We start from the raw sequence: 56,807 nt of genomic DNA on the forward strand, positions 1-56,807 counted from the left end.
GTTCCAGGACCGTCGTCCCGTCGCAGGAAACCGGCTTCTTCGCGGCCGCGCCAGCCGGTGCGAACTCGATGGCGGCGGTTCCGGCCCCACGGCTCAACAACCCGCGGTGGGTGTGGGATTTGAACCCACGGTGACTCGCGCCACGACGGTTTTCAAGACCGTTCCCTTAGGCCGCTCGGGCAACCCACCCCGCTACCGCCCACCTGGGGCGGAGCGGGTACAGCGTACCGGCACCACGTGTTTCGTGCGGGCCGTGGTCAGAACTGCAGGATCAGCTGTCGCCCTGGCGGGAGCCCAGGGTGAGCTGGACCGTGTGGGACTTGCCGTCGCGTTCGTAGGTGATCGTGACCTTGTCGCCGGGCTTGTGCGTCCAGATCTCGCCGATCAGGGTGGGGCCGGAGTCGATGACGTGGTCGTCGAGCTTGGTGATCACGTCGCCGGGCTTGAGGCCTGCCTTGTCGGCGGGGCCGCCGGACTCGACCGCGGCGGAGCCGCTGGCGCCCTGCTCGGTGATCTTCGCGCCGCCCGTGGAGTCCTCCAGGGAGACGGAGGCGCCGATCTTCGCGTAGACCGGCTTGCCGGTCTTGATCAGCTGCTGGGCGACGTACTTGGCCTGGTTGATCGGGATGGCGAAGCCCAGGCCGATCGAGCCGGACTGGCTGCTGCCGCCGAGGCCGCCACTGCCGGTGGACTGGATCGCGGAGTTGATGCCTATGACGTTGCCCGACGCGTCGAGCAGCGGGCCGCCGGAGTTGCCCGGGTTTATCGAGGCGTCGGTCTGCAGGGCACTCATGTACGACGCGTTGCTGCCGGTGCCGTCGCTGGAGGCCACCGGGCGGTCCTTCGCGCTGATGATGCCCGTGGTGACCGTGTTGGACAGGCCGAAGGGGGCGCCGATGGCGATCGTCGAGTCGCCGACGGCCACCTTGTCGGAGTCGCCCAGGGTCAGGGGGTTGAGGTTCGACGGGGCGTTCTTGAGCTTGATGACCGCCACGTCGTAGCCCTGCGCGTGGCCGACGACCTCGGCGTTGTACTTCTTGCCGTTCGGGAAGGTCGCCGTGAGCTTGCCACCGTCGACCGCGTCCGCGACGACGTGGTTGTTGGTGACGATGTGGCCCTGGGTGTCGAAGACGAAGCCCGTGCCGGTGCCGCCCTCGCCGCTGGTGGACTCCGCCTCGATGGTGACGGTGCTGGGCAGCGCCCTGGCGGCCACGCCCGCGACGGTGCCCGCGGCGCGCTTGACGTCACCGCCGTTGGTGGAGGCGGAGACCGTCGTGGAGCCGGTGTTGTCGTCGTTGTTCTTGGCCAGGGTGTAGCCGAGGCCGCCGCCCAGGCCGCCGGCGACCAGCGCGGCCACCAGGATCGCGGCCACGAGACCGCCGCGGCCGGACTTCGGTGCGGGCTGCTCCTGGTACGAGGAGCCCCAGCCGGTGCCCGCGCCGCCGGCGCCGCCGGCGGCGTAGGAGGGGATGGCCGGGGGCGGCCAGGAGGCGTCCGGCGCCGACCCGGCGTGCGCCGGCTGCTGCTCCTGCGGGTGCTCCTGCGCGCCGGGGGCGCTCGGAGGTACGGGCGGGAGCGAGGCCGTCGGGGCGCTCCCCTCAGGGGCGGCGGGTGCCGAGGGAGTGGGAGTGTCCACCGGCACGGGGGGTGCGGACGGGGCCGGGGGTACCGCGGTGCCCTCGTTCTCGGTGCTCACAGCTTCTCTCCTCGGTCCACGGCTGTTGTTCTCGGTCGCACTCGGTCACGCTCGTTCACGTTGGTCGACGGTCCGGCGCGATGCAGCTGTGCATGTTCTTTTGTATGCCGTCAGCTTTTCCCATGAGCCGTCAGGGCACCATAAGCGGTGCCTGTGGGTCCGGGGCCATTCTTTATATAGGGCCATGACAGGCAAAAGGGCCGCAATCTATGCTCCTCCGATCGCACGACTACCCCGCCGCGGTGGCACCATGACGCGGTGACCCATGCACGCCGGCACCGGATTCAAGTCGTCGCCCACCGCGGAGCCTCCGAAGAGGCCCCCGAGCACACCCTGGCCGCCTACAAGAAGGCGATCGAGGACGGTGCGGACGCCCTCGAGTGCGATGTACGCCTGACGGCGGACGGCCATCTCGTCTGCGTCCACGACCGTCGCGTCAACCGTACGTCCAACGGCCGGGGTGCGGTCTCGGCGCTGGAGCTCGCCGAGCTCGCCGCCCTGGACTTCGGCTCGCGCAAGACGCGCGAGTTCTGGCGTACGCGCGACGAGGAGCCCGACTGGGAGTTCCGGCCCGAGGACCGGGAGGACACCTCCGTACTGACCCTGGAACGGCTGCTGGAGCTGGTCGCGGACGCGGGGCGGCGGGTGGAGCTGGCGATCGAGACCAAGCACCCGACGCGGTGGGCGGGGCAGGTGGAGGAGCGGCTGCTGGTGCTGCTGAAGCGGTTCGGGCTGGATGCCCCGGCCTCAGCCGCCGAGTCGCCTGTTCGCGTGATGAGCTTCTCGGCGCGGTCGCTGCATCGCGTGCGTGCCGCCTCGCCGACCCTGCCGACGGTCTATCTGCTGCAGTTCGTCTCACCCCGGCTGCGTGACGGACGGCTGCCGGCGGGTGTCCGGATCGCGGGCCCTTCGATCCGGATCGTGCGCAACCACCCCGGCTACATCGAGCGCCTGAAGGCGGCCGGCCACCAGGTGCATGTGTGGACGGTGAACGAGCCCCAGGACGTGGATCTCTGCGTCGACCTGGGCATCGACGCCATCATCACCAATCGCCCGCGCGCGGTGCTGCGCCAGCTCGGCCGCTGAGCGGCACCTTTCCCCGTTCGTCACTGTTCGTCACCGCTTCTTCACTGGTAAAGACCTGTGAAGAACCCTTGACCCATCCACCACTCCGGCACCATCCTCCAGACTCGGCCACAGTCGAAATCCAGCCACTCGGCTACAGGGAGTGCCCCGGCGCATTCGCTCCGTATTCGATCGTTGCGAATGCGTCACCGAACGTGGATTGGCCGGTTTCCGGTACAGGCCAATGGGGCATCCACTTCGTGGCGTGGGGCAAAGGAGGTCTCGGGGGTGGCGTTGGTGGTGGCACAGGAGGTGCCCACGTCGTCGAGCATGGCCGTTCCCCATGGCCCTGCGGGCGTGGGGGAGGCGAGACACCGTATGCGCGAGCAACTGCGCTCGGGCGGTGTGTCGGATGCGGTGATCGACGATGCCGTACTGATTCTTTCCGAACTGTTGAGCAATGCGTGCAAGCACGGCCGGCCACTGGGCGACGCCCTGGCCGGGGACGGCGACGTCCGGGCCGCATGGCGCGTGGACCTGAGCGGTCGGCTCACGGTGGAGGTGACGGACGGCGGCGGGCCCACCCGCCCGGCTCCGGCCACGCCCTCGGTCACCGCGCACGGCGGCCGCGGGCTGAACATCATCACCGCGCTGGCCGACGACTGGGGCGTACGGGACGACGCCCGCGGCGAGGTCACGGTGTGGGTCGTCGTGCACGAGGACGTCCATGACCCGGATGCCGGGCTCCGTCGCGACGACTTCGCTACGCGCGTCACTACGCCGACGGTGTCGAGGATTCCGGCGATGCCGGGCCTGGGCTTCACGGACCCGTTCGACGATCTCGGCTGAGGCGACTCGACCGGCACGGTCCGGGCCGGGACGGCCTCGGCTGACACGACCTCTGCTGACACGGCCTCGACTGAACGGTCCACAGACTTCCGTGGGTCGTGGCGTGAACGGCTAGGCTCCCGCCGTACCAGACGAGCCGTAACCGGGAGACACCCACGATGGCCAAGAAGCGACCCCAGACGAAGGCCAAGCGCCCGCAGATCACGGATGGGGAGGTCCCGGTCGTCGGCGCCCGCGAGCCCTGTCCCTGTGGCAGCGGCCGCCGCTACAAGGCCTGTCACGGACGGGCCGCCGCACACGCCGTGACCGAGCTGGTGCACCGTCCCTTCGAGGGACTTCCGGGCGAGTGCGACTGGGTGGCGCTGCGCGAGCTGGTGCCGGCGGCCACGGTCGAACTGCCCCTGAAGGGCGGCCTGCCCGACGGCGTCCCGTCCCTCACGCTGGCGACGGTGCTGCCGATGGCCTGGCCGGCCCTGCGCCGCGACGACGGCTCGGTGCTGCTGGGTCTGCAGAACGACACGGCGTCCGGCGACATCAGCCGCGACCTCGCCGACACCCTCCAGCGCGCGCTGACCGCCGAGCCGGGCACGCCGGTCGAGGGGCGTCGCGCCCCGGCCGACGGCCCGCGGCTGCAGGATCTGCTCGATCCCGAAGGCGTGTTCGAGCCAGTTGTGCACAGCGGCTTCGAGTTCTGGGTTCCGGACTCCGAGAACGCCACGCCGGACGTGGCCGCCTCCCTGGAGCGGGCCAACGCCGCGGCCATCCCGACGGCGAAGCTCACCGGCGTGGACGCCGCGTACTGGTGCGAGACGCCGGACAAGAACCACCTGCGCTGGGTCATGCCGCACCCGGAGGAGCAGCTTCTGGACGCCCTGGCGCGGCTGCACGCGGCGGGCCGGTCGAACCTCGGTGAAGGCACCCGTCTCGTGGGTTCCTTCCGCGCTCACGGGCTCACCGTCCCGGTCTGGGACCTGCCCAGCGGGGTAGGCGCCGACGACATCGAGAAGCCGGCGGCCGAGTTCGCCGAACGTCTCGCCGCGGCCCTCGCTTCGGACGCACCGCTGACCGCCGACGAGCGCCGCGCGCGCGGCGGCCTCACCAACCGCCAGGTCACGCTCAGTTGACAAAGAGTGACGAGATCGGGTTCGGCTGACCGACCGGTCAGCGGAACCCGATCCTTCGGAATCGGTGACTCCGCTCACAAGTCCCGCTAGGAACAAGCAAATACGTGACTGGAAAGCCCGGATCGAATTTGCGAACCGCGGATCTCTTGTTACCGTTCGAGTAGCCCGGTTGCTGGTGCATCCCCCGTCGCCAGCAACCGGGTCTTTTCATGCCTGCGTTTCCTTTACGGAATGCCGCCGCGTGTCAACTGCCGGTGGAGGTCCCGGAGTTGCTTCCGGAGCGCAGCAGCAGCGGACCGCGCCCGGCCTGTCCCGCGAACTCCGCGACCGCCGTGTAGCCGTCCAGTGCGCCCCGGGTGTGCTGCCGGGGCGTCTCGCACATCCCCGGCTCGTCGTCGGCGCCCACGACGCAGCTCAGCTGCACGGTGCGGCCGCCGGGCCCCATGAGGCTCAGTGCGGAGTCCAGGGCCTTGCCGGTCACATTGCGGTAGTAGGTGCGCGCCCAGGTGTCCTCGCCCTGCGTGAGCACACAGGTCTGTGCCTCGACGCCGTCGGGGGAGGTGAGTTCGGGGCCGCAGCGGGCGGCGGTGGCAAGGCCGAGGCCGAGCAGCAGGGGGGTGGCGGAGGGTGCCTTGGCGTCCTCGGCACGGGGGGAGGCGCGTACGGCGTGGCGGGCAGGGGCGCGCACGACGGTGCGGCCGTCGTCGCCCACCGGTCCCGCAGATGCCACGGCCAGCGGCAACGCGATCGCGCACACCACTACGCCCGCCAAGGCGAGCAGACGGATTCGGGGGTCTGGGGGATGCTCCCCAGAATGATGCAGCATGTGCGGAAGATAACGAGCACGCGCGCGCGTGCCGTCCCGCGCGCGCCGGACACCCCTACAACTCGGGGGCGCTCACACCCGTACGAGTGAGGGCCTCGACCGCGGCGTCCACCACGGCCTCGACGTCGGGGACCCAGGGGGAGGCGGAGCCGGGCAGCGGTGCGCGCTCCCAGCGGATCTCGCCCTCGCCGGTCTCGGACGGGGGCAGGGCCACATAGCCGCCCTCGCCGTGGAAGCGGAGGGAGCCAGGGACGAAGTCCTTGGCGTAGAGCAGCTCGCCCAACTGCTCCATGGTGTACGGCTTCACGAGGATCGCCCAGCGGCTCGGCGAGGCGACGACCGGACCCAGGCGCATGCCCATGCGGTCGAGTGCGGTCAGGGCGTGCGAGGCGGCGAGGGCCGGCAGGCTCACCGCGCAGGGGGCCTGGCCACCGGTGGCCAGGATGATCGGCGCGGTGGGCCGGTTGCCCCACCACCAGCGCACCATGCGGGCGTCGGTGGTGGCCGCGAGGAGGCCGGGGTCGAAGGGATGCGCACCGGGCACTGTGCAGTCCGCGTCGGGGCAGCCGCAGCGGGAACGCGCCTGCGGGTCCGCCGCCACACCCGGGAGTACGGGCCACTGCCATTCCGTCGCGAAGGTCAGGGCCGCGCTGATCAACTCAGGCCTTCCGTCGCTGCGCTTGGACAGGAGCCTGCGTCGCCTTCCGAGGATCTCGCGCATGAGCGCTCGTTCCTTTCCGTTGCACCGCTGGCAACACCGTGGGGGCCACATCACACCATGTGTCGATCACTTCACTGTGCGTACCTGTTGGCGCATCACACCCCTGCCCTGGGCAAGGGGAACCCCTATGGGCCGAACGTTGACTGCATCCGCGGCAGCCTCGTCCATGCTGCATCCATCAAAAGCATGGGCGTGGCGTGGGGGTGGCGAAGTCTGGCGTTTTGCTGTCCCGCGTATTTCTCTTCGCCTCCGCCACGGGAGGATGGGGCTCGGTCGTCGGTGGCTAAGACGCCCGGAGTCGGTCACCAGGTTCCGGGTGGCGGTCGACCACCCCTGGCCTTCTCCGAGTACGTACCCATCACGACCGCTGTGACGCTCCGTCGAGCAAGCCCAGTCGACCGCAATACCCCGTTACCCGAGTCAGTTTTAAGCCAAATTTGCTTTTAGACAAGGGGATCACTGGCTGCCCATGGACACCAGGAATCCCAGCAGGACAATGCTGGACATCCCCTCACGAGTGCGTGTACATGTGGAGGCACCGCTAGCGGCGCAGAATGACATGGGGGTTTGCGATGCTTTTGAGCAATACGCACCGGTCGGGAAGCCGGACGCCATGAACGCCCCTCACCCTCCGAAAGTGGCCGGAATCGATTCAACGGTTCCGTCGCCCGCACACACTGTCGCGCCCGCGCCCGCCGCCTCGGGCACCTCTGCGGTCCCTGTGCCGAACCCGCCCGGCGCTGTCCTCACGGACCGGCTGGCCGGCTGGGTCTCGGACCTCACGACCCTCCATGAACTCACCGAACGCCTGACCCGCACGGACTCACTTGCGGACGCCCTGACGGAACTGCTGCGCGCCGGAGCCGCCCTCGTGGGCGCCCGGCGCGGTCTCGTCGTACTGGAACCGGGCGACGGGCTCGGACCGGACACGACGATCGGCCTCGGCCTCGCCCACGCCGACCTCGGGCACATCGAGACCGTGCCGCGCAGCGCCATGTCGTACGGCCGCATCCTCGACGGACTGCCGGGCGCGGACGGCGAGATCGCCGAGCCGGACCTCTTCGCCGAGGACGGGCTCGACCCCCGGCACCGCGAAGTGGCCGCCCGGCTCGGCTATGCCGCCTGCTACGCCCTCCCCCTGGCCGGCGAGCGGGCGGGCCGGCTCGGCGCCGCCGTCTGGCTGTACGACGAGCCCGCCGAACCGGTCGAGCGGCAGCGCCACCTCGTCGGGCTCTACGCCCGCTACGCCGGCGAGCACCTGGCCCGGCTGGTGGAGGTGGAACGCACGCGCGCGTGCATGACGACGATGGCCGAGGAGCTGCTGCCGTCCCGGCTCCCCCGGGTGGCCGGCGTGCAGCTCGCCGCCCGCCACCGCACCGGCCCGCGCGGCGGCGGCGACTGGTTCGACGCACTGCCGCTGCCCGACGCAGCGCTGGGGCTCGCGGTCGGCTCGGTGACGGGCTCCGGGCCGAGCGCGGTCGCCGCGATGGGGCGCCTGCGGGCCTCTCTGCGCGCGTACGCCGTGATGGAGGGCGAGGACCCGGTGGCGGTCCTGTCCGATCTGGAGCTGCTGCTGCGGCTGACCGAGCCCGCCCGCTCCGCCACCGCTCTGTTCGCCTACTGCGAGCCCTCCCTGCGCAAGATCACGCTGGCCGGTGCCGGGCACTGCCCGCCGCTGCTGGTCGGGGAGCGGCGCACGGAGTTCGTGGAGACGTCCGTGTCCGCGCCGCTCGGGATGCTCGCCTGCTGGGAGGCGCCGAGCGTCGAGCTGCAGGCGGAGCGCGGCGAGACGGTGCTGCTCTACACCGACGGTCTGCTGCACCGCACCGGCGACCCCACCGACCGCGCCTTCGCCCGGCTGCACGCGGCTGCGGCCGGTGTGCCCAGGGCGCTGCGGCACGACCCCGACGCCATCGCCGACCATGTGCTGCGGGCGGTGCTTCCGGACGGGCTGGACGCGGCGGACAGCGAAGAGGACGTGGTGCTGCTGGCGGCCCGCTTCGAGTAGCCGCCCGTCACGGCCGTAACAGGTCTTCCGCCCCTGGGCCCCCTTCCGTACGACCGTACGATGGAGGGGGTCCAGTGCCGTATCGAGGAGGATGACCGTGGCAGACGAGCTCACCCCGGAGACCCCGGAAGAGAGCGAAGAGCCGATCAAGCAGCGGAAGAACGGCCTGTACCCGGGCGTGTCCGACGAGCTGGCCGAGAACATGAAGTCCGGCTGGGCGGACACGGAGCTGCGCGACCTGGAGCCGATCGCCCAGGCCGCCGAGACCGCGGCGCGGCGCTCCGCGCTGTCGGCGCGTTTCCCGGGCGAGCGTCTGGTGATCCCGGCGGGCAACCTGAAGACCCGCTCGAACGACACGGAGTACGCGTTCCGCGCATCCGTCGAGTACGCGTACCTCACCGGCAACCAGACAGAGGACGGCGTCCTGGTCCTGGAGCCGACCGCGGACGGTCACAAGGAGACGATCTACCTCCTGCCGCGCTCCGACCGGGAGAACGGCGAGTTCTGGCTCTCCGGCCAGGGCGAGTTGTGGGTCGGCCGCCGGCACTCGCTCACCGAGGCCGAGAAGCTGCACGGCATCCCCGCCTCCGACGTCCGCGAGCTCGCGGATGCGCTGCGCGAGGCCACCGGTCCGGTGCGGGTCGTGCGCGGGTACGACGCCGGGATCGAGGCCGCGCTGACCGACAAGGTCACCGCCGAGCGCGACGAGGAGCTGCGGGTCTTCCTCTCCGAGGCGCGCCTGGTCAAGGACGAGTTCGAGATCGGCGAGCTGCAGAAGGCCGTCGACTCGACGGTGCGTGGCTTCGAGGACGTCGTACGCGTCCTGGACAAGGCCGAGGCGACCTCCGAGCGGTACATCGAGGGCACGTTCTTCCTCCGCGCGCGCGTGGAGGGCAATGACGTCGGCTACGGCACGATCGCCGCGGCCGGGCCGCACGCCTGCACGCTGCACTGGGTGCGCAATGACGGGCCGGTGCGCTCCGGTGACCTGCTGCTGCTTGACGCGGGCGTCGAGACGCACACGTACTACACCGCCGACGTCACGCGCACGCTGCCCATCAGCGGCCGCTTCAGCGAGATCCAGAAGAAGATCTACGACGCCGTGTACGACGCCCAGGAGGCCGGTATCGCGGCGGTGAAGCCGGGCGGCAAGTACCGGGACTTCCATGACGCCGCGCAGCGCGTGCTGACCGAGCGGCTCGTCGAGTGGGGGCTCGTCGAGGGGCCGGTGGAGCGGGTGCTGGAGCTGGGGCTGCAGCGGCGCTGGACGCTGCACGGGACCGGGCACATGCTCGGCCTGGACGTGCACGACTGCGCTGCCGCGCGCGTGGAGTCGTATGTCGACGGCACGCTGGAGCCGGGGATGTGCCTCACCGTCGAGCCGGGGCTGTACTTCCAGGCCGATGACCTGACGGTGCCGGAGGAGTACCGGGGGATCGGGGTCCGGATCGAGGACGACATCCTGGTGACGGAGGATGGCCACCGGAACCTCAGTGACGGGTTGCCCAGGCGGTCCGACGAGGTCGAGAGCTGGATGGCTTCGCTGAAGGGCTGACGATTAGCTTGATGGCCGGGTACGCGGGTGGTGCCCGGCCATTTGTCTGCGGTCTGCGGGTACGTGGGGGCTGGTCGCGCAGTTCCCCGCGCCCCTGAAAAGGGGCGCTTCAGCACACGGGGGTTGATACGTGAACGAGTTCTTGGCCGGTGTCGGCGTCGATCTGCATCTGGAGACCGATGACGGCGAAGGACGGCGGGTCGGGCTTGAGCGGGCGCTGCGGGATGCCGTGCGGGACGGGCGGCTGGCACCCGGGACTCGGTTGCCTGCGACCCGGCGGCTCGCCACCGAACTCGGTGTCTCGCGGGGGACCGCGAAGGCTGCTTACGACCAGTTGGTCGCCGAGGGGTATCTGACCGCTCGGCAGGGGTCGGGCACCCAGGTCGCCTCGCTGCCCTCCCTCGACGCCGATGCGCCGGAGGCGGCCGCACGCGCGCGTACGCCGCGTTTCGATCTGCGGCCCGGCAGTCCCGATGTCGGGGCGTTTCCGGCGGCGGCCTGGCTGCGGGCGCTGCGGCGGGCCATCGCGACGGCGCCGCTGCTGGCGTACGACTACGGGGATCCGCGCGGCCGTATCGAGCTGCGGACCGCGCTGTCGGGGTACTTGGGGCGGGCCCGCGGGGTCATCGCGCCGCCCGAGCGGATCGTGATCACCTCGGGGTATGTGCAGGGGCTGGCGCTGCTCACGCGCGTGCTGGACGGTGCCGCGATCGCCATGGAGGACCCGGGGCTGCCGTTCCACCGGGAAGTGGTGCGGCGCAACGGGGGAAGTGTGGTGCCGGTGCGGGTGGACGAACGGGGGGTGTGCGCACAGGAGTTGGGGGACCTCAAGGCTGTTGTCGTCACTCCGGCCCATCAGTACCCGACCGGTGTGACGCTGCACCCGGAGCGGCGGCGGGCGCTCACGGACTGGGCACGCGCGCGTGGCGGGCTGATCGTCGAGGACGACTACGACGGGGAGTTCCGTTACGACCGGCAGCCCGTCGGCGCGCTCCAGGGGATGGCGCCCGGGCAGGTCGTCTACCTGGGCACCGCCTCGAAGACGCTCGGACCCGCGCTGCGGCTCGGCTGGATGGTGCTGCCGCCGCACCTGGTCGACGCGGTCGCCGACGCCAAGCTGCACAGCGATCACCACACCGAGTCCATCGGCCAGTTGGCGCTCGCCGAGCTCATCGACAGCCATGCGTACGACCGGCACGTGCGCGCGTGCCGGCTGCGCTACCGCAGACGCAGGGACCAGCTCCTGGACCGGCTCGCCGGGCGGCACGACGTGCGCGGGATCGCTGCCGGGCTGCACGCGCTCGTGGAGGTCCCCGACGAGGAAGTGGCGCTGAAGCGGGCCGAGGCGGAGGGGCTCGCCGTCGGGCACCTGGCAGACCACTGGCACACGCCCGGCGCGGGGCGGCCGCAGGGACTCGTCGTCGGGTACGGGACGCCTCGGGAGCGGGCGTATCCGGAGGCACTGGAGGTGTTGGGGAAGGTGCTGGAGGGGGCCTGAGCCCGAGTCGGCCCCCGGGTCACGCGAGCCGTGTGTGGGTGCCGACCGGCAGCGAATCCAGGAACAGGGCGCCCGCCAGTAGGCCCGCGCTCCCCCGTGGGCTCCACGCGCGCGCGTGCAGGTCGGCGTCGAGGGCGGACAGGGCTTCGCGGCCCGCCTCCGTCGCCGTACCGCCCGCCTCCAGGACTCCGCGGGCGCCCGCCTGCACATGCCGCAGGCCCAACGGGCCCGCCGTGTACAGCAGTTCCGTGTCCTGCAGGGTGGACATCACGGTGAGGAGGGCGTCGAGGCGTGCCTGGGCCTGTGTGGCGCCGGACGCGCGGGACCGGGTGAGGGCCTCGAACGCCCGCCGGACGTGCGGGAATCCGGCGCGGGCCTCGCCACGGGCACCCGCGGCGCCGTACTTCGCGGAGATCGACGAGCCGCGGGAGGGACGGCGCGGGGCGCCCTTGTCGTTGAAGGCGGCGAGCTTCTTCGCGGCGAAGGCCACGTCCTGGGCCCCGGCTCGCGCGTCGAGCGCGGCCGCCGCGACCAGGAAGCCGAGCGCCCACAGGGCGCCCTTGTGGCCACCGCCGGCCAGGCCTACCGAGTGTTCCGTGGACCGGCCGATCGCGCCCAGTTCCGCACGGAGCCCAGGGGTGGGCTCGCCGGTGCGGCGGGCGGCGGCGGCCATCGCCGCGAGGCCGGGCGCCAGCGCCTTGGCCGACCAGCGCAGGGAACCGTGGTCCCGGCACAGGGCGCGGGCGCCGAGGTCGCGCGGGTCGGGCAGGCCCGGCTTGGGAGCCAGGGCCAACTGCCCGGTCAGCGCGGTCACGGCGGCCTGCGCCAGCGTCTCGTCCTCGCGGCTGCTCATCGCCGTACCTCAGGAAGAGGCCGAGGCCGAGGGGCTGGCCGAGTCGGTCGGGGCGTCGCTCGGCGGGGTGCCCGTCGGGGCGCCGCTCGGCGGGGTGCCACCGCCGCCGCTGCCCGCGCCGGTGTTCTCCGCGTCGGGGTCGATGCCGAGCGTGAGGAAGCCCTTGTAGCCCTTGGACGGGTCCTTCTTGTGCACGGCCTCGAGGGTCAGCAGACCACTGGAGGCGCCGCCGCCGTCGTACACCATGTCGTTGGCAAGAGTGGTGTAGCTGCCGGTGTGCTTGGAGTACGGGTCGAGGGTGAAGATCTCCTCGGCGATGGTGTCGTCGAAGAAGAGCTGGCCGGTGTAGTTGACCTTGCCGCCCTCGTACGTGCCGTCCTCCTTCTCGCCGCCCGTGTGCACCTTCACATGGATGTGGCAGGTGCGCGGGGTGTACCAACCGGGGAAGATCGTCTCGAACTTGACGACCCCGTTGGCGTTCGCGACCTGGTAGCCGCGCAGGTAGGTGTTGTCGTTCGCGGAGTCGCCCTCCTCGCTCTCCGCGGGGGCCGAGCCGCCCGGATTGGCGGTGGTGTAGCCGGAGTAGTAGCCCCAGGCGTCGCAGTGCCAGATCTCGACCGCGGCGCCCTTGACCGGCGTACAGCCGTCGGTGGCGTCGACGACGGTCAGCCGCAGGGTCAGCGGGACGCCGGCCTTGCCCTCGGTGATGTCCTTGCGGACCAGCGCGCCGTCGAGGTAGTAGGGGCCCTCGGTGACGCTGGTCATCAGCGTCATGCACTCACTGCTGGTCGAGCTGGCCGAGGCGGTGGCGGTGGCGTCCGCTTCGGTGGTGGTGTCGGCGAAGGCCGACTGGTAGCCCGCGACGGCGAGCCCGCCGGCCGCGACCGTGCCGCCGGTGACCGCGATGGCACGGCGCCGGGTGATCGAAGTGTCTCTGTGGTTTCCCGTCATGGCGGCGAACGTATGGACGGCGCCCTTCAGGGACGTAGGGCATCGATAAGAAACAGCTGTGAATACTGAGGAAGCTGAAACCGGGGGGGCGTGGACGCCGTCACACCGCCATCAGCGGTGAATCGTCCCGCCACTTGAGGATCTTGTCGAAGCTCACCACGGTCCCCGCCCGCCCCGGCTTGTTCCCGATGTGGACGTGGTCGGCGAGCTCCCGGATCAGCCCCAGGCCCCGGCCGTGCTCGGCGTCCGCGCGGGCCGGGCGGGGGGCCGGGGAGAAGGCGAAACCCGGGCCGGAGTCGGTGACTTCGATACGGCACTTCTCGCCGTCGAGGTAGGCGGTGACCCGGTACGCCTCCGAGGACGCGCCGTGCACCGTGCCACCGCCGTGCTCGACGGCGTTCGCACAGGCCTCGCTGAGGGCGACGGAGAGGTCGTACGAGACGTCGGGGTCGACGCCCGCCGTCTCCATCGTGCCGAGCAGCAGCCGTCGGGCGAGCGGAACGCTCGCAGCTTCACGCCGCAAGTGGAGTGACCACCAGATGCTCATGCTCCAGCCTCCAGGCCGCGGCTCGACATACCGTTTCTTATTGCCGCGCGCACCCCTGTGTAAGCACGGAGTTGACGTGATGCCGCCCATATGGGCGATGCGTCCGGAATGGAATCGGTGTATGTGGGACGGACCGCATCGGGCGGGTCGTATCAGAGAGTGACCTTCCGGGGCGTACGGAACCTTGCGGACCTGCCGTATGGCGGCCGTGCGGCCGGTGCGATGATGAGCCCGCCATGACTGCCCCCCACCAGCGCACGGCGCGCTCCGGAAACGATCTCCGGATACTGCGGGCCGCGGTGTTCGCCGCGGTCTGCGTCATGCTGGCCGCGGGCGGTCACATCCTCGCCTCCTGCGCCACGGTTCCGCTGTGGACGCTGGGCGCGGGATTCCTGGGCGTCGTCCTGGTCGCGGCACCGCTCGCCGGGCGTGTGCGTTCGCTGCCCGGGATCGTGGCGCTGCTCGCGGGCGGACAGACGGTGCTGCACACGCTGTTCGGGCTGGGGCAGCACACGGCGTCTTCGGCCGCGATGGCCCATATGTCCCCCATGTCCCCGATGCATTCGGCGTCCGACGCCTCACTGGTGGAGCGGGCGGCGCGGCTCGTGTGCGGGACCACCGCTGCGGCGATCAGCCCCGCACATGCCCGCAGGCTCCTCGCGGGCGCCGGGCTCTCCCCGGACACGGCCATGGGCATGGACATGCGCTCCATGCACCATCCGGCCGACGCCCTGTCCACCGCCGGTTCCTCGGCGTCGCTGCTGCCGTCCCTGCCGATGCTGCTCGGCCACGTCCTCGCTGCGATCGCCGCCGGCTGGCTGCTGCGCCGCGGTGACCTGGCCCTGCTGCGGCTCATGGAACTCTCGGCCCACTCCATGGCCGACGGCGCATTCATACGGTCCCTGCGCGCGGCGTTCGCGCTGGTGCGCGCCCTGCGTGCCGGGCTCCCGGCCGCGCCCGAGGCGGGTCCGCGACCGCCGCGCACCGCACTGCTCGCGCCGCCGAAGCCCCGTACCACCGCACTCCAGCACTCGGTGATCAGGCGCGGCCCGCCGGCCGCCGCGCTCGTCCTCGCCGCCTGACGCGACGCGACCGCCACTCCGCTTTCCGGGAGAAGGCCGCCGTCGTGCGGCACGCGCGCGTGCTTGCGCGCCTCTCACCTCTCACCGGAACCTCACTCGAAGTGGAGTGCTCCCTGCCATGAAGGCTTCCCGTCTCGCCGTCTCCGGCGCCCTCGCCGGCTCCGCCGTGCTCGCCCTGTCCGCCCCCGCCTTCGCGCACGTCAGCGTGCAGCCCGAAGGCACGGCCGCCAAGGGCGGTTACGCCGTCGTCGACTTCAAGGTCCCCAATGAGCGCGACGACGCGTCGACCACCAAGCTCGAGGTGACCTTCCCGACCGACCATCCGCTGGCCTCCGCGATGCCGGAGCCGATGGACGGCTGGAAGATCGAGGTCACCAAGTCCAAGCTCGCCAAGCCGCTCGAAGTGCACGGCGAGAAGATCAGCGAGGCCGTCTCCAAGATCACCTGGACCGCCGACGGCAAGGGCGTCGGACCCGGCTACTTCGAGAAGTTCCCCGTCTCCGTCGGCGCATTGCCCGAGGACGCCGACGAACTGACCTTCAAGGCCCTCCAGACGTACTCCGACAACGAGGTCGTGCGCTGGATCGAGGTGCAGAAGGACGGCGCGCAGGAGCCCGAGAACCCGGCCCCCGTGCTCACCCTGTCCGCCGCCTCCGAGGACGGCCACTCGCACGGCTCGACCGCCGAGGACGCCTCCGACGAGTCCAAGACCACCGAGAACACCGCCGCCGACACCTCCACCGCCTCCGCCGGCAGCGACACCACCGCGCGCGTGCTGGCCGTCGTGGGCATCGTCGTCGGCGCGCTGGGCGTGGCGTACGGCGTGCTCGCCGGACGTCGGCGCACCGACGCCTGAGCCCGTTATTCCGGGTGTGTACCGGGGTCGTACGACCCCGGTACACACCGGAGCTCTCACATCTGGGACATTTTTCTATGCGCAAGAAGACGTTCGCCGCGGCCGCGCTGCTCGCCGCCGCCACCCTGACCCTCTCCGCCTGCGGCAGCGGTGACGACAGCAACTCACCCGTCGCCGTGGTCTCCGAGGACACCTCGCAGAAGGCCGCGACCGTTCTCGACAAGCCCTTCGAGAAGCCCGACCTGGTCCTCACCGACACCAAGGGCGAGAAGTACGACTTCCGCAAGGAGACCGCGGGCCGGCCGACGCTGATCTACTTCGGCTACACCCACTGCCCCGACATCTGCCCGCTGACGATGAACAACCTCGCCGTCGCCAAGAAGCAGCTGTCGAAGGCACAGCAGGACAAGCTGCGGGTCGTGTTCGTCACCACCGACCCGGGGCGCGACACCCCGGCCGAGCTCGGCAAGTGGCTCAAGGGCATCGACCCCCAGTTCGTCGGCCTGACCGGCGACTTCGCCACCATCCAGGCCGGCGCCCGCACCCTCGGCATCTCCATCGAGCCCACCCACAAGGACAAGAAGACCGGCAAGACCGTCTCGGTGCACGGCACCCAGGTCATCGCGTTCTCGCCGAAGACCGACGGCGGCTACGTCCTCTACGGCGAGGACACCACCGTCGACGACTACACCAAGGACCTCCCCAAGCTCATCAAGGGAGAGAACCCGTGAGGCACCTCGTCGCCCCCGCCGCGGTGATAGCGGGGGCCTTGGCTCTGGCGGGCTGCGGCGGCTCCGACGACGCGAAGGCCGAACTGTCCGTCGGCTCCTCCTACATGCCCCAGCCCGTCTCCGACATGGCAGCAGGCTTCCTCACCATCGCCAACAAGGGCGCCGCCAAGGACGAGCTGACCTCCGTCACCAGCAGCGCCGCGGGCAGCGTCACCGTCCACCGGACCGTCGGGCAGTCCATGGAGGAGGTCAAGTCCCTGGATGTCCCCGCGCGCGGTCAACTCGTGTTCAAGAGCGGCGGCAATCACCTGATGTTCGAGAACCTGAAGCACAAGCCGAAACAGGGCGAGAAAGTGACCGTCGAACTGCACTTCGCCAAGTCCGGCCCGATCAAGGTTGAGATGCCGGTGAAGTCCGCCACGTACAACCCCGCGACCGGCCACTGAGGGAGGGACCACCGTGACGCAGACCATCACCCCCCGCCGCATGCGAACCCTGGCGCTGCTGTTCCTGGCCGTCGTCGGCATGCTCCTCGCCGGTGCCGGACCGGCCTCCGCGCACGCCGCACTGACCGGCAGCGACCCCGCACAGGGGGTGGTGGTCGACAAGGCACCCAGCCAGGTCACGCTCACCTTCTCCGAGAAGGTCGCCACGTCCGACGACTCGCTGCGCGTCCTCGACCCCAAGGGCAAGCGCGTCGACACCGGCAAACCGTCCAACGTGAGCGGCACCTCGTACGCCGTGCCGCTCCACAGCGGCCTGCACGACGGCACGTACACCGTGTCCTGGCAGGTCGTGTCGGCGGACAGCCACCCGGTCGCCGGCGCCTTCACCTTCTCCATCGGCGCCCCCTCCACTACCAGCGTCTCGGTCACCGACCGGACGGTGGGCGGCGGGGTCGTCGGCTGGCTGTACGGCTTCGGACGGTATGTGTCGTACGCCGGCTTCATCGTCATGGTCGGCGGCGCCGCCTTCGTCCTCGCCTGCTGGCAGCGCGGCTCCGGCGTACGGCCGCTGCAGCGGTTCGTGGTCTCCGGGTGGCTCGCGCTCACCTCGGCCACCCTTCTGCTGCTGCTCCTGCGCGGCTCCTACACCAGCTCCGGCAAGGTCGGCGACATCTTCGACCTGAGCCTGCTGGGGCAGGTGCTGCAGACCAAGTCGGGTGCGGCCCTGGTCTCCCGGCTGCTGCTGCTCGCCGCGGCGGCGCTGTTCATCGCCGTCCTCTTCGGGGCGTACGACAAACGCGAGGACGAGGAGAAGCGGGACCTGACCTTCGGGCTCGCGATCGGCGGCGGCGTGGTGGCCGCCGGTCTCGCGGCCAGCTGGGCGATGGCCGAGCACGCTTCGACCGGGCTCCAGCCGGGCATCGCGATGCCCGTCGACGTCGTCCATCTGCTGGCCGTCGCCGGCTGGCTCGGCGGCCTGTGCGCGCTGCTCGTGGCGCTGTACCGCTCGGACACTCCGATCGAGGCCGCCGCCGTACGCCGCTTCTCCCGGGTGGCCTTCGGCAGCGTCCTCGCGCTCGTCGCGACCGGCATCTACCAGTCCTGGCGCCAGCTCGGCTCCTGGTCGGCCTTCACCGACACGACGTACGGACAGCTGCTGCTCGTCAAGATCGGGCTCGTGGCACTGCTCATCGGGATCGCGTGGATCTCCCGGCGGTGGACGGCACGACTGGCGGACACCGCCACCGCCGTCGTGAAACCGCGCGAGGAAGCCGTGCGCGAGGAAGCGGTGGAGGAGGACACGGCCGAGGGCGACGCCCTGGGCGCGAAGGAGCCGGCCGGCGCCCGGGCGGGGACCGGCTCGGCGAAGACCGGGACGGTCTCGGCGAAGACAGGAACGGTGGCCGCGACGGCGTCCGCCGACTCCTCGACTGCCGGAGAGCCGAGGACCGCTCGCGGCTCCACGGCCGACGGCGGCTCCGCTTCCGCAGCCGGCCCCGAGGAGCCCGCCGAGCCCGAGGTCGCCGACAAGGCCCGGGCCTCCGGTGACTCCGAAGCCCCTGCCGACTCCGAACGCGCCGCCCAACTCGCCCGCCAGAAGGCCGCCATGACCACCGCCCGGCAGAAGCGGCAGCGCGACGCCGACCCCGACCGGTTCGGCCTACGGCGCTCCGTGCTCGCCGAGGCAGGCGTCGCCGTCGTCCTGCTCGCCGTCACCACCGTGCTGACCCAGACCGAACCCGGACGCACCGAGCAGGAGGCCAAGGCGGCCACCTCGTCGTCCTCGTCATCCTCGGCCTCCTCTTCCGCCTCGGACTCCTCGTCCGGCGCACTGACGCTGACGATGCCGTTCGACACGGGCGGCACGGACGGCAAGGGCGTCGTCTCCGTCGACCTCGACCCCGCGCGCGTGGGCGGCAACGAGATGCACGTCTACGTCCAGCGGCCCAACGGGCGTGCCTTCGACATCCCCGAGGTGAAGGTCGCCTTCACCCTGGAGGCCAAGAAGATCGGGCCGCTGCCCGTCAACCCCGACCATGTCACCACCGGACACTGGGCGACGAACGGGGTGCAGATCCCCATGGCCGGCGACTGGAAGGTCGCCGTGACCGTCCGCACCTCCGACATCGACCAGGTGACCGTCTCCAAGAACGCGCAGATCGGCTGAACCGCACCATGGCTGACAAGTCCATTCCGGACATTCCGGAGGCCCGTACTCCCGACGCGGCTCACGAGAAGGCCGTTTCCGGAAACGCGCCCTCCAGGGACGGCATTTCGCGACGGAAACTGCTCGGCACCGCCGGCGCCACCGGGCTCGTGCTCGGCGCGGCCGGCGGAGCCGTGGGGTATGCCTCCGCACCCTCCGAGGCCACCCCGCTCAGCTCACTCGGCTCCAATCGGGTGGTGTTTCACGTGAAACACCAGCCCGGCATCACCGAGGGCCTCCAGGCCCGCGGCCACCTCGTCGCCTTCGACCTGGCGGCGGGCGCGGGCCGCAAGGAGGCGGCCGCACTGCTGCGCCGCTGGTCGGCGACGGCCGAGCGGCTGATGGCGGGCGAGGCTGCGGCACACGACGACACGGACGTGGCCCGCGACGCCGGCCCCTCCTCGCTCACCCTCACCTTCGGCTTCGGCCACAGCTTCTTCTCCCGCACCGGCCTGGAGAAACAGCGCCCCGTCTCCCTCGACCCGCTGCCCGACTTCTCCTCCGACCACCTCGACAAGGCCCGCAGCAACGGCGACCTGTGGGTGCAGATCGGCGCCGACGACGCCCTGGTCGCCTTCCACGCCCTGCGCGCCATCCAGAAGGACGCGGGCAGCGCGGCCCGTATCCGCTGGCAGATGAACGGCTTCAACCGCACACCGGGCGCCACCGCCCACCCCATGACGGCCCGCAACCTCATGGGCCAACTGGACGGCACCCGCAACCCCAAACCGGCCGAGCCCGACTTCGACAAGCGGATCTTCGTGCCGTCCTCCGGCTCCAACGACCCGGCCTGGATGGCCAACGGCTCCTACGCCGTCGTACGCCGCATCCGCATGCTCCTCGACGACTGGGAGAAGCTCTCCCTCAAGGCCCAGGAGAACGTCATCGGACGCCGCAAGTCCGACGGCGCACCCCTGTCCGGGGGCACCGAGACGACCGCGATGGACCTGGAGAAGACCGACGCGCAGGGCAATTACGTCGTCCCCGGCAACGCCCACGCCCGTATCTCCCGCCCCGACCAGAACGGCGGCGCGGCCATCCTGCGCCGCCCGTTCTCGTACCACGACGGGTTCGACACGGACGGTGTCCCCGACGCCGGTCTCCTCTTCGTCTGCTGGCAGGCCGACCCGCTGCGCGGCTTCGTCACCATCCAGCGCAAGCTCGACCGCGGCGACGCCCTGTCGAAGTACATCCGCCACGAGGCGAGCGGCCTGTTCGCGGTACCGGGCGGGGCGGCGCGGGGCGAGTACGTGGGACAGCGGCTGCTGGAGGGGTGAGCCCACGCGCGCGTGGCTCCCACGGGGCTCCTGTGAGACTCGTGAGCCGCGTTTGCGTAAGGCCCATTAGGGTGAGGTCATGCCAGCGAGCTACGCGTATCTCGGCCCCGAGGGCACCTTCACCGAAGTCGCCCTGCGCACCCTTCCCGAGACGGCCACCCGGGAACTGATCCCGTACGTGTCCGTCCAGTCCGCGCTGGACGCGGTCCGCGCCGGCGAGGCCGAGGCCGCCTTTGTGCCGATCGAGAACTCGGTCGAGGGCGGCATCACCACCACCCTCGACGAGCTGGTCGCGGGCGCCCCACTGATGATCTACCGCGAGGTGCTGCTGTCGATCACCTTCGCGCTGCTGGTCAGGCCGGGTACGAAGCTCTCCGACATCAAGACGGTCTCCGCCCACCCGGCTGCCCAGCCGCAGGTGCGCAACTGGCTCAAGAAGAACCTCCCGGACGCCCGCTGGGAGTCCGCCGCCTCGAACGCGGACGCCGCCCGCCTCGTCCAGGAGGGCCAGTACGACGCCGCGTTCGCCGGTGAGTTCGCGGCGGCCCGCTACGGCTTGGAAGCCCTGGAGACCGGGATCCACGACGCCGAGAACGCGCAGACCCGCTTCGTGCTGGTCGGCCGGCCCGCCCGGCCCGCCGCGCCGACCGGCGCCGACAAGACGTCCGTCGTGCTGTGGCAGCGCGACGACCACCCCGGCGGTCTGCGCGACCTGCTGGGCGAGTTCGCCACCCGCGGCATCAACCTGATGCTGCTGCAGTCCAGGCCCACCGGTGCCGGCATCGGCAATTACTGCTTCTGCATCGACGCCGAGGGCCATATCTCCGACCGCCGGGTGGCCGAGACCCTGATGGGGCTCAAGCGGATCTGCCTGGAAGTGCGCTTCCTCGGCTCGTACCCGCGCGCGGACATCGGCGTCGAGGACGTGCGCGCGCCGCGGCAGGGGACGTCGGACGAGGAGTTCGTCGCGGCGTCGGACTGGGTCGCGCGCTGCCAGGACGGCCGTTTCTAGCCAGTCCTGTCCGGAGAGGACTGGCTGCAGATGCGGCCAGTCCTACCTGCAGATATTCGTTATCCACAGAAGTTATCCACAGGCAGTCTTCTCGACCTGGGGACAAGTCGACACCGAAGCGCCACTCAGTCGACAAATCGGCCTGCAGGGCACTCTTGCGGCCACCATCGCGCATGTCACCGTTCGTCCACTCGTTTCCTTTAGGCAATCCTTTGGAGCGACCCCTTTCCACTCGAAAGTGGTGGTAAAGCAGGGTCTGGGGCAGGATTCCTCGGCGTAACCCACCGGTTTCGGAGTGATCAATTCCGAAATCCACAGACCCTCCGCACAGCCTGTGGATAACTCTTGGAAGGGTGTGGATCGCTGTGGACAACCAAACCCCAAGTCCCGTTCCCCACAAGGGAATCGAGTCAACCGGGCGCCAGTCGTCTGCCCCGTTCCAGGGAGTGAGACACCTTTTGTTGACACTGTGCGCAATTCGCGCATAACGGAATGTAAGCCGCAATTGATCACCGTTGGGAATGGTGAGTCGTGGCCCGTATGCCCGCACCGGTAGCCTTGGGCGCGTGATTGACCTTCGCCTGCTCCGTGAGGACCCCGACCGTGTGCGCGCGTCCCAGCGCGCCCGTGGAGAGGACGTCGCGCTCGTCGACGCTCTCCTGTCTGCCGACGAGCGGCGCAGGTCGTCCGGCGTCCGCTTCGACGAGCTCCGTAACGAGCAGAAGTCGCTCGGCAAGCTCATCCCCAAGGCCTCCGCGGACGAGAAGGCCGAGCTGCTGAAGAAGGCGGGCCAGCTCGCCGCCGACGTCAAGGCCGCCGACGCCGAGCAGCACGAGGCCGACGAGGAGACCAAGCGCCTGGCGCTGCAGCTGGGCAACCTCGTGCACCCCGACGTCCCGGTCGGCGGCGAGGAGGACTTCGTCGTCCTGGAGACGCACGGCACCATCCGCGACTTCGGCGCCGAGGGCTTCGAGCCCAAGGACCACCTGGAGCTCGGCGAGGCGCTCGGCGCCATCGACGTCGAGCGCGGCGCCAAGGTGTCCGGCTCGCGCTTCTACTACCTCACCGGCGTCGGCGCCCTGCTGGAGCTGGCGCTGGTCAACGCGGCGATCGCCCAGGCCACCGAGGCCGGGTTCATCCCGATGCTGACCCCCGCGCTGGTCCGCCCGCGCGCGATGGAGGGCACCGGCTTCCTCGGCCAGGCCGCGGAGAACGTGTACCACCTGGAGAAGGACGACTACTACCTGGTCGGCACCTCCGAGGTCCCGCTCGCCGCGTACCACATGGACGAGATCCTCGACGCCGAACAGCTGCCGCTGCGCTACGCGGGCTTCTCGCCCTGCTTCCGCCGCGAGGCCGGCACCTACGGCAAGGACACCCGCGGCATCTTCCGCGTGCACCAGTTCGACAAGGTCGAGATGTTCTCGTACGTCGCCCCCGAGGACGCGGAGAACGAGCACAAGCGCCTGCTGGACTGGGAGAAGCAGTGGCTGACCGGCCTGGAGCTGCCGTTCCAGGTCATCGACGTGGCCTCGGGCGACCTCGGCGCGTCGGCGTCCCGCAAGTACGACTGCGAGGCGTGGATCCCGACCCAGGGCAAGTACCGCGAGCTGACCTCGGCCTCCAACTGCGACAGCTTCCAGGCCCGCCGGCTGTCGGTGCGGCTGCGTGACGGCAAGAAGGTGCAGCCGCTGGCCACGCTCAATGGCACGCTGTGCGCCGTACCGCGCACGATCGTGGCGATCCTGGAGAACCACCAGCAGGCCGACGGCTCCGTCCGGGTCCCCGAGGTGCTGCGCCCGTACCTGGGCGGCCGGGAGGTCCTGGAGCCGGTCGCCAAGTGAGCGACTCGTCCACGGCCGGGGGCTTCCCGTACAAACTCATCGCGACCGACCTCGACGGAACGCTTCTGCGCTCCGACGAGTCGGTCTCGCAGCGCACCCGTGACGCCCTGGCCGCGGCCACCGAAGCGGGCGCCGCGCACATCGTCGTCACGGGCCGCGCGGCCCCGTGGACCCGGCACATCCTCGACGACCTCGGCTACGAGGGCCTCGCGGTCTGCGCCCAGGGCGCACAGGTGTACGACGCCGGGGAGCACCGCCTGCTGACGTCGGTGACCCTCGACCGGCAGCTGGCGGGCGTGGCCCTGGCCAAGATCGAGGCGGAGGTCGGCCCGCTGCACCTGGCGGCGAGCCGTGACGGCCTCGACGGCGAGGTGCTGGTGGGCCCCGGATACGCGGTCACCGGTGCTCTCCCGGCGACCCCGTTCACGGACGCGTCCGACCTCTGGGCCGCCCCGCTGAACAAGATCTACATACAGCACCCGGAGCTGTCCGACGACGAGCTCGCCGAGGCGGCACGCGAGGCCGCGGGCGGCTTCGTGACGGTGGCGATGGCGGGTGCGGGCATCGTGGAGCTGCTGCCGCTGGGCCTGTCGAAGGCGACGGGCCTCTCCCTGGCGGCCCGCCGCCTGGGCATGAAGGCAGCGGACACGATCGCTTTCGGCGACATGCCCAACGACATCCCGATGTTCGCGTGGGCGGCGCGGGGCGTGGCAATGGCCAACGCGCACGAGGAACTGCGGGCGGTGGCAGACGAGGTGACGTCGTCCAATGAGGAGGACGGGATCGCGGTCGTGCTCGAAGGCTTGCTGTCGTAGCTGTGGGCAGTCGTGCCGCTGGGGCGGCGCGGGTGGGCGCAGCGGCACCTCGTCGGCGCCGAGTTGCGCGATTCACCCGGCCGCCCCAGCGCAGGGTGCCCCTCTTCGAGAGGCGAAGTTGGGAAGGCGGCCCACGCAAGCGCAGCGCGCCGCGTGCTCGAAGCGGCCGCCCCGGGCAGCTCCCCGTGCGGAGCGGGTTCTACGGTGGGGTAACTACACCGGAACCCGCCGCGGGCTGCCCTGTCGGGAGCTGGACGTACTGTCGTGCATGGACATCGCCCGGCTCCTCTCCCAGAAGGTGGCGCCGGCCTCTTCGTCCGGCGGTGTGGACACAACCACTGTGCCTGTACGTCGAGTTGGGCGCCACCGAATTAAGCGGCCGTACGACGGTCAGCTCCGCCGCCACCTGCGCTTTCGCCCCTTGCTGAAGAACCACCCGGCGGGCGGCTCGTCGGAGCGCCATGGCTGCGGCTCGGGTTTCTCGCCCCGCCAGCGGGCGGCGAGCATGCGGGCCCGGGCGGACGGCTCGGAGGTTTCGGCGGCCTGTATGAAGTCCTCGTCCAGGACGAGGTCGTCGAAGTCGTCTGCCATCCCCGTTCCTCTCAGCCCGACATTCCCTTTTGCCCAGTGTGGCCGTATAGAGGTGAAGCCTCCGTCAAGACCAGGGGCGCCCTCACAGGAACCGGGCGCCCCCGTAGAAGGCCGTCACTCCTCCCCGGCCAGCGTCAGCGACCGCAGCTTCTGTCCCGCGTACCAGGTGGCCAGGACCGTCACCGCGACCAGGAACACCGTCGCCGTCGTCAGCCCGACGTCCGAGGTGACCAGGTCACCGCCGGCGACCTTGTGGGCCACGGCGAGCGACCACTGCTGAACGCTGAGCGTGCGCGCGCCGGGCACCAGGGAGCCGAACAGCGCCTCCCACACGAGGGCGTACACGAGCCCGAAGACCACCGCGTGCCGCGACACCGTGCCCAGCAGCAGGAACAGCGCTGCGTAGGCGATGGAGGAGACCAGTGCGGCGACCGTGTAGGCGACGGCGATCTGCTGGCCGTTGCCGTTCAGGATGAACCCGGCGATCAGGGTGGGCAGCGCGGAGAACACCATGGTCACCGCGATCGCCACGATCAGCTTGGTGAAGATGATCGTCGGCCGCTTCAGCGGCTTGGACAGCAGGTACACCACCGAGCCGTCGTCGATCTCCGGCCCGATCGCGCCCGTACCGGCGATGACACCGATGATCGGCACCATCGTGGCCAGCGCGAGCCCGCCGAGCAGGTCCGAGGCCGTCTGGTCGTCGGCGCCGGCAAGGCCGCGTACGACGACGGAGATCGCGATCAGCAGCAGGGGCAGCGCGCCCAGGATGAGGGCCCGGCGACGGCCGAGCAGGGCCCGGTAGGTGAGCCGGGCGACTGTGGGGTCGTACATCATGGGCCTCCTACGCCGCGACCAGGTACGAGAACACGGACTCGAGGGACTCGTCCGACGGCGAGACCGTGAGCAGCCGGATGCCGTGGTCGCGGGCGACCTTCGGCAACAGGGCCGTGAAGCGGCCGAAGTCGACGGCCTGGATGCGCAACGCGCCCTCCGCCAGGTCGACTTCGATGCCGGATGTCGACGGGTCGGCGATCAACGCTGCCGCAAGCGCGCGGTCGTCGCTGGAGCGCACGAGGTAGCGGTGCGGGCGGTCGGTCATCAGGCGGCGGATCTTGCGGAAGTCGCCGCTGGCCGCGTGCCGTCCGGCGACGACGACCTCGATGTGCCAGGCGAGTTGCTCTACCTCTTCGAGGATGTGGGACGAGAACAGCACCGTGCGGCCCTCGTCGCCCATGCGCCGCAGCAGGTCCATGAGCTGCATGCGCTGACGCGGGTCCATGCCGTTGAAAGGCTCGTCGAGCAGGAGCAGCGAGGGGTCGTGGACCAGGGCGGACGCCATCTTCACGCGCTGGCGCATACCCTTGGAGTACGTCGAGATCTTGCGGTCCTGCGCGTACTCCATCTCGACCGTGGCCAGGGCCTTTTGGGCCGCCTTGGCGCCCAGACCGTGCAACTCGGCGTTGGCGACGACGAATTCGCGCCCGGTGAGGAAGTCGTACATCGCCTCGCGCTCGGGAACGATGCCGATGTGCTTGTAGATGGACTCGTTGCGCCAGACCTGCTGGCCGTCGAGGGTGACGGTGCCGGTGGAGGGGGCCAGGAAGCCGCCCATCATGTTGATGAGGGTGGACTTTCCGGCGCCGTTCGGCCCGAGCAGGCCGGTGACGCCGGGGCCGATCGTCATGGTGATGTCGTTGACGGCGACCACATTGCCGAACCAGCGGGAGACGTGGTCGATGTTGAGCGTGGTCACAGGCCCACCTTCTTGTAGCGGCGCAGCAGGAGGCCGTAGCAGGCGGCGATGAGGCCCAGGACGACCAGGACGTAGACCGCGCCCTCGCCGTTCGTCGGGCCGACCGCTCCGGGGAACGCCGAGCTCGCGCCGAGGAATGCGGACTGGACTCCGTCGATGAGCGTGACGGGCGAGAACAGGCCGATCCACGGGATGGCACCGGTGCTGTCCTGGTTGTCGGCGATGGCCTGGAGCGTGGAGACGGCGCCGTAGGAGATGGTCATGACGGCGATCACGGCCGCGATGCCGAAGCCGCGCCGCGGGGTCACCGACGCGATGACCAGGCCGATACCGGCGAAGAGCAGCGAGAGCAGTGCCACGGAGACGAGTCCCTGTGCGAATCCCTTGGTCTGGTCGGCGAAGTCGAGCTTGGCCAGCAGCGCGCCCACATAGAGGACGAGCAGCGGGGCGGCGGTCAGCACGAACAGCGCCGAGGCCAGCGCCGCGTACTTGGCGCGCACGTAGTCCGCGGTCTCGATGGGCCGCGAGAAATACAGCGGCACGGTCTTGAAGCGCAGGTCCCGGGAGACCGACTGGGGTGCCTGCGAGGCGACGTAGAGGCTGATGACGGCCTGCATGATGATCGCGTAGCGCGTGTAGTCGACGGGCAGGTCCTTCGCCTTCGTGGCGACCGCGACGGCCACCATGATGGCCGCGGGCACGCACATCACCACGAACAGCAGCATCGGCAGCACCTTGGACTTGATGGAGCGTCCGAGGCCGTAGGAGCCGCGCAGGGACTGCGAGTAGAGGGAGCGGGTGGCGTAGGAGCGGCCGAGGCGGGGGCCGTCGTAGTTGCGGTAGCCGATGTTGTGGATGCGGGTCTGATCACCCGGCGTCGCGACGGGTGATCGCATGGGCTGCTCAACTGCCATGGACGGCCGCCTCCTTCCGCTGCTCTTCCTCGCTGGTGAAGACCTCCGAGATGTGGTGCCTGCGCTGCTCCATGCGCACCAGGCCCAGGCCGAGGTCCGCAACGACGTCGCGCACCAGGTCGTACGTCTCCTCGCCCTGCGCGGTGAGCAGCAGGATGTGCCCGGCGCCCGGCAGGCCGTTGCTGCCGTCGAGAACCTCAACCCCGCGCGCGTGCAGCGACTCGCGCACCGCGCGCGTGCCGTCCGGGTGCTCGTCGGTGTCGGTGACCTCGATCGCGAGGGTGGCCGTGGTCTGTGTGAAGTCCGTGGTGGAACTGGAGCGCAGGAGCTTGCCGCCGTCGATGACGACGACGTGGTCGCAGGTCCGCTCCAGCTCGCCCAGCAGGTGGGAGGTGACCAGGACCGAGATGCCGAAGTCCGTGTGGATACGGCGGATCAGGCCGAGCATCTCGTCGCGGCCGACCGGGTCGAGGCCGTTGGTCGGCTCGTCCAGGAAGACCAGCTGCGGGTCGTGGACCAGCGCCTGCGCCAGCTTGACGCGCTGCTTCATACCGGTCGAGTAGCCGCCGATGGGGCGGTAGCGCTCCTCGTACAGGCCGACATGGCGCAGCGTGTCCGCGGTGCGCTCGCGCGCCGCCGTGGGCGGCAGGCCGGACATGCGCGCCATGTGGACGACGAACTCGGTGGCCGAGACATCGGGCGGCAGGCAGTCGTGCTCCGGCATGTAGCCGACCCGCTCGCGGATGTCGGCGCCCTTCGTCGCGACGTCGAGCCCGAGCACTTCGGCGCGGCCCTCGGAGGCGGGGGACAGACCCAGCAGGATCTTGATCAACGTTGACTTGCCGGCTCCGTTTGCTCCGACGAGTCCGGTCACCCCGGGCCCGACGTCGACGGAGAGCCGGTCAAGCGCGGTCACCCGGGGGAACCGCTTGCTCAGGCTTTCGGTCGCGATCACAGTCACGGCTTCGACGATAGTGACGCGGACCACGCCGGTCGTCAGACCGCAGAGCTGTCTTGGCATCAGACTCGAGGTGTACGGGTCCGTAGGGGATTCCCCTACCTGAGAGCTACGCAGAGTTATCCACAGGCCCGGCCCCTCCTATTGACGCAGCCTCTAACAACTGTCACATTCACCAGTGTCAAGTTACGGGCACGTACCGCAGTCGGCGTGGACGAGGGTGGCGGTGGCATGACGACGGCAGTGGCAGACGAACTCTCCGTGCGGCTGCGGGGTTTCAGGCAGGTGCAGCGCCTCGCCTACGACTGCGCGGAGGCGGTCGCCGCACAGCTGCAGCCAGGGGTGACCGAGCGCGAGGCGGCCCGCATGCAGCGTGCCTGGCTGCGGGAGCGAGGGGTGCGCGACTGGTTCCATCTGCCCTTCGCCTGGTTCGGGGACCGCACGGCGTTCGTGAACTTCCGCATCCCGCTCCAGTTCTTCCCGACGGACCGGCGGCTCGAGCCCGGGATGCCGTTCATCCTCGACATGGCTCCCGTGTACGACGGCTACACGGCCGACATCGGCTACTCGGGCTCCCTCGGGCTCAACCCCGTGCAGGACCGCCTCATGGCCGACCTGGAGGCGCACCGCCGGCTGATCCTGCGCGAGGTGCGCGAACGGCGCCCGCTGCGCACGATCTACGAGGACGTGGACCGCCTCATGGTCCGCCAGGGCTATGCCAACCGGCACCGCGCCTATCCCTTCGGCGTGATCGCGCACAAGGTCGACCGGGTGAAGCAGCGCCGCTGGTCACCGCATCTGTTCGGGTTCGGCGCCCAGTCCCTGAAAGGCCTGGCGAGCGACGCACTGCACGGCCACCGCGACGGCTGGTCCCCGCTGTGGTCGCCGTACCGCTTCTCCGACCACCCACCGCAGCCGGGCCTGTGGGCGGTCGAACCCCATCTGGGCTTCAGGGGTACGGGCGCGAAGTTCGAGGAGATCCTGGTCGTCACCGACTCCAGGGACCCCGAGGAGAGCGCCTTCTGGCTGGACGACGATCTGCCGCACGTGCGGCGCTGGGCGGAGGACAAGTGACGCGCTTTTCCCAGGAGACGCCGAAGGACGCGCGGGAGCGCCGGGTGCGGACCGGCGGTGTCGAACTGTGCGTGGCCGAGCTGGGGGATCCCGGGCAGCCGACGGTGGTCCTCGTGCACGGGTATCCGGACAGCAAGGAGGTGTGGTCCGACGTCGCCTCGCGGCTCGCCGAGCGCTTCCATGTCGTCCTGTACGACGTCCGGGGCCATGGCCGGTCGACGGCGCCGCGGCCGCTGCGCGGAGGCTTCACCCTGGAGAAGCTGACGGACGACTTCCTGGCAGTGATCGACGCGGTCAGCCCGGACCGGCCGGTGCACGTGGTGGGGCACGACTGGGGCTCGGTGCAGTCCTGGGAATTCGTCACCGTCAAGCGCACCGAAGGGCGCATCGCCTCCTTCACATCGATGTCCGGCCCGTCCCTCGACCACTTCGGCCACTGGATCAACAAACGCGTCAAGCGGCCCACCCCGCGCCGCGTCGGCCAGCTCCTCGGCCAGGGCGCCAAATCCTGGTACGTGTACCTGCTGCACACACCCGTACTGCCCGAACTGGCCTGGCGCGGCCCCCTCGGCAAACGCTGGCCACGCATCCTGGAGCGCATCGAGAAGGTGCCGGGCGGCGACTACCCCACCGCCACGCTGCCCACGGACGCGGCACACGGCGCCTGGCTGTACCGGGACAACGTCCGAGCCAGACTGCGCAGGCCCCGCCCGGACGCATACGCGCACGCACCCGTGCAGCTCATCACGCCCCTGGGGGACGCGTTCCTGTCGGAGAAGCTCTACGACGAACTGGAGCTGTGGGTCCCCCAGTTGACCCGCCGCACACTCCCGGCCAAGCACTGGATCCCACGTACCCGCCCTGACCAACTGGCGGCCTGGATCACCGAGTTCGTGACCACCACCGAGGGAGGAAAGAGCAGGGTGACGGCGACCGGCAAGTACGCCGACCGCTTCGGCGGGCAACTCGTACTGGTCACCGGCGCGGGCAGCGGCATCGGAAGGGCCACCGCATTCGCCTTCGCGGAGGCCGGCGCGCGCGTGGTGGCCGTCGACCGGGACGCCGAGGCCGCCGCCCGCACCGCCGAGCTGTCCCGCCTGGTCGGCGCCCCCGAGTCCTGGGCGGAGACCACCGACGTCTCCGACGAACAGGCCATGGAGAAGCTCGCCGAGAAGGTCGCCACCGAGTACGGCGTGGTGGACGTCCTGGTGAACAACGCCGGCATCGGCCTGTCCGGCTCCTTCTTCGACACCAGCCCGGAGGACTGGAAGAAGGTCCTCGACGTCAACCTGTGGGGCGTCATCCACGGCTGCCGGCTCTTCGGCAAGCAGATGGCCGAGCGCGGACAGGGCGGCCACATCGTCAACACCGCGTCGGCAGCCGCGTACCAGCCGTCCAAGGCGCTGCCCGCCTACAGCACCTCCAAGGCGGCCGTACTGATGCTCAGCGAGTGCCTGCGCGCGGAGCTGGCAGGCCAGGGCATCGGTGTGAGCGCGATCTGCCCCGGCTTCGTCAACACCAACATCACCTCGACCGCACGCTTCGCGGGCGTGGACGCCGAGGAGGAGAAGCGACGCCAGAAGAAGTCGGCACGGCTGTACGGCCTCCGCAACTACCCGCCGGAGAAGGTCGCCGACGCGATCCTGCGCGCCGTCGTGCGCAACGAGGCCGTCGTACCGGTCACTCCCGAGGCCCGGGGTGCCCACCTCATGTCCCGGTTCACCCCGCGCGCGTTGCGGGCGATCGCACGCCTGGAACCACCCCTGTGAACACCCCCGTTGGAGACGGAGGCAGCCGAGCGTGACGTACCGGATCGAGGACCTCGCACACCGCAGCGGCGCCACCGTCCGCACCATCCGCGCCTACCAGGACCGCGGCCTGCTCCCCCGCCCGGAGCGCCGCGGCCGCGCCAACCTCTACTCGGACGCGCATCTCGCCCGGCTGCGCCGGATCGCCGACCTGCTGGACCGCGGCTACACCCTGGCCTCCATCAAGGAGCTCCTGGAGGCGTGGGACGCGGGACGCGGCCTGGGCGGGGTGCTCGGGCTGGTCGCCGAGGTCGACGGCCCGTGGACCGACGAGGAGGCGGTACGGATCTCACGTGCCGAACTCGACGAACGCTTCGGCGGCTCTCCCGACGACGCAGCGGTCGCCGACGCCGTCGAACTCGGCGTCCTGGAGCCGGTGCCCGACGACGAGGACTCCTTCCTCGTGCCGAGCCCCCAAGAGCTCACAGTGGCCGTCGAGTTGCATGCCGCCGGCGTCCCCCTCTCCGCAATCTCCGGTCATCTACGGGAGTTGAGGGGCCAGGTCGAGCACATCGCCGCCCGTTTCCTGGAGTTCACCACCGAGCACGTCTTCGCCCGCTACCTCGACGGGCCACACCGCCCGACCGACGCAGACGCGGCCGAAGCGGCCTCGCTTGTACGGCGGCTACGGCCACTGGCCCAGCAGACGGTGGACGCGGAACTCGCGCGGGCGATGCGGTTGTTGGCGGTACGGCAGCTGCGGCAGCAGCTCGCTTCCGGGGAACCCGCGGCGGCCCGTCCGATGTCACGCTCCGTGTCGTTGCCCGAGGACACAATGCGGGCGGTGGAGGGGCTGGTTGGTCCGGAGCGGGCGGCGGAGTTCATCTGTCTGGCGGCCGAACGGGAGGTAAGGGCAAGGGGGTTGGACGCGCTCACGTCAAAGGGAGTGCCCCCAGCCGATCTTGACGAACACCACTGACATGTAAGTGGAGTTGTCCACAGAACCGCCAAGTAGCCTGTGGATAACTACAGTTGGTTGTGGATCAAACCTTCGCGCCAAAATAATCTGCGTGATCCACGTCTCTCCCGTCATGCTGAAGGGATGGAAGAAAGACGCACGCATGAAAGATGCATAGCCGAAAGACGCACCGTAAAGGTGTCGAAGTACCTCTCGAAGCATCTGCGCCACCAGCCGGAGCGCATCGGGCTCACGCTCGACGAGGCCGGCTGGGTCGAGATCGACGTACTGATCGCCGCGGCCGCCGCCCATGGCTTCCGCTTCACGCGCGAAGAGCTGGACCACGTTGTCGCCGCGAACGACAAGCAGCGCTTCGCCGTCGAGGGCACCCGGATCCGCGCCAGCCAGGGCCACAGCATCGAGGTCGACCTCGGACTCGCCCCGGCGACCCCGCCGCCGTACCTCTACCACGGGACAGTGGCCCGCAACCTGGACGCGATCCGCGCCGAGGGGCTGCGGCCCATGAACCGGCACGACGTGCACCTCTCGCCCGACCGCGAGACGGCGAACCGCGTCGGCGCCCGCCGCGGCCGTCCCGTCGTGCTCGGCGTGGACGCGGCCGCCATGCACCGCGACGGGCACGTCTTCCACGTCAGCGAGAACGGGGTGTGGCTCACCAAGGCCGTACCGCCCGAGTACCTGCGATTCCAGCAGCCGCACTGACGCCAACCGCTCCGAACGTGGTCGTGCGACCGCGCATGGTGACCGTTTCGTCTGTTGTCAGTGGGGCGGCTTAGTCTCGGAGGCATGAGTCTGCGTCTGAGCACTGTGATCCTCCCGTACCGCCGCTGGCACGAGGGCGGCCGTTCGGCATGGCAGCGCGCGGAGCAGCTCGGCTTCCACACCGCGTACACCTACGACCACCTGTCCTGGCGCAGCTTCCGGGACGGCCCGTGGTTCGGTGCCGTACCGACCCTGACCGCGGCGGCGGCCGTCACCGAGCGGATACGCCTGGGCACGCTGGTGACCTCGCCGAACTTCCGGCACCCGGTGCCCTACGCCAAGGAGCTGCTCTCCCTCGACGACATCTCCGGCGGCCGGTTCACCCTCGGCGTCGGAGCGGGCGGCAACGGCTTCGACGCCACCGTGCTGGGGCAGGAGCCCTGGACCCCGCGCGAGCGTGCCGACCGGTTCGCCGAGTTCGTCCAGCTCCTGGACCGGCTGCTGACCGAGGACGGCAAGGACGGGGTGTCGTACGAGGGCGACTTCTACTCGGCACACGAGGCGCGCAACATACCGGGCTGTGTGCAGCGCCCCCGGCTGCCCTTCGCGGTGGCCGCGACCGGCCCGCGCGGACTGCGCCTCGCGGCACGGTACGGGCAGGCGTGGGTGACCACCGGCGACCCCAGGCTGTACGAGAACGGCACTTCCGAACAGTCGATTCAAGCCATTCGCGGACAGGCCGAGAAGCTGGCCGACGCCTGCGCCGAGATCGGCCGGGACGTGGCCGGTATCGACAAGATCCTGCTCACCGGTTTCACCCCCGACCGCGCCCGTCCGCTGGAGTCCCTCGACGCGTTCGTGGACTTCGCCGGCCGGCACCAGGAGCTGGGCTTCACCGAGATCGTCGTCCACTGGCCCATCCCCGACTCGGACTTCGCCGCGGACGAGAAGGTCTTCGAGCAGATCGCCATGGAGGCCGCGGCGCAGCTCGGCTGAGCGGACGGAGTGTGACGGTGCTGATGAGGACGGTAACCACTCACATGTGCGGACTCCCGCACGGCCGTGCAGGCATATGCGGGAGAATGGGCCGGTGACCTCAGCGACTCGACAGCCCGAGACCCCGGCCGCCGCCGTTCCGCCGCGGCTCATAGCCACCGATCTCGACGGGACCCTCCTGCGGGACGACAAGTCGGTCTCCCCGCGCACGGTCGCCGCCCTCGCCGCCGCCGAGGATGCGGGCATCGAGGTCTTCTTCGTCACCGGCCGCCCGGCCCGCTGGATGGACGTCGTCAGCGACCACGTCCACGGGCACGGCCTGGCGATCTGCGGCAACGGCGCCGCCGTGGTCGACCTGCACGGCGGCCCGGGCGCCCACCGTTTCGTGAAGGTGCGGGAGCTGGCCCGGGACAACGCGCTGGACGCCGTACGACTGCTGCGCGACGCGGCACCCGGCACGGTGTGTGCGGTGGAGCAGACGTACGGCTTCCATCAGGAGCCGGACTACCCGAAGCTGCACATGGAGATCCCGGACAACCTCATGCCAGCCGAGGACCTGCTGGCGCCGGACGGCCCCGGCGCCGCCGAGCCGGTGCTGAAGATCCTCGCCTACCACCCGACCCTGGACCCGGACGGTTTCCTCACCACCGCCCGTCTCGCCATCGGCGACCGGGCCAACGTCACCCGCTCAAGCCCCAGCGCCCTGCTTGAGATCAGCGGCCCCGGTGTCTCCAAGGCCAGCACACTGGCCCTGTGCTGCGCCGAGCGCGGCATCTCGCACGAGGAGGTCGTCGCCTTCGGGGACATGCCGAACGACGTCGAGATGCTCACCTGGGCGGGCCAGTCCTACGCGATGGGCAACGCGCACCCGGACGTCATCGCCGCGGCATCGGGCCGCACGGTCGCCAACAACGACGACGGTGTGGCGCTCGTCATCGAGCGGATGCTGGCCGAACGTCGGTAGCCGCCCCGGCCATCCTGGAAATGCTGGGGATCCTCGTCATCCGAGGGGGACCCCTCGCGCCGCCAGCCACGGCACCGGGTCCACCGCGGAGCCCATCTGCGGCGTGACCCGCACCTCGAAGTGCAGATGCGGGCCGGTGGAGTTGCCGGTGGTGCCCGACTGACCGATCCACTGCCCGGTGTCCACCCGTTCGCCCTGGTCGACGGCGACGGCGGCGAGATGGGCGTACTGCGTGTAGTAGCCGCCCGGGTGCTGGATCACGATCTCGATGCCGAAGGCGCCCCCGCACGACACACTCACCACCCGTCCCGCGCCGACCGCCCGCACCGGCGTTCCGATCGGCACCGCGAAGTCCTGCCCGGTGTGCCGGTTCGCCCACCGGTCGCCGCCACTGCCGAAGCTCGCGGACAGTCGGTACGTCTGCACGGGCGCGACCCACGGCTGCGTGAACTTCGTCGCCGGCTGTTGGAGCCGGACGGCGCCTCGGCAGCTGCCGGCCGCGGCCGAGGCGTCCGCCTGCCCCTGCAACTCCCCACGAGCCTCCTCGAGTTTCCGCTCGATCGTGCCCCGCACTGCGGCGAGCTCGGTGTTCCGCTGCTCCAGCGCGTGCCACGCCGCCTTGGCCTTCGCTTCGTCGGCGGCGAACCGTGCCTCGGCACGGCGGCTCCTGCCGACGGAGCCCGCGAGGGCCAGATTGGTCTGCGCGAGGATGTGCTGTCCGCGCATCAGCGCGTCCGGGTCGTCCGCCAGGATCAACTGCGCGGCCGCCGGGAGACCGCCGCCGGTGCGGTACTGGGCGCGCGCGATCCGGCCCAAATCATCATGCAGGACGGCGATCTCCCGCCGCTCGCCCGCCAGCAGCGCCTCGGCCCGCTCGGCCCGCGCCCGCCGCACCTCGGCCTCCTGGCGACCCGCCTCGTACTGCTGCGTCGCCAGCGCCGCATCCTCGTAGAGCTGCACGACCTGAGCGCTGATGGCGGATCCGGAACCGCCGCCCAGGCTGCCGATCCCGTCACCATCGCCCTCGCCCATCGCCTGCATGGGCCGGGCCGCAAGCAGGACGAGCGCGCACAACAACGCCGGAACGAGCAGCGGATGACGGCGATATGAGTGCATGTCAGCGATCGTCGCCCAACCCACCGGGACCGGTCATTTTCAAGTCGTACGCCTGGGGGAAGCAGCACCCCGGATGGCTCAGTACGGACGGATCATGACGAGCCGGTACATCGCCTGCCACACCGCTGGCGCCACGCTCGCCTACGGCGCTCCGACCGGCAACTCCGTCGCCGCCTCCCGCTCCACCATCCCCCTCAACGGCCCCGGCACGGCGGCCAGTTCGGCGTACGTCCCACGCTGCACCACCCGCCCCTGCTCCAGTACGACGACCTCGTCGACCGCGTCCAGGCCGGCCAGCCGGTGCGTGATGAGCAGCGTCGTACGGCCCTCAGTGGCGGCCAGGAGGTCGGCGGTGAGGGCGTCGGCCGTCGGCAGGTCGAGGTGTTCCGCGGGCTCGTCGAGCACCAGGACGGGGAAGTCGGCGAGCAGCGCGCGGGCCAGCGCGAGCCGCTGCCGCTGCCCGCCCGACAGCCGGGCCCCGTGCTCGCCGACCAGCGTGTCGAGTCCTTCGGGCAGGCTGTCGGCCCAGTCCAGCAGCCGGGCCCGGGCGAGCGCGTCGCGCAGGTCACCCTCGGTGGCGTCCTTCTTCGCCAGCAGCAGGTTCTCCCGCACCGAACTGTCGAAGAGGTGCGCATCCTGGGCACAAAGCCCGACGAGCCGTCGTACGTCGTCGCCGTCGAGGGCGTGCGCGGCCACGTCGGCCAGCGTGTACGAGCCCGCTTCCGCGTCCAGGAACCGCAGCAGCACCTGCGCCAGCGTCGTCTTGCCCGAGCCGGACGGCCCGACCACGGCGATCCGGCGCCCCTGGTCGAGGGTCAGGTCGAGGCCGTCGAGCGCATCCCGGTCCTGTCCCTCGTACCGGGCGGTCAGACCCTTCAGGACGACCGGGAAGGGGGATGCGGGGGCCTGCCGGCGCCGCTCCGGCTCCCGTACCGGCTCGGGCGCATCCAGCACCTCGTACACGCGCTCCGCGCTCCTGCGCACCCGCTGCCGGTACTGCACGGCCAGCGGCAGCCCGAGGACGGCCTCGAAGGCGGCCAGCGGGGTGAGGACGACGACGGCCATCGCCACGCCGCCCAGCCGCCCCTCGGCGACCCCCTGGGCGCCCACGAGGGCAGTGGCGGCGACCGTCAGACCGGACAGCAGCGCGGTGAGTCCGTCGCCGAGCGCGGTGGCGGTGGCCGCGCGCGAGGCGATCCGGGTGAGGATGCCGTCGGCGCGTCGTGCTTCGGCGGTACGGGCGGGCAGGGCGCCGGCGACGGTCAACTCCGCGGTGCCGGTGAGCAGATCGGTCACACGCGTCGCGAGCACTCCTCGGGCGGGGGCCAGCCTGTGTTCGGCACGGCGCGCCACGGCACCGGTGACCAGCGGGACACCGACTCCGGCCGCCACCAGCCCGACGGCGAGCGCGATACCGGCCTCGGGCAGCAACCAGGCCGTGAAGCCGACGGCCGCGGCAGACACGATCGCCGCAGAACCCGCGGGCAGCAACCAGCGCAGCCAGTAGTCCTGGAGGGCATCCACATCGGCGACGAGCCGCGAGAGCAGATCGCCCCGGCGGGTGCTGCGCAGCCCGGCAGGCGCCAGCCGCTCCAGCCGCCGGAAGACGGCGACCCTGGTGTCGGCGAGCATCCGCAGCACCGCGTCGTGCGACACCAGCCGCTCGGCATACCGGAAGACGGCCCGCCCGATACCGAAGGCCCGCGTCGCCGTCACGGCCACCATCAGATAGAGCACGGGCGGCTGCTGCGAGGCCCGCGAGATGAGCCACCCGGACGTGGCCATGAGCCCGACGGCGCTGCCGAGCGCCAGGCTGCCGAGCAGCAGGGCGAGGGCGAGACGACTGCGCCGGGGGCCGGACATGGCACGGACGCGGGCGAGGACGGCGCGCGTGCCCGTCGTGAGTGCGGACGTCGCGGTCTCGCCCGGCACGTGCCCGCCGGCCTGGATCGGGCGCGCCTCGGGCGTCGCGGCCCCGGTCTCCACGGAAGCAACGGGTGATACGGGCCCCTCCGCCCGCACCGCCCCGTGCGTCATCTCCAGCCGGACCACCCGGTCCGCAACGCCCAACAGCGCCGGCCGGTGCACCACCAGCAACACCGTCCGCCCCACCGCCAGCCGCCGTACCGCCTCAACGACCTCGGCCTCGGTGGCCCCGTCCAGGGCGGCCGTCGGCTCGTCGAGCAGCAGCACCGGACGGTCCGCGAGAAACGCCCGGGCCAGCGCGAGCCGCTGCCGCTGCCCGGCGGACAGCCCGGCCCCGTCCTCGCCGAGTACGGTCTCGGCGCCCCGGGGCAGCGCATCAACGAACTCCAGCGCCCCGGCATCGCCCAGCGCTTTGCGTACAGCGGTGTCGTCGGCGTCGGGCCGGGCCAGCCGTACGTTCTCGGTGATCGTCCCGGCGAACAGGTGCGGCCGCTGCGGCACCCAGGCGACCCTCGACCACCACTGGTCGAGATCGACGTCGGCGAGATCGGCTCCGCCGACCCGCACCCGCCCCTCACTCGGACGCACAAACCCCAACAGCGCGTTCAGGAGCGTCGACTTGCCCGCGCCGCTCGGCCCGACGAGCGCGACAGTCTCCCCTGGCTCGACGGCGAAGGACACATCCGACACTGCGTCCTCGGACCGCCCGGGGTACCGAACCGTGACCCCCTCGAAGGCAATGCCACCCGTCGGCACAACCCCGGCGCCCGACGCCGGCACGGGGGTCTCCAGAACGGCGAAGATCTCCTCGGCCGCCGCAAGCCCCTCCGCCGCCGCGTGGTACTGCGCACCCACCTGACGCAACGGCAGGTAGGCCTCGGGCGCGAGGACGAGGATCACCAGACCGATGTACAGGTCCATCTCGCCGTGCACGAGCCGCATGCCGATCGTCACGGCGACCAGTGCGACGGAGAGCGTAGAGAGCAGCTCCAGCGCGAAGGACGAGATGAAGGCGATCCGCAGCGTCCGCATGGTCGCCTGCCGGTACTCACCGGTGATGCGTTTGATCGACTCGGCCTGCGCCTTGGCACGCCCGAACACCTTCAGGGTCGGCAGCCCCGCGACGACGTCCAGGAAGTGCCCGGACAGCCGGGACAGCAACCGCCACTGACGGTCCATCCGGGACTGGGTGGCCCAACCGATCAGCACCATGAACACCGGGATGAGCGGCAGGGTTGCCACGATGATCGCCGCCGAGACCCAGTCCTCGGTGACGATCCGGGCCAGCACCGCCACCGGCACGACCACCGCGAGCCCCAACTGCGGCAGATAGCGCGAGAAGTAGTCGTCGAGGGCGTCGACTCCACGGGTGGCGAGGGCGACTAGCGATCCGGTCCGCTGCCCGCTCAGCCATCCCGGGCCCAGCTCGACAGAACGCTCGAGCAACCGGCCCCGTAGCTCCGATTTCACCGCCGCACTCGCCCGATGCGCGGCGAGTTCGGTGAGCCAGGAAACCAGGGCACGACCACAGGCGACGGCCGCCAACAGCAGCAGGGGAGTGCCGAGTTCGGCAACCGACTTGCCGTGCTGGAACGCCCCTACCACCACCTCGGCGATCAGCATCGCCTGAGCGATGACCAGCGCTGCTCCGGCGGCGCCCAGACCGACGACCGCCACCATGAAGAAGCGGGTGGCACGGGCATAGCGCAGCAGACGCGGGTCGATCGGTTTCACGTGAAACACACCCTCTTCTCAAGGGGCATGTTTCACGTGAAACATGCCCCAAGTCGGACTCAGTGCATGGCTCCGGCAGCAGCGTCGGCAGCGATGTGCTGCGTCCCGATCCGCTTGCGGAACACCCAGTAGGTCCACCCCTGGTAGAGCAGGACGATCGGCGTGGCGATCGCCGCGCACCAGGTCATGATCTTCAAGGTGTACGGGCTCGACGAGGCATTGGTGACCGTGAGGCTCCAGTCCGCATTGAGCGACGACGGCATGACGTTCGGGAAGAGCGACAGGAAGAGCATCGCCACGGCGGCCACGATCGTGACCCCGGACAACGCGAACGACCAGCCTTCACGCCCGGCCTGATTCGCCACCAGGGCGGCGACCAGTGCGGCCACCGCGACGACGAGCGCCACCAGGCTCTTGCCGTCACCACTGTCGACCTGCGTCCACAGCAGGAAGATCAGCGCCACCACGGCGGTGACGAGACCGACCACCGTCGCCAGTTTCCGCGCCCGCTCCCGGATGTCCCCGACCGTCTTGAGCGCCGTAAAGACCGCCCCGTGGAAGGTGAACAGCGTGAGCGTCACGAGCCCGCCGAGGAGGGCGTACGGGTTGAGCAGATCCCAGAAGTTGCCGACGTACTCGAAGTTCTTGTCGATCTTCACGCCCCGCACGATGTTGCCGAAGGCGACACCCCACAGGAACGCCGGGATCAGCGAGGTCCAGAAGATCGCGGTCTCCCAGTTGCGCTGCCAGTTCTCCTCGGGCCGCTTCGCCCGGTACTCGAAGGCGACGCCCCGCACGATCAGGCAGACCAGGATGATCAGCAGCGCCAGGTAGAAGCCGGAGAAGAGGGTGGCATACCACTCGGGGAAGGCGGCAAAGGTCGCGCCGCCCGCCGTGAGCAGCCACACCTCGTTGCCGTCCCAGACCGGCCCGATGGTGTTGATCAGTACCCGCTTCTCCAGCCGGTCGCGGGCGAGCAGCTTGGTGAGGATGCCGACCCCGAAGTCGAAGCCCTCCAGGAAGAAGTAGCCGGTCCACAGGACGGCGATCAGGACGAACCAGACGTCGTGAAGTTCCATGTCTCGATCTCCCTCGGCCTAGTACGAGAAGGCCATCGGCTTGTCGGCGTCACGGGTGTCGCCGCCGATCTTCGTGGGCGGGTTGAGGTCCGCCTCGGTGAGCTCGGGCGGGCCCGCCTTGATGTACTTCACCAGCAGCTTGACCTCGATGACGGCGAGGATGGCGTAGAGCGCGGTGAAGGTGATCATCGAGGTGAGGACCTCGGCCTGGGAGACGCCGGGGGAGACCGCGTGCCGGGTCTGCAGGACGCCGTAGACGACCCACGGCTGGCGGCCCATCTCGGTGAAGATCCAGCCCCAGGAGTTGGCGATCAGCGGGAAGCCCAGGGTCCAGATCGCCACCAGCCAGTACAGCCTGCTGAGCTTGGGGCTGAGTGCCTTGTTCCTGAAGAGGACCAGATGCGGCACCTCGTCGTCGCCGACCCGCAGGTGCTGCGCCAGCATGAACTTCTTGCGGGTCAGCCAGAGTCCGACCAGGCCGATGGCGAAGGACGCCATGCCGAAGCCGATCATCCAGCGGAACGCCCAGAAGGTGACGGGGATGATGGGCCGGTAGTCGCCGGGACCGTACTTCTGCTGCTCGGCCTTGTTGGTGTCGTTGATGCCGGGGACGTACGAGTTGAAGTTGTCGTCGGCGAGGAAGGACAGTATTCCGGGGATCGACAGTTCGACCGTGTTATGGCCCTTGCTGACGTCTCCGTAGGCGAAGACCGAGAACGGCGCGGAGTTCTGACCGTCCCACAGGGCCTCGGCGGCAGCCATCTTCATCGGCTGCTGCTTGAACATGACCTTGCCGAGCGTGTCGCCGCTGATCGCCGTGAGCAGGCCGGCGATGACGACGGTGACCAGACCCAGCCGCAGCGAGGTCTTCATCACGGAGATGTGCTTCTTGCGGAACAGGTGGAAGGCGGCGATGCCGACCATGAACGCGCCACCGGTCAGGAAGGAGGCGGCGAGCGTGTGGAAGGCCTGGGCGAGCGCGGTGTTCTGGGTCAGCACGTGCCAGAAGTCGGTGAGTTCGGCACGCCCCTTCGCCTTGTTGATCCGGTAGCCGACGGGGTGCTGCATCCAGGAGTTGGCCGCGAGGATGAAGTACGCCGACAGGATCGTGCCGATCGAGACCATCCAGATGCAGGCCAGATGGATCTTCTTGGGCAGCTTGTCCCAGCCGAAGATCCACAGGCCGATGAAGGTCGATTCGAAGAAGAACGCGATCAGAGCCTCGAAGGCGAGCGGGGCACCGAAGATGTCACCGACGAAGCGCGAGTAGTCGGACCAGTTCATACCGAACTGGAACTCCTGCACGATGCCGGTGACCACACCCATCGCGATGTTGATCAGGAAAAGCTTGCCCCAGAACTTGGTCGCTCTGAGGTACTTCTCGTTCTCCGTGCGCACCCAGGCGGTCTGCAGGCCGGCCGTGAGGGCGGCGAGCGAGATCGTCAGGGGGACGAAGAGGAAGTGGTAGACGGTGGTGATGCCGAACTGCCAGCGCGCCAATGTCTCCGGCGCCAGAGCCAGGTCCACGTCGTCAGTCTCCTTAGGTCGCCGTGGTACAGCGGCAGTTTGCCCCTTATGTCACACACATCATCGGAGCAACCGGGACACGCTTGTGAACGCGTTCACATTCACAAGCAATTATGACGCACTGATTGTCGAGGCCCGAAGGGGGGTCCCGCTTGGGCCCTTCGGTACCCCCTTGGCAGCGACTTCAACATATTGTTGAATTGCCTGCCGTGCAGATACGGATCTCGTGGCCCGCCGGCCACCTCACCGCGACCCTCGACGACACCCCGACCGCCCAGGCCCTCGCCAAGGCACTGTCGCTCGCCTCCACCGCCCGCACCTGGGGCGAGGAGGTCTACTTCGACACGGGTGTCTCTGTTCCACGTGAAACAACGGCCCAACAGGTCGTGGACCCCGGCACGGTCGCCTTCTGGACCGACGGCAACGCCCTCGCACTCCCCTACGGCCCCACGCCGATCTCGCGAGGCGGGGAGTGCCGCCTCGCGAGCCCGTGCAACGTCCTGGGTCACCTCGACGGCGACCCTGAGCTCCTCGCCACGGTCCGCGACGGCGACCCGGTGCGCGTGGAACTCGTGGACGAGTAACTCCTGTTCAGAGCTCCTTGCGGAACCCTTCCGCCACCTTCAGGAAGATGTCGTTCGCCTCGGTCTCCCCGATCGTCACCCGCACACCCTCGCCCGGGAACGGCCGGACCACCACGCCGTGCTGCTCGCACGCCGCCGCGAACGCGACCGTGCTCTCCCCCAGCCGCAGCCACACGAAGTTGGCCTGGGTCTCGGGCACCGTCCAGCCCTGGGCGCGCAGCCCGTCGACCACGCGGTTGCGCTCGCAGACCAGGGAGCCGACCCGGCCGAGCAGTTCGTCCTCGGCCCGGAGCGAGGCAATGGCCGCCTCCTGCGCCAGCTGACTCACGCCGAAGGGCACCGCCGTCTTGCGCAGCGCCGCCGCCACCGGCTCATGGGCGATCGCAAAGCCGACGCGCAGGCCCGCGAGACCGTACGCCTTGGAGAACGTACGCAGCACGCAGACGTTCGGCCGCTCGCGGTACAGCTCCACGCCGTCCGGCACCTCGGCGTCGCGGATGAACTCGCGGTACGCCTCGTCCAGCACCACCAGCACATCGCTCGGCACCCGGTCGAGGAACCGCTCCAGCTCGGCCCGCCGTACCACCGTGCCGGTCGGGTTGTTGGGGTTGCAGACGAAGACGAGGCGCGTCCGGTCGGTGATCGCGTCCGCCATCGCATCCAGGTCGTGCACATCGCCCGGCGTCAGCTGCACCCGCACCGAGCTCGCCCCGCTGATCTGCGTGATGATCGGGTACGCCTCGAAGGACCGCCAGGCATAGATGACCTCGTCGCCGGGGCCGCTGGTGGCCTGGATCAGCTGCTGGGCCACGCCCACCGAACCGGTGCCGGTGGCCAGGTGGGAGAGCGGGACGCCGAAGCGGTCGGACAGCTCGTTCATCAGGCCCGTGCAGGCCATGTCCGGGTAGCGGTTGAAGGACGACACCGCGGCCGTCACCGTCTCCATGACGCCGGGCAGCGGCGGATACGGGTTCTCGTTGGAGGACAGCTTGTAGGCCACCGGACCGCCGGTCGCGGCAGGCTTGCCCGGCTTGTAGGTGGGGATACCCTCCAGCTCGGCGCGCAGCTTGGGGCTCGTCTCGCTCACCACAGTCCTCCTCATGACCACCGGCTTTCAATACTGCTCACCTTATGAGGATTAGTCGCTCCTGCGTACAGCCCAGGACAGACCTCATCCGTCACACCCGCATCAGGGGCATCACCACCCGTAGGCAGACGAATCGGGGGGCGCGATCACATATATCTATGCGCCGGTGGCTCGCGCCCTGGCGCGCATCACCCGTGAAGGTGAGTTGAGACCTCTTCGAAACATCCGGGACTTGGCAGGCCCATGCGCGCCGACAAGTCACGTAGGTCCATTGGATCGTTCAACTGACTTTGTTTCAAAGGTAGTTGACGGTAAATGACCTTGCAGAAACGTGCCTGTCAACGCGTGCATATGCGTCCGCCCTACCCCACGTCATGAGCCCTACTATCGGCTCGCCATGACAGCAGCAGGGAAGCACCAGGTGAGCCGCGCGGAAACCTCACGCCGAGGCAGCCGGCCGGGCCGGGCGGGCATCAGAGACGTTGCCGCCGCCGCCGGAGTCTCTATCACGACCGTCTCGGACGCCCTCAACGGCAAGGGCCGGCTCCCGGACGCCACCCGACGCCATGTCCGCGAGGTCGCCGACCGGCTGGGCTATCGCCCGTCGGCAGCGGCCCGAACCCTCCGTACCGGCAAGTCGGGCCTCATCGGCCTGACCGTGACGACATACGGGGATGAACCTTTCACCTTCACCGAGTTCGCATACTTCGCCGAGATGGCGCGCGCCGCCACCTCGGCCGCGCTCGCCCGGGGCTACGCCCTGGTCATCCTGCCCGCGACCTCCCGCCACGACGTGTGGTCGAACGTCGCGCTGGACGGCACGGTCGTGATCGACCCCTCCGACCAGGACCCGGTCGTCAGTGAACTGGTCCGGCAGGGTCTGCCGGTCGTCTCCGACGGCCGCCCGGCCGGCTCGCTCCCGGTCACCGCGTGGGTCGACAACGATCACGAGGCCGCCGTACTCGGCATCCTCGACCACCTGGCCGACGCCGGAGCCCGCCGCATCGGCCTGCTGACGGGAACGACGACCGACACGTACACCCATCTGTCGACCACGGCCTATCTGCGCTGGTGCGAACGCGTCGGCCAGGACCCGGTGTACGAGGCCTACCCGGCGCACGACCCGTGCGCGGGCGCCGTCGCCGCCGACCGGCTGCTCGCCCGCCCCGACCGCCCCGACGCCGTCTACGGCCTGTTCGACCCGAACGGCACCGACCTGCTCGCCGCCGCCCGCCGCTACGGCCTGCGCGTACCGGACGACCTGCTTCTGGTCTGCTGCAGCGAGTCCACCGTGTACGCCAACACCGAACCGCCCATCACCACGCTCTCACTGAAGCCGCGTCGCATCGGCACGGCTGTGGTGCAGCTCCTCATCGACGCGATCGAGGGGGTCGAATCGGACCAACCGGTCGAGCAGGTGATACCGACGGAGCTGATCGTGCGTACCTCATCCCAGCGACGTCCGCCGCGTACGACGGTCAGCGCGCCGCGGTCGCCCGAAGAGGAGTAGAACAGCGGCCGTCAGCAGGCGGTCGAAGCCCTGCCCAATCGGGGCGAAAGCCGCGGTGAACTGGACTCTTACTCCGATTCACCACCCCTGGGTCATCACATGGCGCGATCGGCATTCCTATGATGGGCCCACGACACCGCGGGCCGCTGCGACCAGGCAGTCCGATGAGGTGCAGATGCGGCGCGATGGTGGAGGGGTCTGATGACTCAGGGGGCCGGTCAGGGACCCGAGGTGGAGCGGACGGCGACGTTGCGCGACTTTCGGGTACCGGCGTATGTCCACGAGACCGGTCCGTACGGCCACAGCACACACCCCGGCGACGTCGCCAGACCCGTCGAGGAGCCGGCCGACCACCCGGAGGGGTACACGCCGACGCAGCGCGACCTGCCGGTCGTCAACCGCGGTGACACGCTTCAGGTGACAGTCGACCCCGCGTCCCTCGCGGCCCCGCAGCAGACGGACGGCGCGGGCCCGCTGTACGTCGTCGGTGATGTGCACGGCTATCTAGACGAATTGGTGGCCGCCCTCCAGGAGCAGGGCCTCATCGACACCGCGGGGAACTGGTGCGCGGGCACCTCCCGGCTGTGGTTCCTCGGCGACTTCACCGACCGCGGCCCCGACGGCATCGGCGTCATCGACCTGGTGATGCGGCTGTCCGCCGAGGCGGCCGCGGCCGGCGGCTACTGCAAGGCCCTCATGGGCAACCACGAGCTGCTGCTGCTCGGCGCCAAGCGGTTCGGCGACACCCCCGTCCACTCCGGCGCGGGCACCGCCACCTTCCAGGCGGCCTGGCTGCTCAACGGCGGCCAGAAGACCGACATGGACCGCCTCCAGGACCACCACCTCCAGTGGATGGCCCGCCTCGACGCCATCGAGGAGGTCGACGGCTATCTGCTCGTCCACTCCGACACCACCGCCTACCTCGACTACGGCGACTCGATCGAGGCGGTCAACGACACCGTCCGCGAAACGCTCACGCGCAACGACGCGGACGAGTGCTGGGATCTGTTCCGCAAGTTCACCAAGCGGTTCTCCTTCCGCGACGAGGGCGGTGCAGACGCCGTACGCTCCCTGCTGGATACGTACGGTGGCACGCGGATTGTTCACGGTCACAGCCCCATTCCGTATCTGCTGGGCGAGGTCGGCTCCGAGGACGGCGAGGACAGCGCAGGACCCGTGGTCGAAGGGCCGCACGTCTACGCCGAGGGCCTCGCCATCGCGATGGACGGCGGAGTGACCATGGCCGGAAAGCTACTGGTTCAACAACTGCCCCTGGATATCTGAACGTTCACAGGGCAGGCGACCCCCCAAGGAGGAATCGCGATAAACGGCGCAGGCCGGGGCCCAATTTCTTCAAACCCCCTGTCACCGTGTGCCGTCGCCGCTCTACCATCGGCTTATCCGTAGCAGGCTCCCCTCCGTTTCTGCCCGACGGCTCGTTGGCATGCGAGCCCCAAGCCCTACGGAGCATCGGGGGATGCACATGAACAGCGTTCCGCAGCACCTGCTGAGCGAGGACCGCCAGGAGTACGAGCGGGTCCTCGATGAGGCGCTGCGCTCCGCCCCAAACCGCCCGGAACTGGCCGCTGTCGGTAAGCGGCTCAACCCCGAACAGCTGCGCACCATGGCGCTCAACGCCACCGCAATCATCACGGTGGCCGCAGCGACCGAGTACCAGCACTACGTGAAGGTTCGCGAGGAACTGCGCCAGCCGGCGTCGTCCACCCCACCGTCCACCCGCGAATCCGGCTCTGCGGAGCCGGGCGCGGCAGCGATGGGGCTCGCCACCACCCTCGGCGAGGCCGCCGAGCCGGCCGGCGCAGGCGCCGTCGCCGTCGCCGCCGTCCTCACCCCCGTCCTCGCCGGAACAGCTGCGGTGATCTTCCTGCTCGTCGGGTACATCATCAGGTCACTTGACCCCAAACAGGTGTTCGGCAAGACCATGATCACCGCCGGTTGGGTGTTCGGCGCCATGACCGCGGCCGCGATCCTCGTCGCCGCTGTCGGACTGCTGCTCACCGCCCTGCGCAACCAGCCCTCACTCGAGTCGGGACCTTACGGCGAACTGACCGGGGAAGTGGCCCTGGCCAGGGAAGCCTGGCGCGAAGCACTCCTGGAGCGCGGCATCATGCCGTTCCTGCGCGAGGCACTCGCCGACCCCGGCACCGCCGCGGCGCTGCACAGTACGACGCCGCAGGCACCGGCCGGCCGCATGCCGCATCTCGGCTACGACCGCCCGGGCTTCAGCAGCCCGGACGACGGCTCGGCTCCCGGCCCACGCCCGAGCTTCAGCAGCCCGGACTACACCAGCCCGGACTTCGGAGGCCCGGAACACCAGCCGGAGTAACCGTCGGCTTGCGCCCTCCGCACCAGCAAGGCCCGCAGGGCCCGCCGGGGGAGCGCAAGCCGAACACCGATCGCCCTGACGGGACCGCCCTACGGCAACTCACGCCGGAGAGCGGGACCGTCCTCCACGTCGGAACAGCCACTCCCGCCGGCGTACGTCAGTCCGTAATCGGCAGGTACACCCTGTTGCCCGCGGCCGCGAACTCCTTCGACTTCTCGGCCATACCCTGCTCGATCTCCGCCCGGCTTCCGCCGTGCTCACGGCGGATGTCCTGGGAGATCTTCATCGAGCAGAACTTCGGCCCGCACATCGAGCAGAAGTGGGCGGTCTTGGCCGGCTCCGCCGGGAGGGTCTCGTCATGGAACTCCCGTGCCGTGTCCGGGTCCAGGGCCAGGTTGAACTGGTCCTCCCACCGGAACTCGAAGCGGGCGTCAGACAGCGCGTCGTCCCATTCCTGCGCACCGGGGTGCCCCTTGGCGAGGTCGGCTGCGTGGGCGGCGATCTTGTAGGTGATGACGCCGGTCTTGACGTCGTCACGGTTGGGCAGGCCCAGGTGTTCCTTGGGCGTGACGTAGCAGAGCATGGCCGTGCCCCACCAGGCGATCATCGCGGCACCGATGCCGGAGGTGATGTGGTCGTACGCCGGCGCGACGTCCGTCGTCAGCGGGCCGAGCGTATAGAACGGAGCTTCATCACAGATCTCCTGCTGAAGGTCGATGTTCTCCTTGATCTTGTGCATCGGGACGTGTCCCGGGCCCTCGATCATGGTCTGTACGTTGAAACGCTTGGCGATCCGGTTGAGTTCCCCGAGCGTGCGCAACTCCGCGAACTGCGCCTCGTCGTTGGCGTCCGCGATCGAGCCCGGCCGCAGGCCGTCGCCCAGCGAGTATGTGACGTCGTACGCCGCGAGGATCTCGCAGAGTTCCTCGAAGTTCTCGTACAGGAACGACTCCTTGTGGTGCGCGAGGCACCACGCGGCCATGATGGAGCCGCCGCGCGAGACGATGCCGGTCTTGCGGTTGGCGGTGAGCGGGACGTACGGCAGGCGGACGCCCGCGTGGACTGTCATGTAGTCCACGCCCTGCTCGGCCTGCTCGATGACCGTGTCCTTGTAGATCTCCCAGGTGAGCTCCTCGGCGCGGCCGTCCACCTTCTCCAGGGCCTGATACAGCGGCACCGTGCCGATGGGAACGGGGGAGTTGCGCAGCACCCATTCACGCGTCGTGTGGATGTTGCGGCCAGTGGACAGGTCCATGACCGTGTCGGCGCCCCAGCGGGTCGCCCAGGTCATCTTCTCGACCTCCTCCTCGATGGAGGACGTCACCGCGGAGTTGCCGATGTTGGCGTTGACCTTCACCAGGAACCGCTTGCCGATGATCATCGGCTCGATCTCCGGATGGTTGACGTTGGCCGGCAGCACCGCGCGACCCGCCTCGATCTCCTCGCGGACCACCTCGGGCGAAACGTTCTCCCGGATGGCCACGTACTCCATCTCCGGTGTGATCTCACCACGACGGGCATACGCGAGCTGCGTGACCGCCTTGCCGTCGCGACTACGGCGCGGCTGGCGCGGCCGCCCCGGGAAGACCGCGTCGAGGTTGCGCAGACCGCCTCGTGGAGAGGTGTGCTTGATCCCGTCGTCCTCGGGACGGGCGGGACGGCCCGCGTACTCCTCGGTGTCACCGCGAGCGATGATCCAGTTCTCGCGCAGCGGGGCGAGCCCCCGGCGGACGTCGGTTGCGATGAGTGGATCGGTGTACGGGCCCGACGTGTCGTACAGCGTGACCGACTGCCCGTTGGTGAGGTGCACCTGACGGACCGGCACCCGCAGATCGGGGCGTGAGCCCTCGACATACGCCTTGTGCCAGCCGATGGACTTCCCGGCCTCCTGGGACTTTTCGCCCTGAATGGGCTGTTCGTCCTGGCTGGAGGCAGGCGTGCGTGCGTCCTTGTTGGTCATGAGACCTACTCCCTACGCCGGCATTACCCGGTAACAGGTTCGGCGGTCGACGCAGCGATTTCCGTCTGTCGACGTTTCGTGGGGAACATCACTCGATTTCGGTGATGTTCCACGTGAAACATCGCTGGGACGGAGGTCAGCGCCCTCTCAGCCCGGTGCTCCGAGCTCCCGCGTGTGCAAAGGTGCCTCCACGCTAGCGTCAATTCGGGCGCGCTGAACAGAGGGCCCCTGTCGTTCTTGCGATGATCGGGCGGTGACCACCAGACATCAGTCTCCGTACCCGCCCCCGGAGCCGCCCTACATGCACGGCGCCGGAAACGGCAGCGGACACGGTTCCGGTGCCGGGCACAGCTACGCGCCGCGAGCCGGTGAGGGGCACGATCACGGGCCCGGACCCGGTGACGGCCACGGGCATGCCCCCGGTCCCGGTGGCGGGCACGGTCACTCCCACAGCCACGGTCCGGCGGCCCCCGTCTCCAAGCACCTGCGCAAGGTCATCGCGGCGATCCTCATCCCGTTCTCCGCGGCCGTGGTGGTCGGGCTCGTGGTGCTGTGGCCCGGCGGTGCCCCGCCGCACGAGCGCACCGGTGTGGGATTCGACCGGCAGACCCAGCAGGCAACGGTCTCCAGGGTCGTGAGCGTGAGCTGCAAGTCGGTGAACGCCTCGGGCGAGACCCCGACGGGTGACACCTCCACCGCCGAGGGCTCCTCCGCCCAGCAGCAGGCGAGCGGCACCTGCAAGAAGGCGACGATCCGCGTCGACACGGGCAACGACAAGGGCCGTACGTTCACCGAGATCGTGCAGCCCGACCAGTCGCGCCAACTGCACGAGGGCGAGAAGGTCGTAGCCGCCTACGAGCCCTCGGCACCGAAGGACCTGCAGTACTCGGTCGCCGATGTGAACCGCAGGTTCCCCATGGCGCTGCTGGCCGGCATCTTCGCGCTCGCCGTCGTGGTGGTGGGCCGGATGCGCGGCCTCATGGCCCTGATCGCGCTGGCCGTCAGCTTCATGGTGCTGACCTTCTTCATCCTTCCCGCGATCCTGCAGGGCTCGAATCCGCTGCTCGTGGCGGTGATCGGGTCGAGCGCCATCATGCTGATCGCCCTGTACATGTGCCACGGACTGTCGGCCCGTACGTCCGTGGCGGTGCTGGGCACGCTGCTCTCACTCGTGCTGATCGGGCTGCTCGGCTCCGAGTTCATCGGCTGGGCGGCACTGACCGGCAACACGGACGACAACACCGGTCTGATCCATGGCCTCTATCCGTCGATCGACATGAGCGGCCTGCTGCTCGCGGGCGTCATCATCGGTTCGCTCGGTGTCCTCGACGACGTGACGGTCACACAGACGTCGGCGGTCTGGGAGCTGCACGAGGCCAATCCGTCGATGGGCTGGCGGGGCCTGTACCGGGCGGGCATCCGCATCGGTCGCGACCACATCGCGTCCGTCGTCAACACCCTCGTCCTCGCCTACGCTGGCGCCGCGCTGCCGTTGCTGCTGCTCTTCTCCATCGCACAGAGCAGTGTGGGGACGGTCGCCAACAGCGAGCTGGTGGCGGAGGAGATCGTGCGCACGCTGGTGGGCTCGATCGGCCTGGTCGCCTCGGTGCCGGTCACGACGCTGCTCGCAGCACTGGTGGTCGCGGCCGACCGTACCGGGCCAGGTTCGGAGCCGGCGACGGTCGGCGCAGCACCTGCTCCGGCGCGCACGGGGCGGGGCCGACGCCGCAAGCGGTGAGGCGAGGGCCACTCCGGCACGAGCGACCAGACGGTTCGGGCATTTTCAGACTCACGTCCCGCCCTGCCCATGGAGAAGCGTTACTGCGACCTCCCCGTCCCGCGCAGAAGCGTTCCGGCCGACCCCCCGCCGTCCCGGCTCAGCCTGCGCTCTGCTCCTCCGCCAGGATGCGGTCCAGGGCTTCGTCGAGGTGGGCGTCGAAGTCTGCGAGGGCCCCCTCCTGACCGAGCGGCACCAGTTTGTCGGTGCGGTCGAGGAAGGCGATGAGCGGCGCCGTGGACGCGCGGAACAGCGCCTGGTCGCGGCCGACCTGAAGCCGGATCAGAACCTCGGCCAGGGAGTCCGGTTCGGCGGGTGAGACACGCACATCGCCTTCCCCGCACGGCCGGCCCACTCCGTCGATGAGCAGTTCACGTCCGAACGCCCAGGTCACCGGCGCATCACCGGGCAGATGGAAGGTCAGCCTGACGGCATAGGGATCGCAGGTCTCGTAGCGCAGCTCCACCGGGATGCGGAAGGAAAGCTCCTCGGACACGAGAAAGCTCATCATGACCTCTGCCTGTACGGACTCGCGCATCGCCTACCCCGTCATGTGAAGCCGACCGGCTGGGAGTGATCCCCTGACACTGGTGGAATCTTGCTGAACGTACACGACAGATCACAAGGAGTGAGTTTTCAGATACTGATAGAGATCGCGAGTGACCCCATCAGCCGTCCGATTTCGCTCTGCAGTTGCTGGGCCGCGGACATCAACCGGTCGGCCTGATGAGAGGGCAGAGAAATGGCCAACGTGGCGGCCGTCGTGCCCACAGTGATCGGAATCGCCGCGCAGACCGTCCCCAGCGCGTACTCCTGCCGCTCCGTGACCGGCTCCATCCGCCGCGTTCGCTCGAGCCGCCGGAGCAGGGTGTGGTTGTCACGCACGGTGTACGGGGTGATGGACTGCACGGGGTAACGGTCGAGGTGGTCGCGGCGGGCCTCGTCGTCCAGCTGGGAGAGCAGGCACTGACCGATCGCATGCGCGTGCGCGGTCTCGCGGAAGTCGGCCCACTCCTCGACCGCCGGATTGCCCGGGGTGTCGGAGACACACATGATCTCGATCTCGCCGCCCTGGTACACGGCGTAGTACACGGGCACACCGATCGCATCCCGCCAACGGGCGAGCGCATCGACGATCGTGCTGCGACGTTTCTGCTGGGCTCCGCTGCTGCTCAGTCGCACGGCCGCGTCGCCGAGGAAGAACAGGCCCTTGTCCCGGCGCAGATAGCCCTCGTGGACCAGGGTGCGCAGCAGGTGGTAGGCCGTCGGGAGCGCGAGGCCGGTCTCTCGGGCCAGCTGTTTGGCGGGAGCTCCGTGCTCGTGTTCGGCGACGCATTCCAGGAGGCGCATCGCGCGCTGCACGGATCCGATGAGGGTCGCCGACTGTGAAGTCGCGGGAGGAGCCACCGGGGACGGCTGCACCGGAGGTGCCGTCAGGCGCGACGGTGCAGGTGGTGCCGTTGCACGCTCCTGCGTCGAGGGTCCCGGCTGTTCGGGGGGCCTGATCCGACGTCCCGGGACCGGGGTGGGGGGTACGTGGGGGTCTGTGAGTGCGGTGTCTACCGTGGCCAAGGGTCACTCCCGAAGCGCGAGGGGGCAGCCCGTGCTGGGGAACACGGGAGGGGGTGTACGCCGCTCGCGGGGTCGTCCCCGCGTCGAATTCCGGACTCTAATCGTCAGATGCCGTAGTGAGGCGTCCCGTCCGGAAAACTTCCCTCGCGCGAGGGAACCGGTGATTCCTGTTACCGATCACCGGTGTCCCAGGGCCCTCACCAGTCGCTGCGTGACGACGAGCTCGACGTGAACTTCCGCACGACGTAGATCAGTCCGCCGACCAGTGCCACGAAGACCAGCACCTTGAACAGCAGCCCGATGATCAAGCCGACGACGCTGGCTATCAGCCCGCCGAACACGACAAGGGCGATGACCGGCACCGCGATCCACTTCACCCACCACGGCAGTCCGCCGAAGATCTCACCCATTGTCCTCGTCCTTACCTCTCCGCCCGACTGCTGTGCAGGGGCCCATTGATGTCCTGCACTCGATGCTAGGGCGACAGGGACCCCGGCGGGGGCCTCGCACCCCTTGTCCTCCCCTGACTGATCCCCTAGGGAACCCCGAGACGACGGCTCAGCTTTCCGGTGGAGAGAACACCACGAGCACCCGCAGGTCCTCGCTGATGTGGTGGAACTTGTGGGCGACGCCGGCCGGCACGTACACCACGCTGCCGCGCGCGACTTCGGTGGTCTCCAGGCCGACGGTGATCGAGGCGCGGCCGCTCACGACGAAGTAGACCTCGTCCTGGTTGTGTGGCTTCTGTGGATCATGTTCGCCGGAATTGAGCGCATACAGACCGACGGACATATGCCGCTCACGCAGAAACTGCAGGTAGGCACCCTCATTGGCGGCACGCTCCGCCTCCAGTTCATCCAGCCGGAATGCCTTCATCGCCCTTGTCGCCCTCGTCCCACTGCTCGTGACCGATCTCGTCTGCCACGATCAGACACATGAAGAATTTCGTAGTCAAGACGATCGCCAACGCGGGTGCCCTGGCAGTCGCCGTATGGCTGCTCGACAAGATCACCCTGACCGGTGACAGCACGGGCAAGAAGGCCGGCACCCTGATCATCGTCGCGCTGATCTTCGGCCTGGTGAACTTCCTGGTCAAGCCGATCGTGAAGCTGCTGACCTTCCCCCTTTTCATCCTGACACTGGGTCTGATCACCCTGGTGGTCAACGCTCTGATGCTGCTGCTCACCTCGTGGCTGGCCGACAAGCTCGACCTGAGTTTCCACGTCGAGGGCTTCTGGACGGCGGTTCTGGGCGGCCTGATCATCTCCATCGTCTCCTGGGCGCTCCACGTCGTCCTGCCCGACAACGACTGAGCACACCATGAGCTACCGCGTCTGCTTCGTCTGCACCGGCAACATCTGCCGCTCCCCGATGGCCGAATCCGTCTTCCGTGCCCGCACGGCGGAGGCGGGAATCGACGGCCTGGTCGAGGTCGACAGCGCCGGCACGGGAGGCTGGCACGAGGGTGACAGCGCCGACCCGCGCACCGTCTCCGTCCTGGAGGAGAGCGGCTACGACGGCGGCCACACGGCCCGCCAGTTCCAGCCGTCGTGGTTCTCCCGCCTCGACCTCGTCATCGCCCTCGACACCGGCCACCTCAAGGCCCTGCGCCGCCTCGCACCCACCCAGGAGGATGCGGCGAAGGTGCGGCTGCTCCGCTCCTACGACCCCGCGGCGGGCGACGACCTCGACGTACCGGACCCGTACTACGGGGGCATGGACGGCTTCGAGGAGTGTCTCGGGATGGTGGAGGCGGCGAGCGAGGGGCTGCTCGCCGCGGTACGCAGGCAAGTGGAGGCAGGGGCGACATGAGCCATTCCAGTGCGGGCAATGGCGACGGCACCCGCGCGGTGCGGGCCGGGCTGCCCGAGCCGGTCAAGAACCAGCCGCACCTGCCGGGACCGGCGTTCGCCGCTCACTACCACCTGCCGGGCGACGTCGACGGCCCGTACACCTACGGCCGCGACCAGAACCCGACCTGGAGCCTGCTGGAGCGGGCCATCGGCGAGCTGGAGGCACCCGGGCAGGACGGCGTCGAGACGCTCGCCTTCGCCTCCGGGATGGCCGCCATCTCATCGGTGATCTTCTCTCAGCTGCGCGCGGGGGACACGGTCGTCCTGCCCAGCGACGGCTACCAGGTGCTGCCCATGGTGCGCCAGCAGCTGGAGACGTACGGCATCCAGGTGCGCACCGCGCCGACCGGCGGCGATGCCCAGCTCGACGTCCTCGACGGCGCGAAGCTGCTGTGGATCGAGTCGCCGTCCAACCCCGGGCTCGACGTGTGCAACATCCGGCGGCTCGTCGAGGCGGCACACGCGTGTGGAGCCGTCGTCGCCGTCGACAACACCCTCGCCACGCCGCTCGGCCAGCGGCCTCTGGAGCTGGGCGCCGACTTCGCCGTGGCCAGCGGCACCAAGCAGCTCACCGGGCACGGGGACGTCCTGCTCGGCTACGTCGTCGGCCGTGACACCGAGGCCATGGCCGCCGTGCGCCGCTGGCGCAAGATCGTCGGCGCGATCCCGGGCCCCATGGAGGCCTGGCTCGCGCACCGTTCGATCGCCACGCTCCAGTTGCGCGTCGACCGGCAGTGCGCGACGGCCCTCACCGTCGCCGAGGCGCTGCGGGAGCGGCCCGAGGTGACCGGGCTGCGCTACCCGGGGCTGTCCGACGACCCCTCGCACAAGGTCGCCTCGCAGCAGATGCGCCGCTACGGGTGCGTGGTGTCCTTCACGCTGCCCACGCGCACGCGCGCCGACCGTTTTCTCGATGCCCTGCGGCTCGTGGACGACGCGACGAGCTTCGGCGGGGTGCGGTCCACGGCCGAGCGACGCGGCCGGTGGGGCGGGGACGCGGTGCCGGAGGGCTTCATTCGCTTCTCGGTCGGTGCCGAGGACCCCGAGGACCTGGTGGCGGATGTGCTCCGCGCGCTGGACGAGTCGGCGGAATGACCGCTTCAGTGCCCGCTTTACGAGCACCCGATCGTGCCTGGCTACGTACAACGGCGGTCCGAGCCTCCCCCCTCGTGGCTCGGACCGCCCTCGGTTCCGCGCGCGAAGAACCGCGCGCGAAGAACCGCGCGAACAAGGCTAGTTGACTCTGTGTCAGTGTCCAATCACAGTAGCGACAGAGACCTATCGACTTATTTATAGTTGGGCCCTGCCTGGGGGCCGGGAGAAGGGCAGGGAACTGGGGAGGGCGAACCATGGATCTGGCCTTGCTGCGCACTTTCGTGACGGTGCACCGGGCCGGCTCCTTCACCCGCGCCGCCGCGCTGCTCGGCCTGTCGCAGCCGGCCGTTACCTCGCAGATCCGCACGCTGGAGCGGCAGCTGGGCCGCCCCCTGTTCCTTCGGCAGGCCCGTGGAGTGACCCCGACGACCATCGGGGACGAGCTCGCGCACAAGGCCGCTCCGCATCTCGACGCCCTGGTGGAGATCGCCGAGACCGGCCTCGACGACGAGTCGTCCTTACGGACCTTGCATCTCGCGGGTCCTCCTGAGTTCACCGCGGAACGCGCGCTGCCCGCCCTTGCGGAGCTGGCCGGCGAGGACGGCCAGGGCTTCGCACTGCGCGCCTCCTTCGGGAACGCCGAGGAGACCCTGGAGGGACTCGCCGCCGGGCATCACGATCTGGCCATCAGTACGGCCCGCCCACGCGGTGCCCTGCTCACGGCAACTCCGCTCTGCGACGAAGAGCATGTCCTTGTCGCCGCCCCGGGCCGAGCCGAGCAGATGGGCCCCGATAAGCCGCGTCGCAAGGGAGCGCCGGCGCTCGAGGACCTCCCCGTGATCGAGGTGCACGAGTCGCTGCCCTTCGTGTCCCGCTACTGGGCCTCCGTCTTCGACTCCCGCCCCGCCGCCCCGGGCACCGTCATCGTTCCCGACCTGCGTGCGGTCCTGGCCTGCGCCGTCGCGGGCGCCGGGCTCGCCGTGCTGCCTCGCTATC

General features: G+C 69.8%; 51 protein-coding genes and 1 tRNA gene (1 of these 52 running past the window's edge). 30 read left to right on the forward strand and 22 right to left on the reverse strand.

Features of this window, described 5'->3' with window-relative positions:
• Positions 1-104: 104 nt before the first annotated feature.
• Together P2Q00_RS38615 and P2Q00_RS38620 are read right to left on the reverse strand one after the other, a co-directional pair.
• Positions 105-189: transfer RNA gene (locus P2Q00_RS38615), tRNA-Ser, on the reverse strand.
• An 82-nt stretch (positions 190-271) separates the two neighbouring features.
• The gene (locus P2Q00_RS38620; RefSeq protein ID WP_275778963.1) at positions 272-1,696 is read right to left on the reverse strand and encodes a S1C family serine protease; all 1,425 of its coding nucleotides are present in this window, start codon (positions 1,694-1,696) and stop codon (positions 272-274) included.
• Positions 1,697-1,954: 258 nt separating this feature from the next.
• Here P2Q00_RS38620 and P2Q00_RS38625 point away from each other — a divergent pair, with 258 nt between their 5' ends.
• From P2Q00_RS38625 to P2Q00_RS38635, 3 genes are all read left to right on the forward strand, one after another.
• The gene (locus P2Q00_RS38625) at positions 1,955-2,782 is read left to right on the forward strand and encodes a glycerophosphodiester phosphodiesterase (RefSeq protein WP_275778964.1); all 828 of its coding nucleotides are present in this window, start codon (positions 1,955-1,957) and stop codon (positions 2,780-2,782) included.
• A gap of 180 nt (positions 2,783-2,962) precedes the next feature.
• Complete coding sequence (locus P2Q00_RS38630; RefSeq protein WP_275778966.1) at positions 2,963-3,610, forward strand: ATP-binding protein; 648 nt, start codon at positions 2,963-2,965, stop codon at positions 3,608-3,610.
• A gap of 158 nt (positions 3,611-3,768) precedes the next feature.
• Positions 3,769-4,734 carry a DUF5926 family protein gene (locus P2Q00_RS38635; RefSeq protein ID WP_275778968.1) on the forward strand — a complete coding sequence of 322 codons (966 nt, stop codon included), beginning with the start codon at positions 3,769-3,771 and terminating at the stop codon, positions 4,732-4,734.
• A gap of 244 nt (positions 4,735-4,978) precedes the next feature.
• Here P2Q00_RS38635 and P2Q00_RS38640 read toward each other — a convergent pair whose 3' ends face one another.
• Complete coding sequence (locus P2Q00_RS38640) at positions 4,979-5,560, reverse strand: hypothetical protein (RefSeq protein WP_275778970.1); 582 nt, start codon at positions 5,558-5,560, stop codon at positions 4,979-4,981.
• A 55-nt stretch (positions 5,561-5,615) separates the two neighbouring features.
• A complete protein-coding gene (locus tag P2Q00_RS38645) occupies positions 5,616-6,281 on the reverse strand; it encodes a bifunctional DNA primase/polymerase (protein ID WP_275778972.1) in 666 nt (221 codons plus the stop codon).
• Positions 6,282-6,777: 496 nt separating this feature from the next.
• On the opposite strand from P2Q00_RS38645, the gene P2Q00_RS38650 reads away from it, so the two are divergent.
• The 3 genes from P2Q00_RS38650 to pdxR all read left to right on the forward strand — a co-directional run bounded on the left by P2Q00_RS38650 (position 6,778) and on the right by pdxR (position 11,342).
• On the forward strand, positions 6,778-8,289 hold the full coding sequence (locus P2Q00_RS38650) for a PP2C family protein-serine/threonine phosphatase (RefSeq protein ID WP_275779275.1): 1,512 nt from the start codon (positions 6,778-6,780) through the stop codon (positions 8,287-8,289).
• Positions 8,290-8,380: 91 nt separating this feature from the next.
• The gene (locus P2Q00_RS38655; RefSeq protein WP_275778974.1) at positions 8,381-9,844 is read left to right on the forward strand and encodes an aminopeptidase P family protein; all 1,464 of its coding nucleotides are present in this window, start codon (positions 8,381-8,383) and stop codon (positions 9,842-9,844) included.
• A 130-nt stretch (positions 9,845-9,974) separates the two neighbouring features.
• Entirely contained in the window at positions 9,975-11,342 is a 1,368-nt protein-coding gene (pdxR, locus tag P2Q00_RS38660; RefSeq protein WP_275778976.1) for a MocR-like pyridoxine biosynthesis transcription factor PdxR, read from the forward strand.
• 19 nt (positions 11,343-11,361) lie between these two features.
• Here pdxR and P2Q00_RS38665 read toward each other — a convergent pair whose 3' ends face one another.
• The 3 genes from P2Q00_RS38665 to P2Q00_RS38675 all read right to left on the reverse strand — a co-directional run bounded on the left by P2Q00_RS38665 (position 11,362) and on the right by P2Q00_RS38675 (position 13,693).
• Positions 11,362-12,195, reverse strand: a complete 834-nt coding sequence (locus P2Q00_RS38665; RefSeq protein ID WP_275778977.1) for a triphosphoribosyl-dephospho-CoA synthase — start codon at positions 12,193-12,195, stop codon at positions 11,362-11,364.
• Between the two features lie 9 nt (positions 12,196-12,204).
• Positions 12,205-13,146, reverse strand: a complete 942-nt coding sequence (locus tag P2Q00_RS38670) for an intradiol ring-cleavage dioxygenase (protein ID WP_275778978.1) — start codon at positions 13,144-13,146, stop codon at positions 12,205-12,207.
• A 100-nt stretch (positions 13,147-13,246) separates the two neighbouring features.
• On the reverse strand, positions 13,247-13,693 hold the full coding sequence (locus P2Q00_RS38675) for an ATP-binding protein (RefSeq protein ID WP_275778980.1): 447 nt from the start codon (positions 13,691-13,693) through the stop codon (positions 13,247-13,249).
• 236 nt (positions 13,694-13,929) lie between these two features.
• On the opposite strand from P2Q00_RS38675, the gene P2Q00_RS38680 reads away from it, so the two are divergent.
• The 9 genes from P2Q00_RS38680 (at position 13,930) to P2Q00_RS38720 (ending at position 23,962) form a co-directional block, all read left to right on the forward strand.
• Positions 13,930-14,775, forward strand: a complete 846-nt coding sequence (locus P2Q00_RS38680) for a hypothetical protein (RefSeq protein ID WP_275778982.1) — start codon at positions 13,930-13,932, stop codon at positions 14,773-14,775.
• 118 nt (positions 14,776-14,893) lie between these two features.
• Positions 14,894-15,631, forward strand: coding sequence for a YcnI family copper-binding membrane protein (locus P2Q00_RS38685; protein WP_275778984.1), 738 nt, complete (start codon positions 14,894-14,896; stop codon positions 15,629-15,631).
• A gap of 77 nt (positions 15,632-15,708) precedes the next feature.
• On the forward strand, positions 15,709-16,362 hold the full coding sequence (locus P2Q00_RS38690; protein ID WP_275778986.1) for an SCO family protein: 654 nt from the start codon (positions 15,709-15,711) through the stop codon (positions 16,360-16,362).
• Positions 16,359-16,808: a copper chaperone PCu(A)C gene (locus tag P2Q00_RS38695; protein WP_275778988.1), complete on the forward strand. Its 450-nt coding sequence runs from the start codon at positions 16,359-16,361 to the stop codon at positions 16,806-16,808. Before P2Q00_RS38690 ends, P2Q00_RS38695 begins: the two co-directional genes overlap by 4 nt.
• 13 nt (positions 16,809-16,821) lie before the next feature.
• Positions 16,822-18,975 (forward strand): copper resistance CopC/CopD family protein, encoded by a 2,154-nt coding sequence (locus P2Q00_RS38700; RefSeq protein ID WP_275778990.1) that lies wholly within the window; start codon positions 16,822-16,824, stop codon positions 18,973-18,975.
• Positions 18,976-18,983: 8 nt separating this feature from the next.
• The gene (gene efeB / locus P2Q00_RS38705; protein WP_275778992.1) at positions 18,984-20,291 is read left to right on the forward strand and encodes an iron uptake transporter deferrochelatase/peroxidase subunit; all 1,308 of its coding nucleotides are present in this window, start codon (positions 18,984-18,986) and stop codon (positions 20,289-20,291) included.
• Between the two features lie 79 nt (positions 20,292-20,370).
• Positions 20,371-21,303, forward strand: coding sequence for a prephenate dehydratase (pheA, locus tag P2Q00_RS38710; RefSeq protein ID WP_275778994.1), 933 nt, complete (start codon positions 20,371-20,373; stop codon positions 21,301-21,303).
• A gap of 566 nt (positions 21,304-21,869) precedes the next feature.
• Positions 21,870-23,147 carry a serine--tRNA ligase gene (gene serS, locus P2Q00_RS38715; RefSeq protein WP_275778995.1) on the forward strand — a complete coding sequence of 426 codons (1,278 nt, stop codon included), beginning with the start codon at positions 21,870-21,872 and terminating at the stop codon, positions 23,145-23,147.
• The gene (locus P2Q00_RS38720) at positions 23,144-23,962 is read left to right on the forward strand and encodes an HAD family hydrolase (RefSeq protein WP_275778997.1); all 819 of its coding nucleotides are present in this window, start codon (positions 23,144-23,146) and stop codon (positions 23,960-23,962) included. The genes serS and P2Q00_RS38720 overlap by 4 nt, the downstream gene beginning before the upstream one ends.
• A 390-nt stretch (positions 23,963-24,352) precedes the next feature.
• Here P2Q00_RS38720 and P2Q00_RS38725 read toward each other — a convergent pair whose 3' ends face one another.
• The 5 genes from P2Q00_RS38725 to P2Q00_RS38745 form a co-directional block, all read right to left on the reverse strand.
• The gene (locus tag P2Q00_RS38725; protein WP_275778998.1) at positions 24,353-24,553 is read right to left on the reverse strand and encodes an SGM_3592 family protein; all 201 of its coding nucleotides are present in this window, start codon (positions 24,551-24,553) and stop codon (positions 24,353-24,355) included.
• 114 nt (positions 24,554-24,667) lie between these two features.
• Positions 24,668-25,387, reverse strand: coding sequence for an ABC transporter permease subunit (locus P2Q00_RS38730; protein WP_275779277.1), 720 nt, complete (start codon positions 25,385-25,387; stop codon positions 24,668-24,670).
• A gap of 10 nt (positions 25,388-25,397) precedes the next feature.
• Complete coding sequence (locus tag P2Q00_RS38735; protein WP_275779000.1) at positions 25,398-26,309, reverse strand: ABC transporter ATP-binding protein; 912 nt, start codon at positions 26,307-26,309, stop codon at positions 25,398-25,400.
• Positions 26,306-27,223, reverse strand: a complete 918-nt coding sequence (locus tag P2Q00_RS38740; protein ID WP_275779002.1) for an ABC transporter permease — start codon at positions 27,221-27,223, stop codon at positions 26,306-26,308. Before P2Q00_RS38740 ends, P2Q00_RS38735 begins: the two co-directional genes overlap by 4 nt.
• Positions 27,213-28,178, reverse strand: a complete 966-nt coding sequence (locus P2Q00_RS38745; RefSeq protein WP_275779279.1) for an ABC transporter ATP-binding protein — start codon at positions 28,176-28,178, stop codon at positions 27,213-27,215. Before P2Q00_RS38745 ends, P2Q00_RS38740 begins: the two co-directional genes overlap by 11 nt.
• A 234-nt stretch (positions 28,179-28,412) precedes the next feature.
• On the opposite strand from P2Q00_RS38745, the gene P2Q00_RS38750 reads away from it, so the two are divergent.
• The 6 genes from P2Q00_RS38750 (at position 28,413) to P2Q00_RS38775 (ending at position 34,644) form a co-directional block, all read left to right on the forward strand.
• Positions 28,413-29,255 carry a M24 family metallopeptidase gene (locus tag P2Q00_RS38750; RefSeq protein WP_275779003.1) on the forward strand — a complete coding sequence of 281 codons (843 nt, stop codon included), beginning with the start codon at positions 28,413-28,415 and terminating at the stop codon, positions 29,253-29,255.
• Positions 29,252-31,024 carry an SDR family oxidoreductase gene (locus P2Q00_RS38755; RefSeq protein WP_275779004.1) on the forward strand — a complete coding sequence of 591 codons (1,773 nt, stop codon included), beginning with the start codon at positions 29,252-29,254 and terminating at the stop codon, positions 31,022-31,024. Before P2Q00_RS38750 ends, P2Q00_RS38755 begins: the two co-directional genes overlap by 4 nt.
• A gap of 31 nt (positions 31,025-31,055) precedes the next feature.
• The gene (locus P2Q00_RS38760; RefSeq protein ID WP_275779005.1) at positions 31,056-31,982 is read left to right on the forward strand and encodes a MerR family transcriptional regulator; all 927 of its coding nucleotides are present in this window, start codon (positions 31,056-31,058) and stop codon (positions 31,980-31,982) included.
• A 123-nt stretch (positions 31,983-32,105) separates the two neighbouring features.
• Positions 32,106-32,684, forward strand: coding sequence for an RNA 2'-phosphotransferase (locus P2Q00_RS38765; RefSeq protein WP_275779006.1), 579 nt, complete (start codon positions 32,106-32,108; stop codon positions 32,682-32,684).
• An 84-nt stretch (positions 32,685-32,768) separates the two neighbouring features.
• The gene (locus P2Q00_RS38770; RefSeq protein WP_275779007.1) at positions 32,769-33,680 is read left to right on the forward strand and encodes an LLM class flavin-dependent oxidoreductase; all 912 of its coding nucleotides are present in this window, start codon (positions 32,769-32,771) and stop codon (positions 33,678-33,680) included.
• Between the two features lie 76 nt (positions 33,681-33,756).
• On the forward strand, positions 33,757-34,644 hold the full coding sequence (locus P2Q00_RS38775) for an HAD hydrolase family protein (RefSeq protein WP_275779008.1): 888 nt from the start codon (positions 33,757-33,759) through the stop codon (positions 34,642-34,644).
• Positions 34,645-34,680: 36 nt separating this feature from the next.
• On the opposite strand, the gene P2Q00_RS38780 is transcribed toward P2Q00_RS38775, so the two are convergent.
• From P2Q00_RS38780 to P2Q00_RS38795, 4 genes are all read right to left on the reverse strand, one after another.
• The gene (locus P2Q00_RS38780) at positions 34,681-35,760 is read right to left on the reverse strand and encodes a M23 family metallopeptidase (protein ID WP_275779010.1); all 1,080 of its coding nucleotides are present in this window, start codon (positions 35,758-35,760) and stop codon (positions 34,681-34,683) included.
• A gap of 141 nt (positions 35,761-35,901) precedes the next feature.
• Positions 35,902-39,420, reverse strand: a complete 3,519-nt coding sequence (gene cydD, locus P2Q00_RS38785) for a thiol reductant ABC exporter subunit CydD (protein ID WP_275779011.1) — start codon at positions 39,418-39,420, stop codon at positions 35,902-35,904.
• Between the two features lie 59 nt (positions 39,421-39,479).
• Entirely contained in the window at positions 39,480-40,499 is a 1,020-nt protein-coding gene (gene cydB, locus P2Q00_RS38790; protein ID WP_275779012.1) for a cytochrome d ubiquinol oxidase subunit II, read from the reverse strand.
• An 18-nt stretch (positions 40,500-40,517) separates the two neighbouring features.
• Positions 40,518-42,026 (reverse strand): cytochrome ubiquinol oxidase subunit I, encoded by a 1,509-nt coding sequence (locus P2Q00_RS38795; protein ID WP_275779013.1) that lies wholly within the window; start codon positions 42,024-42,026, stop codon positions 40,518-40,520.
• Between the two features lie 209 nt (positions 42,027-42,235).
• Here P2Q00_RS38795 and P2Q00_RS38800 point away from each other — a divergent pair, with 209 nt between their 5' ends.
• A complete protein-coding gene (locus tag P2Q00_RS38800) occupies positions 42,236-42,610 on the forward strand; it encodes a cyclophilin-like fold protein (RefSeq protein ID WP_275779014.1) in 375 nt (124 codons plus the stop codon).
• A 7-nt stretch (positions 42,611-42,617) separates the two neighbouring features.
• On the opposite strand, the gene hisC is transcribed toward P2Q00_RS38800, so the two are convergent.
• Entirely contained in the window at positions 42,618-43,697 is a 1,080-nt protein-coding gene (hisC, locus tag P2Q00_RS38805; RefSeq protein WP_275779015.1) for a histidinol-phosphate transaminase, read from the reverse strand.
• Between the two features lie 397 nt (positions 43,698-44,094).
• On the opposite strand from hisC, the gene P2Q00_RS38810 reads away from it, so the two are divergent.
• From P2Q00_RS38810 to P2Q00_RS38820, 3 genes are all read left to right on the forward strand, one after another.
• Positions 44,095-45,207 (forward strand): LacI family DNA-binding transcriptional regulator, encoded by a 1,113-nt coding sequence (locus tag P2Q00_RS38810; RefSeq protein WP_275779016.1) that lies wholly within the window; start codon positions 44,095-44,097, stop codon positions 45,205-45,207.
• A 201-nt stretch (positions 45,208-45,408) separates the two neighbouring features.
• A complete protein-coding gene (locus tag P2Q00_RS38815) occupies positions 45,409-46,491 on the forward strand; it encodes a metallophosphoesterase (RefSeq protein WP_275779017.1) in 1,083 nt (360 codons plus the stop codon).
• A gap of 193 nt (positions 46,492-46,684) precedes the next feature.
• Entirely contained in the window at positions 46,685-47,554 is an 870-nt protein-coding gene (locus tag P2Q00_RS38820) for a hypothetical protein (protein WP_275779019.1), read from the forward strand.
• Between the two features lie 157 nt (positions 47,555-47,711).
• Here P2Q00_RS38820 and thiC read toward each other — a convergent pair whose 3' ends face one another.
• Positions 47,712-49,514: a phosphomethylpyrimidine synthase ThiC gene (gene thiC / locus P2Q00_RS38825; RefSeq protein ID WP_275779020.1), complete on the reverse strand. Its 1,803-nt coding sequence runs from the start codon at positions 49,512-49,514 to the stop codon at positions 47,712-47,714.
• 253 nt (positions 49,515-49,767) lie between these two features.
• Between thiC and P2Q00_RS38830 the strand changes: the two genes are divergently transcribed.
• Positions 49,768-51,252: a YibE/F family protein gene (locus P2Q00_RS38830; RefSeq protein ID WP_275779022.1), complete on the forward strand. Its 1,485-nt coding sequence runs from the start codon at positions 49,768-49,770 to the stop codon at positions 51,250-51,252.
• Between the two features lie 139 nt (positions 51,253-51,391).
• Here P2Q00_RS38830 and P2Q00_RS38835 read toward each other — a convergent pair whose 3' ends face one another.
• The 4 genes from P2Q00_RS38835 to P2Q00_RS38850 form a co-directional block, all read right to left on the reverse strand.
• The gene (locus P2Q00_RS38835) at positions 51,392-51,829 is read right to left on the reverse strand and encodes an SsgA family sporulation/cell division regulator (protein ID WP_275779023.1); all 438 of its coding nucleotides are present in this window, start codon (positions 51,827-51,829) and stop codon (positions 51,392-51,394) included.
• Between the two features lie 98 nt (positions 51,830-51,927).
• The gene (locus tag P2Q00_RS38840) at positions 51,928-52,698 is read right to left on the reverse strand and encodes an IclR family transcriptional regulator (RefSeq protein WP_338059390.1); all 771 of its coding nucleotides are present in this window, start codon (positions 52,696-52,698) and stop codon (positions 51,928-51,930) included.
• A gap of 362 nt (positions 52,699-53,060) precedes the next feature.
• Positions 53,061-53,273 (reverse strand): DUF5326 family protein, encoded by a 213-nt coding sequence (locus tag P2Q00_RS38845; RefSeq protein ID WP_266957526.1) that lies wholly within the window; start codon positions 53,271-53,273, stop codon positions 53,061-53,063.
• A gap of 148 nt (positions 53,274-53,421) precedes the next feature.
• Positions 53,422-53,739, reverse strand: coding sequence for a cupin domain-containing protein (locus P2Q00_RS38850; protein WP_275779025.1), 318 nt, complete (start codon positions 53,737-53,739; stop codon positions 53,422-53,424).
• A gap of 59 nt (positions 53,740-53,798) precedes the next feature.
• Between P2Q00_RS38850 and P2Q00_RS38855 the strand changes: the two genes are divergently transcribed.
• The 4 genes from P2Q00_RS38855 to P2Q00_RS38870 all read left to right on the forward strand — a co-directional run.
• On the forward strand, positions 53,799-54,176 hold the full coding sequence (locus P2Q00_RS38855; protein ID WP_123966206.1) for a phage holin family protein: 378 nt from the start codon (positions 53,799-53,801) through the stop codon (positions 54,174-54,176).
• 7 nt (positions 54,177-54,183) lie between these two features.
• Positions 54,184-54,675, forward strand: a complete 492-nt coding sequence (locus P2Q00_RS38860; protein ID WP_275779027.1) for a low molecular weight protein-tyrosine-phosphatase — start codon at positions 54,184-54,186, stop codon at positions 54,673-54,675.
• On the forward strand, positions 54,672-55,811 hold the full coding sequence (locus P2Q00_RS38865; RefSeq protein ID WP_275779028.1) for a cystathionine gamma-lyase: 1,140 nt from the start codon (positions 54,672-54,674) through the stop codon (positions 55,809-55,811). Before P2Q00_RS38860 ends, P2Q00_RS38865 begins: the two co-directional genes overlap by 4 nt.
• Before the next feature lie 254 nt (positions 55,812-56,065).
• Positions 56,066-56,807, forward strand: the 5' portion of a protein-coding gene (locus P2Q00_RS38870) for a LysR family transcriptional regulator (RefSeq protein ID WP_275779029.1). Its footprint extends 164 nt past the window's final position; only the first 742 of its 906 coding nucleotides appear in the window; its start codon is at positions 56,066-56,068; the stop codon falls past the right edge of the window.

It is taken from the genome of Streptomyces coacervatus, assembly GCF_029223485.1.
GTDB lineage: Bacteria > Actinomycetota > Actinomycetes > Streptomycetales > Streptomycetaceae > Streptomyces > Streptomyces coacervatus.

What these genes read in the sequence shown, in the direction of transcription:
- P2Q00_RS38630 (WP_275778966.1), top strand. Translation starts at nt 2,963, where the DNA reads ATGCGTCACCGAACGTGGATTGGCCGGTTTCCGGTACAGGCCAATGGG.
- P2Q00_RS38635 (WP_275778968.1), top strand. Translation starts at nt 3,769, where the DNA reads ATGGCCAAGAAGCGACCCCAGACGAAGGCCAAGCGCCCGCAGATCACG.
- P2Q00_RS38640 (WP_275778970.1), bottom strand. Translation starts at nt 5,560, where the DNA reads ATGCTGCATCATTCTGGGGAGCATCCCCCAGACCCCCGAATCCGTCTG.
- P2Q00_RS38645 (WP_275778972.1), bottom strand. Translation starts at nt 6,281, where the DNA reads ATGCGCGAGATCCTCGGAAGGCGACGCAGGCTCCTGTCCAAGCGCAGC.
- P2Q00_RS38650 (WP_275779275.1), top strand. Translation starts at nt 6,778, where the DNA reads ATGCTGGACATCCCCTCACGAGTGCGTGTACATGTGGAGGCACCGCTA.
- P2Q00_RS38655 (WP_275778974.1), top strand. Translation starts at nt 8,381, where the DNA reads ATGACCGTGGCAGACGAGCTCACCCCGGAGACCCCGGAAGAGAGCGAA.
- P2Q00_RS38665 (WP_275778977.1), bottom strand. Translation starts at nt 12,195, where the DNA reads ATGAGCAGCCGCGAGGACGAGACGCTGGCGCAGGCCGCCGTGACCGCG.
- P2Q00_RS38670 (WP_275778978.1), bottom strand. Translation starts at nt 13,146, where the DNA reads ATGACGGGAAACCACAGAGACACTTCGATCACCCGGCGCCGTGCCATC.
- P2Q00_RS38675 (WP_275778980.1), bottom strand. Translation starts at nt 13,693, where the DNA reads ATGAGCATCTGGTGGTCACTCCACTTGCGGCGTGAAGCTGCGAGCGTT.
- P2Q00_RS38680 (WP_275778982.1), top strand. Translation starts at nt 13,930, where the DNA reads ATGACTGCCCCCCACCAGCGCACGGCGCGCTCCGGAAACGATCTCCGG.
- P2Q00_RS38685 (WP_275778984.1), top strand. Translation starts at nt 14,894, where the DNA reads ATGAAGGCTTCCCGTCTCGCCGTCTCCGGCGCCCTCGCCGGCTCCGCC.
- P2Q00_RS38690 (WP_275778986.1), top strand. Translation starts at nt 15,709, where the DNA reads ATGCGCAAGAAGACGTTCGCCGCGGCCGCGCTGCTCGCCGCCGCCACC.
- efeB (WP_275778992.1), top strand. Translation starts at nt 18,984, where the DNA reads ATGGCTGACAAGTCCATTCCGGACATTCCGGAGGCCCGTACTCCCGAC.
- pheA (WP_275778994.1), top strand. Translation starts at nt 20,371, where the DNA reads ATGCCAGCGAGCTACGCGTATCTCGGCCCCGAGGGCACCTTCACCGAA.
- P2Q00_RS38725 (WP_275778998.1), bottom strand. Translation starts at nt 24,553, where the DNA reads ATGGCAGACGACTTCGACGACCTCGTCCTGGACGAGGACTTCATACAG.
- P2Q00_RS38730 (WP_275779277.1), bottom strand. Translation starts at nt 25,387, where the DNA reads ATGTACGACCCCACAGTCGCCCGGCTCACCTACCGGGCCCTGCTCGGC.
- P2Q00_RS38740 (WP_275779002.1), bottom strand. Translation starts at nt 27,223, where the DNA reads ATGGCAGTTGAGCAGCCCATGCGATCACCCGTCGCGACGCCGGGTGAT.
- P2Q00_RS38750 (WP_275779003.1), top strand. Translation starts at nt 28,413, where the DNA reads ATGACGACGGCAGTGGCAGACGAACTCTCCGTGCGGCTGCGGGGTTTC.
- P2Q00_RS38765 (WP_275779006.1), top strand. Translation starts at nt 32,106, where the DNA reads ATGGAAGAAAGACGCACGCATGAAAGATGCATAGCCGAAAGACGCACC.
- P2Q00_RS38770 (WP_275779007.1), top strand. Translation starts at nt 32,769, where the DNA reads ATGAGTCTGCGTCTGAGCACTGTGATCCTCCCGTACCGCCGCTGGCAC.
- P2Q00_RS38775 (WP_275779008.1), top strand. Translation starts at nt 33,757, where the DNA reads ATGCGGGAGAATGGGCCGGTGACCTCAGCGACTCGACAGCCCGAGACC.
- P2Q00_RS38780 (WP_275779010.1), bottom strand. Translation starts at nt 35,760, where the DNA reads ATGCACTCATATCGCCGTCATCCGCTGCTCGTTCCGGCGTTGTTGTGC.
- cydB (WP_275779012.1), bottom strand. Translation starts at nt 40,499, where the DNA reads ATGGAACTTCACGACGTCTGGTTCGTCCTGATCGCCGTCCTGTGGACC.
- P2Q00_RS38810 (WP_275779016.1), top strand. Translation starts at nt 44,095, where the DNA reads ATGACAGCAGCAGGGAAGCACCAGGTGAGCCGCGCGGAAACCTCACGC.
- P2Q00_RS38815 (WP_275779017.1), top strand. Translation starts at nt 45,409, where the DNA reads ATGACTCAGGGGGCCGGTCAGGGACCCGAGGTGGAGCGGACGGCGACG.
- P2Q00_RS38820 (WP_275779019.1), top strand. Translation starts at nt 46,685, where the DNA reads ATGCACATGAACAGCGTTCCGCAGCACCTGCTGAGCGAGGACCGCCAG.
- thiC (WP_275779020.1), bottom strand. Translation starts at nt 49,514, where the DNA reads ATGACCAACAAGGACGCACGCACGCCTGCCTCCAGCCAGGACGAACAG.
- P2Q00_RS38835 (WP_275779023.1), bottom strand. Translation starts at nt 51,829, where the DNA reads ATGCGCGAGTCCGTACAGGCAGAGGTCATGATGAGCTTTCTCGTGTCC.
- P2Q00_RS38845 (WP_266957526.1), bottom strand. Translation starts at nt 53,273, where the DNA reads ATGGGTGAGATCTTCGGCGGACTGCCGTGGTGGGTGAAGTGGATCGCG.
- P2Q00_RS38850 (WP_275779025.1), bottom strand. Translation starts at nt 53,739, where the DNA reads ATGAAGGCATTCCGGCTGGATGAACTGGAGGCGGAGCGTGCCGCCAAT.
- P2Q00_RS38855 (WP_123966206.1), top strand. Translation starts at nt 53,799, where the DNA reads ATGAAGAATTTCGTAGTCAAGACGATCGCCAACGCGGGTGCCCTGGCA.
- P2Q00_RS38860 (WP_275779027.1), top strand. Translation starts at nt 54,184, where the DNA reads ATGAGCTACCGCGTCTGCTTCGTCTGCACCGGCAACATCTGCCGCTCC.
- P2Q00_RS38865 (WP_275779028.1), top strand. Translation starts at nt 54,672, where the DNA reads ATGAGCCATTCCAGTGCGGGCAATGGCGACGGCACCCGCGCGGTGCGG.